This window comes from Victivallaceae bacterium, from assembly GCA_036659455.1.
Taxonomy (GTDB): domain Bacteria; phylum Chlamydiota; class Chlamydiia; order Chlamydiales; family Chlamydiaceae; genus JAVXCN01.
The window spans coordinates 519,215-576,885 of the sequence record JAVXCN010000001.1; the positions used below are offsets into that span (position 1 = coordinate 519,215).

Annotated in this window: 53 protein-coding genes and 4 tRNA genes (2 of these 57 running past the window's edge); 26 read left to right on the forward strand and 31 right to left on the reverse strand. The window is 39.1% G+C overall.

The genetic code is table 11. The annotated features are described in order from the left end of the window. Together recJ and secD are read right to left on the reverse strand one after the other, a co-directional pair. Positions 1-1,091: the 5' portion of a single-stranded-DNA-specific exonuclease RecJ gene (gene recJ, locus RSA43_02395; protein MEG2496137.1), read on the reverse strand. It extends 655 nt beyond the left edge of the window; only the first 1,091 of its 1,746 coding nucleotides appear in the window; its start codon is at positions 1,089-1,091; the stop codon falls past the left edge of the window. 76 nt (positions 1,092-1,167) lie between these two features. Beyond that, positions 1,168-5,463, reverse strand: a complete 4,296-nt coding sequence (secD, locus tag RSA43_02400) for a protein translocase subunit SecD (protein ID MEG2496138.1) — start codon at positions 5,461-5,463, stop codon at positions 1,168-1,170. Between the two features lie 257 nt (positions 5,464-5,720). Between secD and uppS the strand changes: the two genes are divergently transcribed. From uppS to argS, 5 genes are read left to right on the forward strand one after another with little or no spacing between them, the layout of a single operon-like run. Continuing rightward, complete coding sequence (gene uppS / locus RSA43_02405; GenBank protein MEG2496139.1) at positions 5,721-6,521, forward strand: polyprenyl diphosphate synthase; 801 nt, start codon at positions 5,721-5,723, stop codon at positions 6,519-6,521. Further along, a complete protein-coding gene (locus RSA43_02410; protein MEG2496140.1) occupies positions 6,518-7,429 on the forward strand; it encodes a phosphatidate cytidylyltransferase in 912 nt (303 codons plus the stop codon). Before uppS ends, RSA43_02410 begins: the two co-directional genes overlap by 4 nt. Then, positions 7,426-8,088, forward strand: a complete 663-nt coding sequence (cmk, locus tag RSA43_02415; protein ID MEG2496141.1) for a (d)CMP kinase — start codon at positions 7,426-7,428, stop codon at positions 8,086-8,088. Before RSA43_02410 ends, cmk begins: the two co-directional genes overlap by 4 nt. After that, positions 8,085-8,738, forward strand: a complete 654-nt coding sequence (locus tag RSA43_02420) for a lysophospholipid acyltransferase family protein (protein MEG2496142.1) — start codon at positions 8,085-8,087, stop codon at positions 8,736-8,738. Before cmk ends, RSA43_02420 begins: the two co-directional genes overlap by 4 nt. Continuing rightward, complete coding sequence (gene argS / locus RSA43_02425; protein MEG2496143.1) at positions 8,731-10,440, forward strand: arginine--tRNA ligase; 1,710 nt, start codon at positions 8,731-8,733, stop codon at positions 10,438-10,440. The genes RSA43_02420 and argS overlap by 8 nt, the downstream gene beginning before the upstream one ends. Here the strand turns inward: argS and murA are convergent. Continuing rightward, positions 10,437-11,798: a UDP-N-acetylglucosamine 1-carboxyvinyltransferase gene (murA, locus tag RSA43_02430; protein MEG2496144.1), complete on the reverse strand. Its 1,362-nt coding sequence runs from the start codon at positions 11,796-11,798 to the stop codon at positions 10,437-10,439. The genes argS and murA overlap by 4 nt on opposite strands. A gap of 196 nt (positions 11,799-11,994) precedes the next feature. On the opposite strand from murA, the gene RSA43_02435 reads away from it, so the two are divergent. Next, positions 11,995-14,046 (forward strand): hypothetical protein, encoded by a 2,052-nt coding sequence (locus RSA43_02435; protein MEG2496145.1) that lies wholly within the window; start codon positions 11,995-11,997, stop codon positions 14,044-14,046. 26 nt (positions 14,047-14,072) lie between these two features. On the opposite strand, the gene RSA43_02440 is transcribed toward RSA43_02435, so the two are convergent. From RSA43_02440 to prfB, 3 genes are read right to left on the reverse strand one after another with little or no spacing between them, the layout of a single operon-like run. Beyond that, positions 14,073-14,789, reverse strand: a complete 717-nt coding sequence (locus tag RSA43_02440; GenBank protein ID MEG2496146.1) for a YebC/PmpR family DNA-binding transcriptional regulator — start codon at positions 14,787-14,789, stop codon at positions 14,073-14,075. A 43-nt stretch (positions 14,790-14,832) separates the two neighbouring features. Next, a complete protein-coding gene (locus tag RSA43_02445) occupies positions 14,833-15,345 on the reverse strand; it encodes an N-acetyltransferase (GenBank protein MEG2496147.1) in 513 nt (170 codons plus the stop codon). Further along, positions 15,342-16,388, reverse strand: a complete 1,047-nt coding sequence (gene prfB, locus RSA43_02450; protein MEG2496148.1) for a peptide chain release factor 2 — start codon at positions 16,386-16,388, stop codon at positions 15,342-15,344. Before prfB ends, RSA43_02445 begins: the two co-directional genes overlap by 4 nt. Before the next feature lie 330 nt (positions 16,389-16,718). Between prfB and RSA43_02455 the strand changes: the two genes are divergently transcribed. The 4 genes from RSA43_02455 (at position 16,719) to truA (ending at position 19,414) form a co-directional block, all read left to right on the forward strand. Further along, a complete protein-coding gene (locus RSA43_02455) occupies positions 16,719-16,982 on the forward strand; it encodes an SWIB/MDM2 domain-containing protein (GenBank protein ID MEG2496149.1) in 264 nt (87 codons plus the stop codon). A 62-nt stretch (positions 16,983-17,044) separates the two neighbouring features. Next, positions 17,045-18,004, forward strand: coding sequence for a UDP-2,3-diacylglucosamine diphosphatase LpxG (gene lpxG / locus RSA43_02460; protein ID MEG2496150.1), 960 nt, complete (start codon positions 17,045-17,047; stop codon positions 18,002-18,004). A 1-nt stretch (position 18,005) separates the two neighbouring features. After that, complete coding sequence (ispD, locus tag RSA43_02465; protein ID MEG2496151.1) at positions 18,006-18,671, forward strand: 2-C-methyl-D-erythritol 4-phosphate cytidylyltransferase; 666 nt, start codon at positions 18,006-18,008, stop codon at positions 18,669-18,671. After that, complete coding sequence (truA, locus tag RSA43_02470) at positions 18,668-19,414, forward strand: tRNA pseudouridine(38-40) synthase TruA (protein ID MEG2496152.1); 747 nt, start codon at positions 18,668-18,670, stop codon at positions 19,412-19,414. The genes ispD and truA overlap by 4 nt, the downstream gene beginning before the upstream one ends. 4 nt (positions 19,415-19,418) lie before the next feature. Here the strand turns inward: truA and RSA43_02475 are convergent, their stop codons facing one another. Beyond that, a complete protein-coding gene (locus RSA43_02475) occupies positions 19,419-20,138 on the reverse strand; it encodes an HAD family phosphatase (protein MEG2496153.1) in 720 nt (239 codons plus the stop codon). Positions 20,139-20,172: 34 nt separating this feature from the next. On the opposite strand from RSA43_02475, the gene RSA43_02480 reads away from it, so the two are divergent. The 9 genes from RSA43_02480 to recO all read left to right on the forward strand — a co-directional run bounded on the left by RSA43_02480 (position 20,173) and on the right by recO (position 25,808). Then, positions 20,173-20,901 (forward strand): hypothetical protein, encoded by a 729-nt coding sequence (locus RSA43_02480; GenBank protein MEG2496154.1) that lies wholly within the window; start codon positions 20,173-20,175, stop codon positions 20,899-20,901. Positions 20,902-20,931: 30 nt separating this feature from the next. Then, positions 20,932-21,014, forward strand: a tRNA-Leu gene (locus tag RSA43_02485). Positions 21,015-21,129: 115 nt separating this feature from the next. After that, positions 21,130-21,462 (forward strand): hypothetical protein, encoded by a 333-nt coding sequence (locus tag RSA43_02490; protein ID MEG2496155.1) that lies wholly within the window; start codon positions 21,130-21,132, stop codon positions 21,460-21,462. Continuing rightward, positions 21,434-22,549 (forward strand): histidine kinase dimerization/phospho-acceptor domain-containing protein, encoded by a 1,116-nt coding sequence (locus RSA43_02495; GenBank protein MEG2496156.1) that lies wholly within the window; start codon positions 21,434-21,436, stop codon positions 22,547-22,549. The genes RSA43_02490 and RSA43_02495 overlap by 29 nt, the downstream gene beginning before the upstream one ends. A 1-nt stretch (position 22,550) precedes the next feature. Further along, positions 22,551-23,705 (forward strand): sigma-54 dependent transcriptional regulator, encoded by a 1,155-nt coding sequence (locus tag RSA43_02500; GenBank protein ID MEG2496157.1) that lies wholly within the window; start codon positions 22,551-22,553, stop codon positions 23,703-23,705. A 101-nt stretch (positions 23,706-23,806) separates the two neighbouring features. Further along, positions 23,807-23,880: transfer RNA gene (locus tag RSA43_02505), tRNA-Arg, on the forward strand. A gap of 90 nt (positions 23,881-23,970) precedes the next feature. Beyond that, positions 23,971-24,654 carry a sigma 54 modulation/S30EA ribosomal C-terminal domain-containing protein gene (locus RSA43_02510; GenBank protein ID MEG2496158.1) on the forward strand — a complete coding sequence of 228 codons (684 nt, stop codon included), beginning with the start codon at positions 23,971-23,973 and terminating at the stop codon, positions 24,652-24,654. Positions 24,655-24,667: 13 nt separating this feature from the next. Next, positions 24,668-25,144: a type I restriction enzyme HsdR N-terminal domain-containing protein gene (locus RSA43_02515; protein ID MEG2496159.1), complete on the forward strand. Its 477-nt coding sequence runs from the start codon at positions 24,668-24,670 to the stop codon at positions 25,142-25,144. Continuing rightward, entirely contained in the window at positions 25,128-25,808 is a 681-nt protein-coding gene (gene recO, locus RSA43_02520; GenBank protein MEG2496160.1) for a DNA repair protein RecO, read from the forward strand. The genes RSA43_02515 and recO overlap by 17 nt, the downstream gene beginning before the upstream one ends. Positions 25,809-25,815: 7 nt before the next feature. Here recO and RSA43_02525 read toward each other — a convergent pair whose 3' ends face one another. Then, entirely contained in the window at positions 25,816-26,430 is a 615-nt protein-coding gene (locus RSA43_02525) for a hypothetical protein (GenBank protein ID MEG2496161.1), read from the reverse strand. A gap of 75 nt (positions 26,431-26,505) precedes the next feature. After that, positions 26,506-26,587 (reverse strand) — tRNA-Leu (locus RSA43_02530). 124 nt (positions 26,588-26,711) lie between these two features. On the opposite strand from RSA43_02530, the gene RSA43_02535 reads away from it, so the two are divergent. Together RSA43_02535 and yidD are read left to right on the forward strand one after the other, a co-directional pair. Further along, positions 26,712-27,509, forward strand: a complete 798-nt coding sequence (locus tag RSA43_02535; protein MEG2496162.1) for an RMD1 family protein — start codon at positions 26,712-26,714, stop codon at positions 27,507-27,509. After that, the gene (yidD, locus tag RSA43_02540) at positions 27,506-27,781 is read left to right on the forward strand and encodes a membrane protein insertion efficiency factor YidD (protein ID MEG2496163.1); all 276 of its coding nucleotides are present in this window, start codon (positions 27,506-27,508) and stop codon (positions 27,779-27,781) included. The genes RSA43_02535 and yidD overlap by 4 nt, the downstream gene beginning before the upstream one ends. 31 nt (positions 27,782-27,812) lie before the next feature. On the opposite strand, the gene RSA43_02545 is transcribed toward yidD, so the two are convergent. Then, entirely contained in the window at positions 27,813-28,739 is a 927-nt protein-coding gene (locus RSA43_02545; GenBank protein ID MEG2496164.1) for a hypothetical protein, read from the reverse strand. A gap of 101 nt (positions 28,740-28,840) precedes the next feature. Here RSA43_02545 and pheT point away from each other — a divergent pair, with 101 nt between their 5' ends. Together pheT and RSA43_02555 are read left to right on the forward strand one after the other, a co-directional pair. Continuing rightward, on the forward strand, positions 28,841-31,252 hold the full coding sequence (pheT, locus tag RSA43_02550) for a phenylalanine--tRNA ligase subunit beta (protein ID MEG2496165.1): 2,412 nt from the start codon (positions 28,841-28,843) through the stop codon (positions 31,250-31,252). A gap of 91 nt (positions 31,253-31,343) precedes the next feature. Continuing rightward, positions 31,344-32,381, forward strand: a complete 1,038-nt coding sequence (locus RSA43_02555; GenBank protein MEG2496166.1) for a toxin-antitoxin system YwqK family antitoxin — start codon at positions 31,344-31,346, stop codon at positions 32,379-32,381. A gap of 306 nt (positions 32,382-32,687) precedes the next feature. On the opposite strand, the gene RSA43_02560 is transcribed toward RSA43_02555, so the two are convergent. From RSA43_02560 to RSA43_02585, 6 genes are all read right to left on the reverse strand, one after another. After that, the gene (locus tag RSA43_02560) at positions 32,688-34,430 is read right to left on the reverse strand and encodes an ABC transporter permease subunit (protein MEG2496167.1); all 1,743 of its coding nucleotides are present in this window, start codon (positions 34,428-34,430) and stop codon (positions 32,688-32,690) included. Positions 34,431-34,447: 17 nt separating this feature from the next. Next, the gene (locus RSA43_02565; GenBank protein ID MEG2496168.1) at positions 34,448-35,905 is read right to left on the reverse strand and encodes an ABC transporter permease; all 1,458 of its coding nucleotides are present in this window, start codon (positions 35,903-35,905) and stop codon (positions 34,448-34,450) included. A gap of 41 nt (positions 35,906-35,946) precedes the next feature. Beyond that, positions 35,947-38,037 carry an ABC transporter substrate-binding protein gene (locus RSA43_02570; protein ID MEG2496169.1) on the reverse strand — a complete coding sequence of 697 codons (2,091 nt, stop codon included), beginning with the start codon at positions 38,035-38,037 and terminating at the stop codon, positions 35,947-35,949. Between the two features lie 275 nt (positions 38,038-38,312). After that, on the reverse strand, positions 38,313-38,549 hold the full coding sequence (locus tag RSA43_02575) for a hypothetical protein (GenBank protein ID MEG2496170.1): 237 nt from the start codon (positions 38,547-38,549) through the stop codon (positions 38,313-38,315). Between the two features lie 152 nt (positions 38,550-38,701). Then, positions 38,702-39,097: a hypothetical protein gene (locus RSA43_02580; GenBank protein ID MEG2496171.1), complete on the reverse strand. Its 396-nt coding sequence runs from the start codon at positions 39,095-39,097 to the stop codon at positions 38,702-38,704. Between the two features lie 42 nt (positions 39,098-39,139). Then, entirely contained in the window at positions 39,140-40,186 is a 1,047-nt protein-coding gene (locus RSA43_02585) for a hypothetical protein (protein MEG2496172.1), read from the reverse strand. Positions 40,187-40,411: 225 nt separating this feature from the next. Here RSA43_02585 and hemH point away from each other — a divergent pair, with 225 nt between their 5' ends. After that, positions 40,412-41,380 (forward strand): ferrochelatase, encoded by a 969-nt coding sequence (hemH, locus tag RSA43_02590; GenBank protein ID MEG2496173.1) that lies wholly within the window; start codon positions 40,412-40,414, stop codon positions 41,378-41,380. On the opposite strand, the gene RSA43_02595 is transcribed toward hemH, so the two are convergent. From RSA43_02595 to RSA43_02625, 7 genes are all read right to left on the reverse strand, one after another. After that, on the reverse strand, positions 41,377-42,126 hold the full coding sequence (locus tag RSA43_02595; protein MEG2496174.1) for a transporter substrate-binding domain-containing protein: 750 nt from the start codon (positions 42,124-42,126) through the stop codon (positions 41,377-41,379). The two genes, hemH and RSA43_02595, sit on opposite strands and share 4 nt — an antisense overlap. A gap of 70 nt (positions 42,127-42,196) precedes the next feature. After that, complete coding sequence (rsmD, locus tag RSA43_02600) at positions 42,197-42,760, reverse strand: 16S rRNA (guanine(966)-N(2))-methyltransferase RsmD (protein MEG2496175.1); 564 nt, start codon at positions 42,758-42,760, stop codon at positions 42,197-42,199. After that, positions 42,757-43,530 (reverse strand): metallophosphoesterase, encoded by a 774-nt coding sequence (locus tag RSA43_02605; protein ID MEG2496176.1) that lies wholly within the window; start codon positions 43,528-43,530, stop codon positions 42,757-42,759. Before RSA43_02605 ends, rsmD begins: the two co-directional genes overlap by 4 nt. Positions 43,531-43,596: 66 nt before the next feature. After that, complete coding sequence (locus tag RSA43_02610; protein MEG2496177.1) at positions 43,597-44,937, reverse strand: sugar phosphate nucleotidyltransferase; 1,341 nt, start codon at positions 44,935-44,937, stop codon at positions 43,597-43,599. 72 nt (positions 44,938-45,009) lie between these two features. Continuing rightward, entirely contained in the window at positions 45,010-45,783 is a 774-nt protein-coding gene (pyrF, locus tag RSA43_02615) for an orotidine-5'-phosphate decarboxylase (protein ID MEG2496178.1), read from the reverse strand. Further along, complete coding sequence (locus tag RSA43_02620) at positions 45,780-46,394, reverse strand: orotate phosphoribosyltransferase (GenBank protein MEG2496179.1); 615 nt, start codon at positions 46,392-46,394, stop codon at positions 45,780-45,782. The genes pyrF and RSA43_02620 overlap by 4 nt, the downstream gene beginning before the upstream one ends. A 161-nt stretch (positions 46,395-46,555) precedes the next feature. Further along, entirely contained in the window at positions 46,556-46,687 is a 132-nt protein-coding gene (locus tag RSA43_02625; GenBank protein MEG2496180.1) for a hypothetical protein, read from the reverse strand. A 4-nt stretch (positions 46,688-46,691) separates the two neighbouring features. On the opposite strand from RSA43_02625, the gene RSA43_02630 reads away from it, so the two are divergent. Continuing rightward, on the forward strand, positions 46,692-46,949 hold the full coding sequence (locus RSA43_02630) for a hypothetical protein (GenBank protein ID MEG2496181.1): 258 nt from the start codon (positions 46,692-46,694) through the stop codon (positions 46,947-46,949). Here RSA43_02630 and RSA43_02635 read toward each other — a convergent pair. The 8 genes from RSA43_02635 to RSA43_02670 all read right to left on the reverse strand — a co-directional run bounded on the left by RSA43_02635 (position 46,936) and on the right by RSA43_02670 (position 57,276). Continuing rightward, positions 46,936-48,180 carry a dihydroorotase family protein gene (locus RSA43_02635; protein MEG2496182.1) on the reverse strand — a complete coding sequence of 415 codons (1,245 nt, stop codon included), beginning with the start codon at positions 48,178-48,180 and terminating at the stop codon, positions 46,936-46,938. The two genes, RSA43_02630 and RSA43_02635, sit on opposite strands and share 14 nt — an antisense overlap. Before the next feature lie 670 nt (positions 48,181-48,850). Beyond that, positions 48,851-50,248, reverse strand: a complete 1,398-nt coding sequence (gene rho / locus RSA43_02640; GenBank protein ID MEG2496183.1) for a transcription termination factor Rho — start codon at positions 50,246-50,248, stop codon at positions 48,851-48,853. Further along, positions 50,245-50,862 carry a dephospho-CoA kinase gene (gene coaE / locus RSA43_02645; protein MEG2496184.1) on the reverse strand — a complete coding sequence of 206 codons (618 nt, stop codon included), beginning with the start codon at positions 50,860-50,862 and terminating at the stop codon, positions 50,245-50,247. The genes rho and coaE overlap by 4 nt, the downstream gene beginning before the upstream one ends. Then, on the reverse strand, positions 50,856-53,474 hold the full coding sequence (gene polA, locus RSA43_02650; GenBank protein ID MEG2496185.1) for a DNA polymerase I: 2,619 nt from the start codon (positions 53,472-53,474) through the stop codon (positions 50,856-50,858). Before polA ends, coaE begins: the two co-directional genes overlap by 7 nt. Beyond that, a complete protein-coding gene (locus RSA43_02655; GenBank protein ID MEG2496186.1) occupies positions 53,467-54,483 on the reverse strand; it encodes a S49 family peptidase in 1,017 nt (338 codons plus the stop codon). The genes polA and RSA43_02655 overlap by 8 nt, the downstream gene beginning before the upstream one ends. A 190-nt stretch (positions 54,484-54,673) precedes the next feature. Continuing rightward, entirely contained in the window at positions 54,674-56,311 is a 1,638-nt protein-coding gene (locus tag RSA43_02660) for an Npt1/Npt2 family nucleotide transporter (GenBank protein MEG2496187.1), read from the reverse strand. Between the two features lie 162 nt (positions 56,312-56,473). Beyond that, positions 56,474-57,001 (reverse strand): CDP-alcohol phosphatidyltransferase family protein, encoded by a 528-nt coding sequence (locus RSA43_02665; protein MEG2496188.1) that lies wholly within the window; start codon positions 56,999-57,001, stop codon positions 56,474-56,476. Between the two features lie 188 nt (positions 57,002-57,189). After that, positions 57,190-57,276: transfer RNA gene (locus tag RSA43_02670), tRNA-Ser, on the reverse strand. 259 nt (positions 57,277-57,535) lie between these two features. Here RSA43_02670 and dnaB point away from each other — a divergent pair. Further along, positions 57,536-57,671 carry the 5' portion of a replicative DNA helicase gene (dnaB, locus tag RSA43_02675; protein MEG2496189.1) on the forward strand. 1,274 nt of this gene lie beyond the right edge of the window, so only the first 136 of its 1,410 coding nucleotides appear in the window; the start codon lies at positions 57,536-57,538; the stop codon falls past the right edge of the window.

The following is a 57,671-nucleotide window of genomic DNA, read 5'->3' on the forward strand; positions in this document are numbered from 1 at the left end:
ACTAACGCCTTATTCTTTAAAAGATCCGGATTATGCAGCAACATTTGTTCTGCTTCCGCAAACACCTTTTGCTCCATTTTTTGCCGGGAATTATTAACTTCATGCAAATCCCTAACCAGATCATTGATTTTTTCCGGATCGTTCACCAAAAGCAAATCTATACCTTTGGAAGGATCATCCACACGCCCCACACTGTTAATTCTGGGAGCCACCTTCAAAGCGATATCGGTAGTCGTAATTTCAGTATAATCGATATCCAAAGAAGCACATAATTGTCTGATACCGACTCTAGGAGTGTTTTGCAACTGTTTCATTCCGTACCGAACCAGAATCCGATTTTCTCCGGTCAATAAACCCAGATCGGCAATCGTTCCCAAAGCAACCAAGTCCAAATAAGTTTTTAAATCAATCCGATTCGGCGAAATGATTTGTTTGGATACCAGATAATTAACAATTCCATGTGCTAATTTAAAAGCGACTCCTACCCCCGTTAATTCACGATTCGAATAATTTTGATTCAATAATTTCGGATTCAGTACAGCTACACAATGAGGAATTTTTCCGGTAGGTTGATGATGATCCGTAATAATGACGTCAATTCCGTTATTAGTTAACTCTTTGATGTCCTTCCCTGCCGTAATACCGCAGTCAACCGTAATCAAAAGATCGATTTTACTATCGAATCTATCCAATAACGTTTCAGTCAACGTCTGTTGTCCTGGGAGCGGACCGGAAACGTAATAGCTAACTTTGACATCCAACTCAGTAAAAAGTTCCAAAAGAAGAGCGATACCCGTGATGCCGTCGACATCATTATCTCCGTAAATTAAAATATGCTCTCTTCGCTCTAAAGCAGTGATGATTCTTAAAACCGCTTTCTTGATATCTCCGAATACTCCAGGATCATATAAATCAGGTAATTGTGCATATAAAAATTTATTAATCTCATCCAAGTCGGAGAATCCTCTGGAGACAAAGATTTTGGCCAGAATAGGATGCAACTGAAATTCTCCAACGATTTTTTCACACCACTGCAAATCAATCTTAGGTAAAAACCATTGAGGAGAATAGGAAGCTATCTGACCGATCATGGGCGTAGCATAAGAAAATTGCCGATTTCTTTGGAAAAAAAACTCAAAATTCCGAAATAAATATGATAATTCGAAATCATTGCAGAAAATCTTCTTCTTGAAGACGTAGCATCGTTCGCCGACTCGTAATACGGTTAATATATAATAGTAAAGGCGGGGCGATATAGAGAGACGATAGCGTCCCGATCAAAATCCCTGTGGTTAAAATAAATGCAAAATTAAAAGTTGTTTCTCCGCCAACGAAAAGGAGTATTAAAAGTACGGACAAAGTCGTTCCGGTTGTCATAATCGTCCTACTCAAAGTCCCGTTTAAAGCCGTGTTAATCAAAACAGCTAAATTATCAGTCGATCCGGAATCGCATTTCAACTTGTCGGTTTGTCGCATACGATCAAATTCTCGTATACGATCAAAAATAATAATCGTATTGTTTAAAGAATAACCCAAAACGGTTATCAAAGCACCGATCGCCTGTAAATCGAATTGAAGATTCTTCACGAAAAAATGAACGGCAGCTAACAAAGAACCGGTTATTACGAGATCATGCAGTAAGGCCGCAACGGCACTCAAAGCATACCGCCATTCAAAACGGATGCTGATATAACACAAAATACCAATCAAAGCCAGAGCCAAGCCATAAATCGCCTGATTGCGCATCTTAGACGAGAACGCTCCGCTAACCCCCGAACAATTTAAATGTAAGCCATTTAAATTTTCCGGACTGATCTCTATGCCGGCTTTATTCAGAACATTCACGGATTCAACAAGCCAAGGGATTTCCTGAAAATCGTAATTTTTGTTCTTTGGAGAAACATTTTCGTATTTCGATAAAGAACCGAAAATGGACTTACTGAAGTAAATTTTGATTTTTCGAGATTCATTAAGTAAACGAACTTTAAAATCTCTTGAGGAATAACCCAATCCAGAGAAAGCCTGTACAATTTCTTTCGTCCCGACATTGGATTTTCCGGACATACTGATCCCCGGAACATCTAAAGTAAAAGTCATTCCTCCTTTAAACTCTATACCTGGGAGACTCGATAAAGCCCCGCATCCCACAGCCACACAACCGGCCAGTAAAATAATTATCGAAATACCCCACATTTTTCGCGATTCGGATAAGAAATTAATTTTCAACCCGATAAATCTCGACATAATACCGAACTCTTCCCTCTCCGTTTTTTCTAACCAAAAATCAAAAAATACTTTCGTTAAAAAAAGCGCGGTAAACATTGATGAAAAAATACCTATAATTAGGGTAAGAGCAAAGCCCTTAACGGGCCCGGTATCCAAAAATAATAAAACGCCGGCAGCAAGAACGGTAGTTACATTAGAATCCAAAATTGCGGTAAACGCTTTCTTATATCCGGATTCGAACGAATGCCTTAAAGCTCCTGAAGACAAATACTCTTCTCTGATTCTCTCGAAAACAAGCACATTGGCATCAACAGCCATACCCATAGCAAGGATAATTCCCGATAAGCCGGACAAAGTCAACGTAGCTTCAAAATACTGTAAGGTCGCCCAAATCATAAGAAGATTTAATAAAACAGCTCCGGAAGCAATGACGCCCCCGAATTTATAATAGATGCACATTATAGCGATAACTGAGAATAACCCCAAAACGGCGGCAGAGATTCCTCTTAACTTCTCAACTTTTCCGATTTCAGGATCCACCGTTTCTTCGGAAACGATTTCCGGAACGAAAGACATTGTTCCCGCCTTAAGATCAGCCGCCAGTTTTGTTATTTCGTCGTGGGAAAAATTACCGGTAATCCGTGCGGAATCTCTTAAAGGACAATTTAAAGAAGGCATACTTATAACGGAACCGTCCATAACAACCGCCATTCTCCAACCTCTTCCTGATGAATATTCTTCTCTTTCCGTTCCTAAAATTCCGGTAGCGGAAAATTTTTCGGTCCAATCATAAAAATTTTCCGTAGGCAAACGTTTAATTCCAGATTTATCAATCAAACTTTTTTTAACCGAAAAATTTAAAATATTCCCTTCTTTAGCATCGAAATCAGTTCTTATATCAAATAAAGAAGCTCCGTCTAACGCATAATTTTTAAACACGACTATTAAAGGAGCATCGTTTTCATCTCGATCAAGTCCGTTAATGACAAGAGCCGAGATCGAATCGTCAACGGCACCCGAAACCGGTTTCTCGGAAGACAAAGTTAGACCTTGTTCTCTCAACGCAACGATATAATCCGGAGCATTCTCCGCATATAATAGAGTTTCGGCTACTTGATTGATAATCCGTAGGGAAGGTTTATCGGATATTTTGCGAGCTTCTTTCCATACGTCTCTTAAAAAACATCGAACATTACTTCCCGACTTCCCTTGAACCGAAAATGCTTCATTAACGACATGAAAATTCATGACAGAAGCATAAATCAAATCCGAAGCCGGGACATCGGAAGAAGAAGGAAAATCCACGTTGATATAATCGCCTTCGCGTCTTATTCGAATTTCGGAAACTCCGAGTTTATTGAACCGAGAATGCAATTCGTCCGAAACTTGTTCGATAGCATGTTTCCCTGTGATCGTTTTCCCGTTAAGATCCTTAAAAGCTAATTTAATCGTCTTTCCGCCAGAAACATCCAAGCCCCATTTTAATGCCTTGGTTCCTCGAAAATATTTTCGAGTCGCTAATCGAACGTTATTATAAAACACATTTTTATACGGAACAGACGCCTGTAAACGCATAACTTCATCTAAAGAATATTTAACGTGTCGATGAGCATTTCTCCATCTCAAAAGCTCGGTGTGTTCTCGACTTTCGATGCGATTGATCGCCGCTAATCTACCGGCAACATCCGATACTTCTAAAGTTCCGAGCGAGGATCTTTTATGAAAACGAAAATTTTCTCCGCATGCATCGGCTATAATTGAAAAAGGGACAGCCGATTCGAAAACCTTATCTTCTCCATAATCTTTGGATGAAAAACCCATGCCGGCAAAAAAATCCAAGAAACCGGTGATATCGGAATAGAAAGACTCTCTATTTCCGGAATCCGCAAAGCTTTCAATCTGAAAATATTTTTCCAAAATCGCATTAAATCCCTTAGCCACTACATAAAGAGAACCTTTAGAAAAATGTTTACAAGCCGAAGAAACATAAAAAACATAACAACCGAAAGGATCGGAAGATTCGGGTTGCTTTGAAAAAATAGGGAAATATGCCGAAGTTAAATCGAAAGTATTCGGTGTCCATTTTTCTTGAAGCATAGTTCGAACGTACTGAGAATACTTGTCGAGAAACAAAGAACCGTTGAATAAAATCAGACCGGAAACATCCGAAGAATTTACGAAAGATATTGTAACATCTCCCCCATTTTCTTCAGGAGAAAATCCGAACTCTTCTCTTATATAAGCAAACTCTTTGCGCTTAAAATCCTCAATTAAACCAATGATGTCCGGATTGTCGGATTTCAAAGATTCGATGTTTTTAAAAAGCAATGAAACATGCATTTTATTCGAATCCCAAATGATTCCCTCTATAAGAGGATGACTATCTCCTAAAAGAATCTTTTTGGACAAAAGATTAGGAACGTAGTTATGAAAAACCGGTCTTACCCTAGTTAAAATTTCCAAAGCATCGCGTAATTTTTGCTCACCGGACTTATCTTTCGTAAGAACGCCTTCGACAAGCATTTTATGCGCTTTGTTCACGAAAGCACTGACATGCTCCGATGAATCGAACAAAAAACCCAAAGCTTGCGGAAAATTTTTAACAAAAATCTTTTTGTAATCAAGAATCGAAGTGGCCGTCTGAACAATATCATTTACCGTGAGAGTTTTTGAATCGAAATAATACCCGCAACAATTGGATTTTCTGTTTTTTCGACAAACGACATCCACTAATTCCGCTACTTTTTGAGATACGTAATCCGAACGTCCTGCATTTTCCTCAAGAGATACGAATGAAAAATTTTCTTCAATGACGGGAGCCACCAAAGAACAGGAGATCCTAACCGCAAAGCCTCCTCCCTCATTTGATAACAGGTTATCCAAACATAATCTTTCTGCTCTGGAAGGAATCGCTCTCTCCCCGTAATACAGCATTTTGGCAAATTTCTCAGCTTCGGTCTTTTTGGAAAAAACGATTTCATACCGCTCGTCTTCAAGCAAAGAAACACGCGTCGGTTTAATTTTCAAGTACTTGAGAGTAGCCTTTATCCTTTTTAACGAATCGGACTTCTTGCCGTTAACTTTATTAACCACGGAAGTAATAATCCCACGCGATTCTCCGAATCCTATCTTGTTCTTAAGGGGTCTGATATAATAAAAAACGGTCGGTAAAGTATGATAAAAGGCAAAAGCCAATACACAAGAAATAAGGAAAATATTCTTTTTTCTATTCATCATAAAACCTCTTCGGACGGCTTGTCTTCGAGAAAAATACGAGCAAATCTTAAACTAAGATTCCGAAAGAATCCACAACAATCTTTCCTTACATCCTTGAATACCATCGAAAACCGACATCCCAATCAAAAAACCATGATTTCCGAATCAATCCTTTGAATTGTTGTTTTTAAATAGAAGATTCATTATTTTTCTCGAATTATTGCGAAGGGCTCTTCCGTAAAAATTAGGCCCGGATTTATATTTATCTCGGATAAACCGTGAAAAAATTATTATCTTCTTGCTGTGACAAGTGTGCTTCCGTTATATCCGAAAGCGTTTGTTTTTTGAGAGAAAAAAAAATAAAAAAGGGAAAATATGTCCCTAAACACGTTGCCATTATCATGGACGGCAATCGTCGATGGGAAAAAAAAAGGAACGCTTGGTTTCGGTCGTCCTCAAAAAGTGGGCATCAATCGGGAGCCGAAGCCGTTTTAAATATCATACCCGTCGCTAAAAAAATCGGCATTCGCATACTGACGTTATTTACTTTTTCAACCGAAAATTGGCAACGATCGCCTGAAGAAGTCACGTTGATTTTCTCTTTATTGACGGACTATCTAAAAAGACAAGTCTCTTATATGGTCGGAGAAGGCATTCGTTTAAGATGTCTCGGCGATTATTCGGAACTTCCTCGAAATCTACAAGAAGCCATCGAAATGGCTGTTCATTCGACTCGAAACATGACCGACATGGATTTGAATCTGGCTATTAACTACGGCTCCAAAAACGAATTGGTTCGTGCTTTCGGAAAAATGCATTCCGATATTATTAAAAAGAAATTAAATGAAAGTACGATTGACGAAAATCTGGTTAATTCTTATTTAGACACCCAAGGAATGGAAGAACCTGAGCTCCTGATAAGAACGAGCGGTGAACTCAGGATCAGCAATTTTTTGCTATGGCAAATTGCCTACACGGAATTATATTTCACGAAAACCTTGTGGCCGGATTTTGCTCCGAAGGATCTCTTAAAAGCCATAGCGTCTTTTCAGGCAAGAATTAGAAGGAGAGGAAAATGACGAAAAACGGAAAGCCTTTCGGAGATTTATGCGGACGCGTCTTCGTACATAGTATAAGTATAATCATGACCTTATTACTGTTGGCGAATTCATTCTGTACAATAGGCTCTTGGTGCATAGGAATTATATTGGCAGCAATCGCCGCTCTCGGTGCCAAAGAATTTTATACGATGGCCGAAATCAAATCGGGCCACCCTAAAAAAACGTTAGGTGCCGTGACGGTTTTTATTTTTCTCATATTGTCATTCGTTTCGATACGTTTCTTCCACTATTTCCCTGGAGAGTTAGGTAAAAATCTGCCTTGGATATTTTTGATACCGATAACCGGTTTTCTTATTTTTTCATTTGGCTCTTTGGAAAACTCTGCAGTGATGAACGTCGGAACGACTTTGTTCGGTATCCTTTATTTGGGTGTTCCGTTAAAATTATTTTTCGAGATTTTATACGGGTTTAACAACCCGGATTTACCGAAATTAGGCATTTGGCTCACTGCCTATCTGATTTGCGTAACCAAAGGAGCCGACGTATTCAGTTATTTTTTCGGAAAAGCATTTGGAAAAAGAAAAATTTCTCCTGTTTTGAGTCCTAAAAAAACCGTTGTAGGTTTAGTATGCGGGCTTATCGGCTCCGGACTTATCGGAATGCTTTTTTCTACCGTCATGTCCACATATTATAAACCACTTTCCTTTAAATCCTCCTCCATAATAGTTTTGATCGCGATAATTTTGGGATTCATTGGATTTTTGGGAGATATTGCGGAATCGATATTCAAAAGAGACGCTTCGGTTAAAGACAGCTATGCTTTCAAAGCAATCGGAGGCGTTCTTGATAACCTCGATTCATTACTTTTTGCCTCGCCCGTTTTTTATTTTATATTGAGGATTTTTGATTTCTTCGGATTACTATGATAATAACCATTGACGGACCTTCAGGAAGCGGTAAGAGTACGGTTGCTAAGGATCTTGCTCAACGTTTGGGATTTAATTATTGCGATTCCGGAGCCATGTATCGAGTCGTTGCTTACGGTTTGCAATCAAAACGAATCGATCCTCACAATACTCTTGAACTGGGTAAATTTCTTTCTCATCCTCCTTTTCGTTTTATATTCGGCAAAAACCGGCCTATGCAGATTTTGATAAACAATCAACCGGTTGGCGAAGAAATCAGGACCGCAGAAATTGCCACAATGGCGTCCGAAGTAGCGACAATCCCAGAAATCCGTAATTTTATCAATCGATTACAAAAGGAATACGGTCAATTAAACGACGTTATTTTTGAGGGACGAGGGTTGGGTTCGGAAACGTTTCCGGAAGCTGATTTTAAATTTTTTTTAACATCCGATATCAATACACGCGCCATAAGAAGGCTCAAAGAACTCAAAAATGTCGCTATTTCTTTAGAAGACGTTATTGCCGATCTTAAAATCAGAGACCACAGAGATGCGGTAAGAGATTTGGAGCCTCTAGTCATACCCGAAGGGGCTTTAATCATCGATGCTTCGAGTTTGACAGTAAGCCAAGTAATTGACACAATTGTCGCACGAATCAATGAAAAGACTGCCGCATGAATCTCCTTTATCCTTTAGTCCTTAGCATCGCCAGAACCGCGGTACGAATTTGTTATCGATATTCCGTCTACGGAATAGAGAACTTTATATCCGGTCCGGCTCTCCTTTGTCCTAATCATGCCTCTTTCCTGGATCCGATTATTGTTTCCGTTTCTTGCCCGGAACCCATTCATTTTTTGGGAAAAGGCGCTTTATTTAATTTTTCTCCTTTCGGTTGGTTTATCAAATCCTTAAACTGTCATCCGTTAGCCAAGGGTAAAGAAAATTTGGAAGGGTTAAAAACAGTGTTTCGAATACTCGGAGACAACGGAAAGATCTTTATGGCTCCCGAAGGGACTCGCACGAAAGACGGAGAACTTCAAACTCCTCTGGAGGGAGTCGGTTATATCGTTCTTAAAAGCCGATGCCCCGTCATTCCGATTTACGTCGACGGAACGTACCGTGTTTGGGGTCGCGATAGAAAATATCCGAAAATAGGAGGAAATATTTCCTGCGTGTTTGGAGAAACTCTTTATTTCGATCAATATTTCGAAAGTCGCGAAAAATCAGACCGAGCTCATATCGCTCGGGATATTATGACCGCTATTGCCGGTATTAAAACTCAATTTCTCAAAGAACAACAAAAGAATCTCCCTCCTAATCATGATTAAAACGCCCATACAATTCATCCATGATATTTGTCGACAAGCTTTTGTTGATGCTTATCCCGAACACCCGGAAATTGATCCTATAATCCGACCGACATCCAAAGAAATTTTCGGTGATTATCAATGTAACGGAGCCATTAAATTAGCTAATTCTTTGGGAATTTCTCCTATCAAAGCTGCCGACACCATAGTCGAGAAACTAGACAAAGCGATATTTCAATCCGTATCGATAGCCAAATCCGGATTCATCAATCTAATTTTATCCGAAGATTATCTTTGTAAAACTTTATCCAAACTTCCCGATTATCTAATCCAAGGCGCTCTCATACCTGCTCCTCAAACCATCGTTGTTGAGTACTCTTCACCTAACATAGCAAAAGATATGCATGTCGGTCATTTACGTTCAACGGTCATCGGAGACGCTTTAGCTCGAATGTTGATTTTTCTGGGTCATACAGTCGTAAAGCTCAACCATTTAGGAGACTGGGGAACATCATTCGGAATACTTATAACTTATATGAAAGCTCACCCGGAACGTAAATCCGACAGCATTGCGGATCTTACTGCTTTGTATAAAGCAGCCAAAATTACATTTGACGAAAGCGATTCCTTTAAGGAAGATGCCCGTAAAAATGTCGTTGCTTTACAAGCCGGAGACCAAGAAAATCTAAAGCTCTGGCAAGACATTTATCGTATTTCCCGTCAATCCTTCGCTGAAATTTACTCTCTGTTGGATGTGGAAATACAAGAAAGAGGCGAATCGTTTTACAATCCTTCCTTAAACGAACTAATCCAAGAACTCGAAGAGAAGCAGTTGATTACCATATCCGATGGCGCCAAGTGTATTTTTATAGACACATTGCCGATCCCTTTAATAGTACAAAAAAGCGACGGCGGCTTTAATTACGACACAACCGACATGGCCGCTATGCGTCAACGTGCTTTGGACGAGAAAGCATCTCGTATTATTATCGTAACCGATGCCGGGCAGGCGCTGCATTTTAAATTAATTAAAGCGGCTTCCGAAAAAGCCGGATATCTATCGGAACAAATCCGTTTTGATCATGTCTGTTTCGGACTCGTTCTCGATGCTCAAGGAAAAAAATTCAAGACCCGTTCGGGAGACAGCATCAAGCTATTGGATCTTTTGCATATAGCTGTGGAAGAAGCTGCAAAACTTATTAAAGACAAAAATCCAGATTTACCTGAAGCAGAAGTTAAACAAACTTCTAAAATTTTAGGTATCAATGCCGTAAAATATGCCGATTTGCTATGCAATAGAATCCACGATTATGTTTTTTCTTTTGAAAAAATGTTGCGTTTCGAGGGAAAAACAGCAACGTTTATCCTTTACTCCTACGTAAGAATTCAAGGCATTAAAAGAAAACTTCATATTGACAATTCTACTTTGAATCAAATAGGTAAGGACCATCCCTTCGTTTTCTCATCACCCGAAGAAAGAAGTCTGGCCCTTCATCTCATACGATTTCCCGAAATACTTTTAAAAACGGTTGAAGATCTTTTTCCGAATTACTTGGCTGATTATTTGTATGAACTTGCGGAAAAATTCAATATCTTTTTTAAGAAATGCCGTATAGATGGATCCGATTATAAATTTTCAAGATTAAATCTCTGTTATCTTACCGAAACCGTATTGAAAACGGGAATGAGCCTTCTTGGATTACAAACGGTCAATCGCCTTTAAACAAAACTATAAGAAGATTCTTCTTGACTTACAGCAATCTCGGCTCCCAAACAGGCTAACTTATTCACAAGATCCTTGTATCCCCTTTCGATGAGATCCAAACCTAAAATCACGCTTTCTCCTTCGGCGACCATAGCAGCCATAATATAACTGAATCCTGCTCTGAGATCGGGAATCTTTAAATGGGCGGCTTTCAAAGGAGTGGCTCCTCTAATAACAGCACTATGAGCAAAATTACAGTCATGATAACGGCAAGGCTTAGAACCAAGACATCTTTTGACTAATCGACAATTGGCTCCCATTGTTTGCAAAGCTTTCAAATAACCCAATCTGTTCTCATGCACGGTCTCATGAATGATAGACTCTCCTCCGGCTTGTGTAAGAAGAACAGCAAAAGGTTGCTGCCAATCGGTAGTAAATGAAGGATATACATCGGTTTCCAAAATCAATCCTCCCTTCAAAGGTTTATCATAAAAAAAGTCTATACCCTCAGGATTAATGATAAATTCACCACCGATTTTTCGGAGATTATTCAATAAAGGCAACAGGTGCACATGTTGAGCCCCTTCAACAAAAACTCGACCTTCGGTCAAAACGGCAGCAAGACCGAATGAAGCCGCTTCGATTCTATCGGGAATGACGGAATGATCGACTTCATGAAAAGAATCGACTCCCGTAATTTCTATACTACGATCATTTTCTACAGTAATGAGCACGCCCATTTTCTGAAAAAACATGATCAGATCAATGATCTCGGGTTCCACAGCAGCGTTATGAATAATGGTCTTGCCTTTAGCACGAACAGCCGTAAAAATAATGTTTTCAGTAGCACCTACGGAAGAATAAGGTAAATTTATAATAGTCCCCGTTAATTGACCCTTCCTTCTTGCTATATAAACATCTTCTTCGGCGAGATAACTGATTTCCGCTCCCAATTGTCGTAAAGCATCTATATGAAAATTCAACGTTCTTTTGCCTATAGCATCGCCTCCCACGGCAGGAACTTTTATTTGTTCCTCGGAACGAGCCAATAATGCGCCCAACAATAAGACAGGTATTCTATTAACGTTCGAAAAGCGACATGAAATACAAGTACGTTTAATCTCGGATGCAGTAATTTCGATGACCTCGGCTTCCTTATCCCACAAAACGTGAGCACCGATCTCTTTACAAAGCTCAACCGTTATTCTAACATCGCCTATATCCGGGACATTTCTGATGACGCAACGTTTATCGGACAGCAAAGATGCTATAAGTAGCTTAGTAGCAGAGTTTTTGGCTCCGGAAACCTTAACACGTCCTTTTAAACGAGTTCCTCCGGTTATCTTCAGAAAATTTGTCGGTGTCTTCTTGCTCAATGTTTCTCCCTATCGCCGCCGAATAAATTAGAATATCCTAGATCTTCCGGTTATTTTCAAATCAAAATATTAAAAAATATAATGTTTAAGTTCTTTAAAATTATTAAGTTTTAATAAAAGTTTAAATTAGAAATTAAAAATTAATTAATTAATTGATTAAAATCTAAATTAATAAATTATTAATTTTTTTTCTCTTATGTCAGCTCCTATAGGAAATAATAATAACGTCAATCCTATACAAACTCCCCTTACGGGAGCTTCCTCCTCGGCAACAATCGGAGAACTAGGAGAGCATAGTGTCAGCGTAACAATTCCCGTTGATGCTCAAGCAGGAACTACTACCGTAAACACGGTCGTAACGGAAGGCTTAGTCGACGTTGCGGCTTCTACGTCATCCGATTCCGGAACCGTTCCCATAACCGCTAAAGTCACTACATCGGCTTCGGGAGATAGTCAGCTTCAAGAAACGTCGGAAACGACACAACAAGCTACAGGCGGCATATTCGGAAGAACACAAGAAACGGTTAAAGACAGTTCAATCGACTCTTCTTCGAGTGACGAGGTTCTTTTCAATACGGAATCAGGAAAAATGAGAGAGACCGGTGCAGCGGGCGAGATAAAGACCGAGTCAGGCAAATTACCGGAACTCGCCATTCCTCCTTATAATCCCAAGGAGCCGGCATCTTTATTGGAACTCATGCGAAATCCTACGGTTCAAGGACAAATGAAACAAAAATGCGGACACTATATATGGCCGGATCCCTCTAGAGGCACTTTCGTCTTCATACCTAACGGAGATTACAGCAAAATACAATCCGTTAAAGTTTGTAACGCGAAAACAAATCAACCTTTGGCCAATCCCAAAGACGTAGAGAAGTGGGTCTGTAAATTTGCTTTCGCTTACGGTAACATGAGAGAAGACTGGGAAACTAAAAGAAGTTCTGCCATTCGACAAAGAACCGGTCTCGGAGAAGATACACCTGTCGAATATACTAATTTTGTCCTAAACAGTAAATTTAAGATGGCCACAGCCTATGGGCCGTTCAATACAAAAGAGTCGCAAGGCAATTATACTCCGTCCGCTTGGAGACGCGGTACGAAAGTTTCTGTCCCTAAAGAAACCTGGCAAGATGTCGGAGGCTGGGACCCTCTCGGAACCATTCCTGAAGTCCCTGAAAGTATCGAATTCACTAATGAAGCGCTACCGGTAGGAGGAAGCTCCGGACCTACGCCTTCGGGTGGATTTGTCATACCTCCAATCAATGTCAACGTTAATCTCGGAGGAATCACTACCAACGTTAATACGACCGGTGGGTCGACTACCGTTTCCACAACGGAATCACCCGGTTCAACCAAAGATACTTCTGCTGCTGCTGATGATATTTCCGATGCCGAAAGCAGTTCCGATGTCGAAGAGATAAACATATCATATGCGGAACAGGGATCCGGAGAACCGAATATGGCTGCCGCCGACGGCAAAAACGTAACGACATCCACAGCTTCTTCTCAAGCTGAAGAAACAACCGTCAGCTCTAAAATACCCAGTTTATCACTCCCTGAAGAATCCTTATCAAATCCTTTCACCGCTCCGGCTCGAGAAGTTGCAAGTGCTCTCAGCAACGTTCTCTCTTCTGCAAGTAGACGAACGACGTCCGGAAGAACGACACCCCAACAAGGACCCGAATCGAATTCCGGTCCGGAGCTACTGAAAAAAATCAGAGCTCACCTGGATAAGGCTTTTACTTCCCAAGGAACGCTTAAACCGGAGTATCGAGATCGGGCTAATATAGCTGAAATCATCACTCAACATGAACAGGGAGGACAAGACGGTATCTATCACGCCGAACTGGTATCGGTTTATGATCCCCTGGAAAACTTTGATTTCGGGACCGAAGATACTACCGCCTCAATCTCCGACAGAAGGACTATGATGGCCTCAATAAACAATGTGACGAGCACTCTAACTAATATGCTCGAGAACATAAATCAATCTATAACAACAACCGAACCGGCCACGACTATCCCATTACCTCGAACAGCGACGTATATGGCAAGCTCGGTACCGCTGACTACGGTAGCTGATCGTATTGACAATATCACGGAATCCCAATCTCTTCTAAACTCAAGACCTTGGGATACCGGCGGAGGAGGAGGGACCGACTTAGCTAATATTAAATCAATTGAGACAGCCGCTAGTCAGGTAACTCAAGCACTTGACAACTTGCTAAAAGAGCTGAACTTGGAATAAATAAACCTCGATCTTCCGAAAACGATTCATGCCATGTTATGGTATACGACATCGATATCGTCTATGTCCTCCAGCCATTCAATAAGCGCTATGTTTGCTTTACCTTCTTCTTCGTTGCAATCAACCTGTCTTAAAGGAAGATATGTCAACTCTTCTTCAACGATTTTGACATTTTCAGCTTCAAGTTTTTCCTTAACCTCAAATAATAAATGAGGTTCCGTAATAACCATAAATCTTCCGTCCTCATCCTGTATCAGATCTTCGGCTCCGGCTTCTATGATTTCCTTAAGTAAAGCGTCTTCTTCAATAGATCCTGAATCAACGTAACAAACACCCTTTCTTGCAAAAGTATAAAGAACGCTTCCGGGTTCCACTAAGGTTCCGCCTCGTTTATTAACGGCTATTCTGATATCGGAAGCCGTTCTGTTTTTATTGTCGGTTAACGCCTCAACTATGATTCCTACCCCCCCATAACCGTAAAGCTCATAAACGACTGCTTCGAAAGCCTTTTGATCAACGGAGCCTGCTTTTTTGATATTACGTTCAATATTATCGTTAGGAATGTTGTGGGCCTTAGCTTTTTGAACAACCATTCTCAATCTGGGATTGGACTTAACATCAGAGCCTCCGTTTTTAACGGCACTTATCATCTCTTTGATAATACGAGAAAAGATTTTGGATTTTTTATTATCCGCTCTTTCCTTTCGATGCTTAATATTTGCCCATTTACTATGACCGGCCATTGATAATTACCTAAATACAATTCTTTCTTTTGAAAAAGACCTCTTACAAATATCTTTCCATGGTTATTTTTGCTAAATAATGTCCGTCTTCTTTGTAATAATGATTCTGTCGTCCCACTTCCATAAAACCGAATCTTCGATACAGATTAATAGCTTTATTTTCTTCATACACCTCAAGATAAAGCAACTCCAATCTGAAATGATTTTTAGCTAAATGACAAAGATTGTTAAGTAAATAAGTCCCAATCCCCTGTCCTCGAAATTTCCCTCCGACGATGATGGATACGAGAGCATGGTGCGCAACTTTTATGTAAGGCATCAATACCAAAGTAGCTATACCGCAAACCTCTCCGTTAAGGGTTGTCGTCAAACTGCTTTTATAACGAGAAAATCCGATCCAAAATCTCACGGAATCATCTATCTCGGCTTCCGTTTTAAAAGGAAAACCGCGACTTACGCCCGGCTCCATGCTCCACTGTTTAATATATACTCCGTCATCAAGAGTGGAGTATCTAATTTCCAATCCTTCGATAGGCGGTTTAATGGCTTCTTTCATTCTTTTTCTCCGAATTTCTTGAGGTAAGCAATCACGAAATCGTCTAAAAATTCTCCGTCCATCATTCCTTTGACATCTCCGATCTCAAAACCGGTTCTGGCATCCTTAACCAAAGTATACGGTTGAAACACATAATTACGTATCTGTGATCCCCAAGCGATTTCTCTTTTCTCACCTCTTTCCGTATCGAGTTGTTCTTTTCTTTCACGCACTTCTTTTTCATAAAGACGTGCTTTCAAAATTTTCATACAACTCTCTCTATTCTGTATCTGACTACGTTCGTTTTGACAAGTCACCACGATTCCCGTAGGTAAATGGGTAATTCTCACCGCCGAATCCGTAACGTTTACGTGCTGGCCGCCTGCTCCGGACGATCGATAAGTATCGATTCGCAGATCTCCGGGTTTTACGTCAATGACAATGTCATCATCCAACTCGGGAAAAACATCCACGGAAGCAAAACTCGTGTGTCTACGCGCATTACTGTCGAAAGGCGATATTCTGACCAAACGATGCACGCCTTTTTCGGCACGACAATAACCGTAAACAAACTCCCCGGAAACTTTGACCAAAACATTCTTGATCCCAGCGACATCCCCATCCAACTTATCAAGTATCTCCATCGTCCAATCGTGCTTTAAAAACCAACGGGAATACATCCTAAACAGCATTTCTGTCCAATCGCAAGATTCCGTTCCGCCGGCTCCCGCATTAATGGCAAAAAAACAATTTCTATCATCTCCGGGAGACGATAAAATCCTCTTGGATTCGAGACCCTCCAATAATTGCGAACATTTCGAAAGTTCTTGCCATAGATCTTCAAGAATATCGCTATCGGAAACCGCTTCTTCCAAAAAAAATCTCACATCGCTGATTCGTTCTCTCAATTCGGAATAAGGAATTACCCATTCCTTAAGACGATTTGCTCGAGAGATGATCCGTTTAGCCGATTCCTGATCGTTCCAGAAGGAAGGATCGGCTATTTCTTTTTCTTTTTCAATAAGTTCAGTCTCTTTTACCGATAAGTCAAAGACACCCCGCAATTCGCTCGAAATCGGAAACTATTTCTGTGAATTTCGCCTTCAGATCATTCAAATTATGCATTTTCTATCCGACACCTAAAATATTACCTTAAATTAGGCTCTCGATTTTAAAGAGTTTGAGACTTTATATACAAAAATAAAAAACCTTTCGATACTTCCCTTTCGCAAAATATGTTATTTACATTCAAAAACAAAAAATTGACACATTCAAGCAATTTGTTTTGACGAGAAACCAAATGCAGGATAAAAAAGTTGCCGTAAGACATGTTCTTTGCCCGCTCTTCTTAAAAAGACGGGAGCAACCGAAACAAGATAAGGAGACAACACCACATGAACTCAAAAAACAAAAACAGTGCTTTCATGCAACCGGTAGCGATTAGCTCTGACCTAGCAGCAATCGTCGGCGAAGGACCTATGCCAAGGACTGAAATCGTGAAAAACGTATGGGTTTACATCAAAAAACATAAGTGTCAAGATCCTCAAAACAAAAGAAACATCGTGCCCGATGAGAAGTTAGCCAAGGTGTTCGGTTCAAAAGAACCGATCGATATGTTCCAAATGACAAAGATTTTATCGAGTCATATTAAAAAATAACTTACCGTTTGGGTTGGGGAGCGAGATTGCTTTTATTCACTCGCTCTTTTATAATCCGACACATGCCGTCACTAATTAAGTTCTTGCCGTTATTTCCTTTGCTTTTTGGAATTTGGTCTTTTTATGTAGAGCCGAATATCATTTCTCTTACTCGCCTTCGATGGTATTTGGGTGAAAAAAGTCGGCATCTTTCCGGTTTGAAATTGGTTCATATTTCAGATTTGCATCTGAATTCAACGCAATCGGAAAAATTTCTTGAAAAAATCATACGAAAAATCAATGAGCTTTCTCCCGATATCTTGCTTTTTTCCGGAGATTTTCTATGTCATGCCACCCTTCACAATGAAGATCGTTTAAAAAAATTTTTAAATAAATTCTCTCCTAAGATGGGGGCATTCTGCGTACTCGGTAATCATGACTACGCACAATACGTTTCCGGAAATGAGAAGGGAATGATCGATATCATAAAACCTGGTGTTTTCCGAACATTTAAAAGAATACTGGCATCGATTCTTAACGTTTTCAAAGCCAATCAATCGCGTAAAGGAACGACCGAAGACGCTAAGAAAGTCGGCTTAAACGAAAAATTATGTAACTTACTGAAAGAAACTCCTTTTCGAATTTTGAATAATGAGACGGTGACGCTTCCTATCGGTCTTAATATTGTCGGTTTAGGTGAATTATTTCTTTCTCAATGTCGACCGGACATTGCCTATCGAAACTATAAGCCCGATTTTCCGGGAATCGTTCTGGTTCACAATCCCGATGCCATACCCGATTTGTCCGTTTATCCCGGAGAGTGGATTTTTTCCGGGCACACGCACGGTCAACAAATTTATATTCCTTGGCCGAAGTTCGGGAAACGGCTCTCTGAAAAACTGACCGGACTTGAAAATCCGGAATTTTGTCGAGGATATATTCGGGTTGGAAATAAACAGGTATACGTAACTAGAGGGTTAGGTAGTACTAATCGCATTCGATTCAATTCAACCCCTGAAATCTGTTTGATAGAGTGTCATTGATATGAAGAACGACATCAGTCTTATTTTTCTCGCGGGCGGAATCGGATCGCGATTCGGAACCTCCACACCCAAACAATTTCTTCCCTTAAACGGGATTCCGGTAGCTTTTCATTCATTAAAAACTTTTCTTTTAAGAGATGATCTTTCTGAAATCATCGTTGTCTGTTCGGGAAAATATCGATCTATTTTCAAGGATTTCCCCGTTCGGTTTGCCTCTCCCGGTAATCAACGTATCGATTCCGTTGCTTCGGGATTGAAAAAACTTTCAACTGCAAGTAAATACGTTTGTATCCATGATGCAGTTCGACCCTTTATCAATAACAATGATATATCCGAACTCTTCGTTAAAGGTCGCCAAACCGGAGCCGCCGCTCTTGCGGAACCTATAATTAATACCGTTAAAGAAATCGATCCCGATCAATCCCTGATAGTGAAAACCGTCAATCGCGATTTACTGGTTAAAACTCATACTCCTCAATTTCTGGAAGCATCCGTTTTAAAAAAAGGTCTTCTAAAAGCCCAAAAGCAAAATCTGATTTTAACCGATGACGTCTCTTGTGCCGAACTTTTGGGAACTCCTTGTACATATGTCTTCACTAAAGACCTTAACATTAAAATCACGAGTCCTAAAGATCTGGCAATAGCCCAAGCTCTCATTCAACTATGACATGTAAATATAAATTAATTATCGAGTACATAGGAACTTACTACTCAGGATGGCAAAAACAGCCGAACAAACCTACGATTCAAGAGGAAACGGAAAAAGCTCTATCCAAAATTTTTCGTTCGAAAATAATCGTCATCGGATCGGGGCGAACGGACGCAGGGGTACACGCGGTAGGGCAAACAGCCCATATTACTCTTCCCAAGCCGAAAAAAGAGCTATCTCATCTACAACTACGAAATTCCTTAAACGCTTTACTACCCAAAGACATCACCATTCGGGCACTTGATCCGATAACGGATGATTTTCACGCACGATTTTCCGCAAAGGGAAAAATTTATCGTTATTACATCACTAAAAGAAAAAAACCGAGTCCCTTTCTTGAACCTTTTCGACATGCAATTTCTTATCCTTTAGATCTTAAGGCTATGCAAAATGCGGCTTCCTTCTTAATCGGGGAACATGATTTTGCTTCTTTTTCAAATAGTGGGCGTACTTATAAAACCACCGTTAGAAATATCAACAAACTCGAAATTCAAGAACAAGACGAAGACGTTATTTTCGAATTTTCCGGCAACGGATTCTTATACAAAATGGTCCGCAATATTACCGGCACTCTAATTGAAATCGGCAAACATAAAATGAAACCGAAACAGATACGAGACATCATGAATACCGGCAACCGCATCCACGCCGCCGAAACGGCTCCCGCAAAAGGCTTATTCTTACATCAAGTGCTTTATTAAATTTTCATTCCAAAACAAGTTCTTTCAAAGAAGCAATGTGAATGGCATTCACCGGTAATTCGATATCATCGACGGCATTAACGAATACCGCTACGGCAGTAATTTTGGAAAGAGCACTTAATCCTTTAACGGAATCTTCAAATCCGATCACACGCATCCCCTTGCAATAAAAACGATCGTACGCATACATATAAGCATCGGGCGCCGGTTTCGGTCGCGAATAAAGTTCTCGAGTTACCCAATCCATTTCACTCAAACAAGGATATCTTTGCATTAATTTTCGTGCGATGGGACGGGAAGCATTAGTAACGACAACCGCTTTCTTGTCCAACCGTTTAAGACAAGCCAACACTTCAGGAACTCCAGGCATCAAATCAATACAATCTTTTGCAACCAAATCGATATACGTATGATGTTTCTTTAGATATAAATCATCCCAAAATTCATTAACTTCAGGAACTCGAGAAACCAAGTAAGCTTTTAAGGCTTCCAGATCTTTGCCTACAAGCCGACGGTGTTCAAGATAATCCAAATCATAAGGCAATCCGAAAAAAGCGAAGGCACTTAAAAAAGCTTCATAATGAACCTTTTCGGAATCTATCAAAAGACCGTCACAATCAAAAAAAAAGAGATCGTAATGAGATAAAACAATCGACACAAATTCCCTACCCGTTACTCTTATAACCGAATGAAATCCCAGTGGAATCGCCCGGAATGATAGCATTAAGCATCTTTTTCATAAAGAGACGGCTTATAAAATGAAAGTGTTCATACTGATAGCGTGTCTTTGCTGTATGACGGCTTGCCATCCGCAACACGGCAAAAAAAAATATATATCTCATTATTCAATTATCGGTCAAAAAACCGGACGATTTTTTTTTCTACCTGAATCCCAAAAACGTTCTCCTCCGAATTATCCCCATCGGGAGTATATGGAAAAAGTCATTCCTTCCGTAACCAAACAATCTTTTAGATGTAAAGGGAAAGGCGACTTTGCAAACAATACCTTCGATTGTAAGGGAATATTCGAACACGGCTTACCGCTCAGAGATAATAAAGAGTTCGTTTACCCCTGTTTGATTGATCTACTGAATTATATCATCAAAAAATCCGGAGTAAAAGTCACTATTACTGAAGGTCACAGTTGTCCTAATCATAAAAAACATCTTAACCCCGAATCCCCGGACTTAACTTCCAAACATCTGATCGGAGCGGCGGTCACGTTTAAAACGATAGATCTTTCTACAGAAAAGCTTTTCCGAATCATTAAACGTTATTATGCCGTACATCCTGCTTATCGCACGTGTCCCGAATATACGAATTTCAATCAAGAAGACCTTCAACTATTCAATAAAGAAGTCTTCGTCTGCACATGCATCGATAAAGAAAAATCTTTATGCACTACCATGGAAGTTCTATACGATAGGGATAAATTGTGTCCCATCGAAATTAACTCCGAAAATATTCAAAACTATTTGCGTTATTAATACTAAAAGATCTACCCTTTTTTCTCCTTTGCCGGTGTGGCGAAATGGTAGACGCGATAGACTCAAAATCTATTCTTAGTAATAAGGTGTTGGTTCGAGTCCGATCACCGGCAAGGTTTTTTGATTTTCCTTCGGTCGAAATTTCCCAATCTTTTCCTTTTTCATATTGCCATAAAACTTGCAGTAGTTATTTTTAGAGAAAGAATCCCTTCTTTCGGATAGATCCTTATGCAAGAAAACAAATTGTTGCAGCTTTTAAAAAAGAAAAAAGGTTTGTTTGAATCTTTCCTTGATCTTACGGAAACCGAAAGTCTTTTATCCGTCAGCGAATGGGAAAGCGTACTTAAACAAAAAAAAGTCCTTTTATCCTGCATTGAAGATATCGATGAGCGATTGCAATCGTTTAAAGAAGGCTTTACCGAAATTTCACAGGAAGTCACAAACGAAATCGATGATATTAAGCAAATCGTCTCTAGAATCCTAGAACTTGATTCCTTAAATTATCTTGAAAGGAAAAGAGAATTACGGTCCTATGAACAAAGAATTGCTCAATCTCAATGATAATGTTTCTAAACTTTTTCATAATGCAGTTGAAATCGAACGTCTACAACAAAATCTTAAGGAAAAAGTCGATCTCCTTAAGAACCGTCTTCAAATCTCTCATCGAGAAACGGAAAATGTCATTTCTCTTATTCCGGACGGTATTTTGTTAATCAATCATGCCGAGCGTATTTTCGTTTGCAATGCCGCTGCCAGAGCAATTTTGGATCTTCCTACTGGGATAGAAACCAAAGATTATCATTTTTCTCATTTTTTTAAAGATGATCTATTCGGTTTTTCCGTCAGTCAAATGCTTAAAAATCCGGAAAAACCCAAAACTTTTTGTCTTACTTTTTCCAATCATTACGAAACAAAAGACGTTGAAGTTTTTGTACGTTCATACGAAAACGGATTGTTCATTTTAATTCGAGATCGGTCTTCCTATAAACAACTGGAACAATCTCTGGAAAAATACAAGAGCATAGCAGAATTGGGTCAAATGGTAGCGACTTTAGCTCATGAAATCAGAAATCCTTTAACCGGTATCGAAGGATTCGCAGGAATTTTAGAAGAAGAATTGCTGAATCCCAGGCATAAAAAAATGATTCGCTCGGTAATCGAGGGTACACGATCTCTCAATTATCTAGTCTCATCCATGTTGCAATATACCCACATTCCCTCATTAACTCTTTATCCTACGAATATCTGTGATTTCATAACAAAACTTCTTCCTCTTTTTGAAGCTCCTTTTTCTTCCGGGCGACTGTTTTTTAACATCGAAAATCCTACCGTCGTAAGATCGATCGATAAAGATCGTTTTCAATCCGTTCTATGGAATTTGATAAAAAATGCTTTCGAAGCTTCATTACCGAATAAAACTATCGTCATCACTCTTACGAATGACGGTGACATTATCATTACCAATGAAGGAGACCCCATTCCTCAAGATAAGATCAATCAATTGTTCGTTCCTTTTTTCACTACTAAACCTGATGGGAACGGATTGGGTTTGGCAGAATCTTTGAAAGTGATACGAATGCACGGTGGTAACATTGTCGTCAAATCAATGACCGAACAAACTTCATTTATCATTAAACTTCCCGGATAACATGAAAATCAAGTCCATTTTGGTTGTAGATGATGAACCCCTTATTCGAGATTTTTTGGAAACCTTACTGAAAAAATACGGGTACGCAGTACAAACGGTATCTCAATATAAAGACGTCAAAAAACTTATTTCCAAAAAAAAATTCGATTTGGTCATCACGGATATGAATCTCGAAGACGGGTCCGGTTTGGACGTGATCAGAGCAGTCCGAGCAAGGTCTTCTCACATTTCAATACTCGTTATTACGGCTTTTGCCACGATAGAAAATGCGGTAGCTGCTGTAAAGCACGGAGCTTTTAATTACATAACAAAGCCTTTCTCTCCTGAAACTCTGTTGACTTTCATTAAAAAAGCGGAAGAACATGCTTCATTTCATCAAAACGACGATATCAATACGGAAATCGGCAGCAATGACTATCCGTTTGTTTCCGAAAGTCCTAAAATGCAAAGTGTTTTAATTACGGCTAAACAAGCCGCTTTGAGCAATGCCAATATTTTCATTCACGGAGAATCCGGGTCCGGGAAAGAGGTGATCTCGAAATTCATTCACGAAGCTTCTCCGCGATCCATGCATCCTTATATCAAAATCAATTGTGCAGCTATCCCGGAAACTTTGTTGGAATCGGAATTTTTCGGACATGAAAAAGGAGCTTTTACCGGAGCTTTAAATAAAAAACCGGGAAGATTCGAACTGGCTGATAAAGGAACTCTTCTTCTTGACGAAATTACTGAAGTGCCGGTCCCTTTACAAGCCAAATTATTAAGAGCTATACAAGAAAAAGAATTCGAACATTTAGGAGGCACGAAAACAATATCCGTAGATATTCGTATTCTGGCCACTTCGAATAGGAATTTGCAGCAAGCTCTTCAAGAGAAAATATTCAGAGAAGATCTCTACTATAGATTAAATGTTATCTCGCTCTCCATCCCTCCTTTAAGAGAACGTAAAGAAGATATTCTTCCTCTGGCCGAACATTTTTTAAAAGACTTTCGTCAATCCCATGAAAAGTCCTTAAAACGATTATCCCGGAGTGCCGTAGAAAAACTATGCAAATATTCTTGGCCGGGGAATATACGCGAACTGTCCAATGTCATAGAACGATCCGTAATTCTCAGTTCTACGGACATAATATCGGCAGAAGATTTGCTTATCTGATATAAGTCGTGTTCATTCCAAAATACTGTTGTTATTAATTATAAATCGGCATTACCATGTACCTCTCGGTTTTTTTGGTTTCCGAGAAAATTTCTACCTAAGCACCGATAGCTCAATTGGATAGAGTATCCGGCTTCGGACCGGATGGTTGGAGGTTCGAGCCCTCTTCGGTGCGAATTAAAAATATTTTTGTATATAATTCCGATTCTTTTTAAAATCTTTGATAACGAATGGCTCGTTTTTTTATTTGTAAAAAGGGATGTTTATGAAAAAATCGGCTCGAAAATGCGAATCTTTGTCTAAAAAATCGAAAATTTTTCCTAAGGATATCGGAAGTGAGCCCCCTAATACTCAACTGGATATTGTGGGTCGACGGTTTCCTGTATCGAAACCTTTGAAACGCCTTATTGAAGAAAAAAGCAAAAAACTTTTTCTCTTAAGGATTCGTCATATCCACGTCGCAATCTCTCAACAAAAGAATCTTGTTTCAGTTAAGATAGTCGCATCCGAGGGACAGGAGTCCTTTAAAGCCACAAGTTCTCATGAAAACGTGTATACGGCCGTCATCGAAGCTTTCCATAAAGTTCACGATTCCGTAGACCGACACTGCAAACAAAAACACAAGGAACACAAACAAAGACCGTCTTTCGAATATGAAAACGCAATCGACGATTACGATATTCCGGAACTCCCTATTACGGAAACCGATAACGGATTCGTTTATCTTAAAACCATCGGTCGACTTTGCCCTCATCATAAGATTGTTTCTCGACAAAAAATGAAAGTAAAGACCTTTACTCAAGAAGAAGCTATAATGCAGATGGAAGTCGGATCGGACCCGACCATGTTATTTTTCGGTGAAGACGACAGAAAAATTAAAATCATATATCGAATCGGCGACGGAAATTACGGAATTATTGAATCCGAAGGATATTTCTCTCTGAGTTGATTCGGAGAACGGCATGTCACAATCGAAACGATATCGAATTGTCGATCCCATTCGTGAAAAGGCAACAACCTTAACACCGGAAGAAGGCATTCGGCAAACTCTCATAAAATTCATGATCCGGGATCTTGAATATCCGGCTCATTTATTTGCAGTAGAAAAAACATTGCATTCCTTAAATGTTTCATCGAAAGGCGTGCCTCCCGATATGGCCAAAAAGCGCATTGATCTTCTTGTTTTTTCTCCGGAAGGAGACTTTCTTCGTCCCTTGATCTTAGGCGAATGTAAAGCGCACAAACTCAATAAAAAAGCTCTTCTTCAGATTATTTCTTATAATACATATATAAAAGCTCCTGTTATTATTCTCTGTAACGGAACCGATATATTAATGGGTGTTTTAAACCCCCAAAAACGTACTTTCGTTTTTCGAAGCGGTCTTCCGACCTTTCATAATTTACTTAAAATCAGAGATAGTTATGCTGTTCTTCGTTAAAGGTATCGTTCTTAAAAGCATTCCTTGTGCCGAAGTCGACTGCGTTATTACACTCATAACCGCTAGAGAATTAGTCAATGTATTCGTGAAAGGCGGCTTGAATTATCAATCCCCTCACCGAGGAAACTTAGATTCCTTAACCTTCGGTTCCTATACTTTTCAAAGACATAAAAATAATATGGGACAACTATTAGAAAGTAATTTTTTCAACAGTCATTTATTTTTAAGAAACGATTTTGAAAAACTTTCGGCAGCAGATAAAATGCGACAGGCCATTCTCGACACCCAATGGCCGGGAAAGCCCATACCGGGCATTTATTCTCTTCTTCATAATTGCCTTCACAAACTGGAAACTTTTCCGGATCCGAATTTTCTGTTGGCATTTTTTCGATTAAAGATTATGCAGCACGATGGAATTTTAGATTGCTCCGACGCATGTTCAATTTGCGGTCAACCGATAGACGATTCGGTTTTTAGACACAAAGGACAAATACTTTGTTCGGAACACAAACATGCTCTTTCCGTAGTCTTTAGCAAACACGAAGAAATTTTTCTTAAAACCTTAGTTACGTGCAAAAGCTTCGAAAAACTGAGCGAGTTGTGTAAATGCGGATTTACCCTATTTGAAAAAATTTCTTTTTTATTCAATACCGTTCTTGAATAACCCTCCGTCATTTCTGAGCCAAGAAAATCGATCCTTTACCGCACGTCACGATATCAACGGTCAGTCTTACCGAAGCATCCGGATACTTATCATTAACGAACATTTTTTTATTCCAAGAACCGCTAACCTTTCGAAACCCCATGGCCGATGAAACCTTTCCTTTCAAACCGGTAGTCGTGCGGACAATCACCCCTATATCCGCAGGAAAGATCAATCGAATATCTTCATTTTCATTTTTTACGGTAATTGAAGCCGATTTAGACCACTGTCCGGACAGATCCAGTAATAAATGACAGGAAGAACACAAAAAAGAAGCGTTTTCCAAAACAGGAAGATCTCCGCAGGCATTAACTGCCAAAGTACCAAAACTTCCTCTATAAAACACCGTTTTAAGCACCGGATAAGACCCGGATAAATTCAATTCGACTCTTTTTTTTCTTGTAGCATCAATATTAATATTTTCCAGATGAGGATATATGCCGGAAAAATCCATCTCCTCCGTATAGAATTCGCTCTTACCTGAAAAACTTTGAATACTCGTATCATGAGGCGTTGTTGCAAATGCTGTAGAGAACCAAAATGAAAATAAGACGATTGAAAAGACGAAATCACGCATGGCCATATGATTCTACCGTAAAACGACATGCAACTCTTCTAGATCAATCCAAAAAAAAAGACCACTGAGAAAATAATAAAATGCGAGAGGGGGGACTCGAACCCCCAAGGATCTCTCCACTACCACCTCAAGATAGCGCGTATACCGATTCCGCCACTCCCGCATTAACACTAAGCGAATGAGGTTAAATCTCCTTACGGTTTATCTCAAGAAAAAATTCTCTTAATGGAAAAAAAATAGTACAACACACATAATGCAGTCTCCGTATCTATATTTTTTTTTAATTTATGCGTTGTTCCGCTTATTGTACCTCCTCGTCCTATAATCTCCATGTCCTATTTCATTTATTGAAAAGCGACTACGACACCGTATTGTTTCGAGAAGCCGTACGAATCATCGGGCCCGATCATATCGATGGAGAAACTCCTCTGGCTTTCTTTTTTACTTTCGGTGTTGCCGTATTTTGGTCCTGGAAAGAAGCCGAAGAAATATGCATACTACAGGCCATTCTACCCGCCTCGCCGGAAATCAATCCGCATCCGGAAACCGATCTCTATAACTATTCCTATGAAACCTCGGTTAACATTCGTCGAGATCGGCTGATTTTATCGGACAATTCTTTTCTGACGAAAATGGCTGTATCGTTCGGTTTGGCACAATCCGCTAAATTAACGGTTTTCGAGGGGACCATTAATCAGACCATCGAAAACTCAAAACAGTTACCACGAGACTTGGCTCTCAGAGGTAAAATTTTTCTGTCTCGTAAGGCCATATCAAAAAAAATAGGAAAGTTGTTCATCGATAAGGCTCTCGTTAATCTTCAATCGGATATTTTGGATGAACCTGACTTCTTTTGGGAACACCCGGACAAACAACCTATATACAGAGACGTTTTTGCCTGTTTCGATATTGCTCCCAGAACCAGCGTTCTTAATCATAAATTAACGATTTTGGGAGATTTATTAAGTATCCTGAACAATCAGCTGCATCAACAATATTCATCATCTTTAGAATGGACTATTATTTGCCTAATCGTTATCGAAGTAGCTATCGCCCTTTTAAGAGATCTGTTTCACCTAATATGACAAAAATATTCATCATTACGATTCGCGCCTATCAACGATTGATCTCCCCTTTCCTACTTCATCATTGTCGATTTTTTCCTTCTTGCTCCGAATACGCCGTCCAAGCCCTTTCCGTAAAAGGTCTATTTAAAGGGACTTTTTTAATCCTTAAAAGAATCCTGAAATGCGGGCCTTGGAGTTCAGGAGGACTTGACGTTGTCCCTTCAATGTCTTTGGAGGAATCTATTTCTTTTAGCAATGAAAACCGCAAAAAAACCGACATCGAATCCTGAATCGTATTTAATAATCTCTGATCAAGCTTACCTATCTACTATAAAACGATTGGAGACATCGAGCCATGTTTTTTACTTGATTTCCGCGACATGAAGCCATGATGCGATCCAAGAATATATCCGTTTTAGGATGCAATCCGTTCAAAAGCCTTAAAATCTTAAGGACTGTTTCATCGGAAGCTTCATTCGTAATGAAGAACCAATCGGCATCTAAGAAAAGATCGACTGCCAGAACGAGATCTTTTTCCAAATAAGAAAATCGAGCTCTTCTGCCTGTATCTTCCGAAAGGCCTTTCCTTAAGTTATCGTAGGAACAAGTTTCAAAAAATAATTCGCTACCACCGTCCACGGCTATTCTCATCAAAGTGCCCGGAGAAATTTCCGAAGATCCGGAACTCATCAAAGATCGGAAAAATATAAATTCTTTTGAATTGAGAAACCGAAAAAATAATCGCTCCTCAACAATTCCCGATTTCAAAGATTCCGATAACAAACGAAACAATCCTCGTGTTGTGTAAGGATATCTTTCTTCCCGACAAAATTTTGCGATTTTTATAAAATCCTCATCAGAAAGATTTTGAGGGATGTAAAAATGATCACCTTCCGATTCGGATCTCAAAAAAGTCACAGGCCCGTTTAGGGCGCTACCGATATCCAAAAAATGTTCCGAAAAAAGAAGACCTAAAGACAAATCTTTAATACGATGGCCGTCCAGCATTTCCGATGACGGCAACAAAGATAACAGCTCATCAAACTTTAACTCCTTAAGATACTTGGTATATTCATAAGAATGTTCTCGTTCTTGATCGCAAATCGTGACCGTATTAAAACACAACCCGGAATAAATGATTCCGCGACGAAATATAACGAAATAAAATAAAAATAAAAAAAGTATATTCAAGGAAAAACTAAGAACCAATCCTTGCTTCCACCAACTCGTTTTATTAAAAAACGCCATCGAATTCTCCTAAATCAATTACGGCTATATAACTTAAAATATCTTGTAAGTATAAAATAGTAATCGTAAAATTCCATGCTGAAAATCATTTTGGAAATTATATGCTCATTCCATTGAAATTGTTACAAAAGTGTTTTTCCGTTTCTCCTTCGTTTTCAAACATAATCAAAGCTTGCGAACAAATCGGCATCGAAATAGAAACAATTTCTCTAAAAAATAATGTCGATTTTAAAAACGTGTTTACATCTCGCATTGTTGAAGTCACCCCTCATCCCAATGCCGACAAACTTAAGATTGCCGTTGTATTCGACGGGATCGACAATCATACTGTCGTTTGTGGGGCTTTGAACTGTCGTCCGGGTTTAATAACTGCTTTTGCCAAACCAGGAGCCGTTTTAAGAATCAATCAAAGCCCTTTAATTATCAAAAAAACGCAACTCAGAGGTATCGAATCAGCAGGCATGTTGTGTTCCTTCGAAGAGTTATTCCCCGATTCAGAAACTTCTTCAGGTATTATGGAATTATCGGAAGATACGCCTCTAGGTGAAGACTATTCTCTTTTAATCGGAGATCCGATAATCGAAATCGCTTTAACTCCCAATCTCGGTCATTGCTGTTCTCTTATGGGCTTGGCTCGAGAAATAGCTCCTTTAATAAACAATACGTTTTCCGTTCCGGATTTCTTATCGATTGACGAAAAATTACCCGAAATTCATGAAAAAAGCCTAGCGGAACAAGAAGCCGATGCATGTCCTTTTTACGTAGCTGCGCAAATAGACGACATTCCTAATCAAGAATCTCCTTCACAACTGAAGGACTTATTAAGTTATTTCGGAATAAAATCGGTAAACCCTATTGTTGACATCACCAATTTCATTATGTCGGTTACCGGTCAACCGATGCATGCTTTCGACGCTTCACGTGTTGATATTCTATCTTTAAGGGTGAATAAAATTCGTGAACCTCAATCCGTTACGTTATTGAACGACAAAAAAGTCGTTTTAAAACCCGGGACCGTGGTTGTAGAGGACGATTTTCACGTTTTGGCAATAGCGGGTATCATGGGCGCTGCAGATTCCTCCGTTACAAGCACAACGAATCGCGTGGTTTTAGAGAGTGCCTACTTTTTTAAGAAAGACATTCGATTTACTGAAAATTATCTTCAACTGTATACCGATGCTTCCTATAGATTTTCCAGAGGAACGGACCCGGAACTGCCTTTGCAAGCCATGAAGATGGCTCTTTCTTGGCTCTCTCGAAATTTCCCCGAAATCAAAATTAAAGCCATAGAAACGAAAAAATCAAATTTAACCGAAAATAAGACAATTATTTTTCGAAACCGAAAAATGAATGTCTTACTTGATTCGGCCCTCACCTGTAACGAAACCGCCGATATATTCCGACGACTTAATTTTGAAGTTATTCAAACCTCCGATGAACAATTAACGGTTAGAGCACCTTCTTATCGGCATGATATTAACGAAGAAGTGGATTTGATTGAGGAAATATCCAAAATCATAGGACTGCCGAACAATAATGAACCCGATACCTCAAAGAATGCGAAACTTTATCCGCCGTCTCTTTGGGAAACAAAAAAAGACCTAAGGTCTTATATGGTTGCCCAAGGATTTTATGAATTTTATACTTGTGATTTATTAAAACAAGATGAAACGGAGCTTATTAATAAAGAGGACCGAGACGAAAATCTCGTTACCATCTCGACATCCAAAAGTTCAATGTTTTTAAGACCAAGTTTGCTTCCGGGTTTATTACGGTCAACCGCTTTTAACATTCATAGGAACGCTTCGACAATTCGTTGTTTCGAAATCGGAAAAGTCTATAAAAAAATCAATTCGAACTTTATCGAAGAGGAAAGTTTTGCGCTTCTGATCACCGGTCTGAAAGATCCGGAAAGTTGGAACCGCAAAAACTTAAAAACTGATTTTTTCGAACTGAAAGGTATCGTAGAAAATATATTCGATAAATATGCATTGACTCCTGATTTCATTCCTTCTCAATACGAATACTTTCACCCTTACCAACAAGCGGATATTCGTATAGGAAAGAATCGCTTAGGGAAAATCGGTTCGATACATCCCGAATTTCTATTGATTCCGAACATTAAACAAGAAGTGTTCTTTTTCGAGTGTTTAATTAAACCTTTCGTTAAGGCACCGAAAAATAAAATCATGCAACCGATTTCCGAATTTCCGGGATCAACGAGAGATGTGACTTTATCGGTCACCAATGATTACCCGGTGAAAAAAATAATCGCCTTTTTAAACAAACAACTATCTCCTCTTTTGGAGTCCATTAGAATTAAAGACATTTATTGCGATGACTTTATTGTCGGGAACGAGTGGAAAAACGTTACTTTAACAATGACCTATAGAAGTTTGTCCGGAAATTTATCCGCTCGAGAAATCGATGACGAATATGAAAAACTAATGTCCGCTCTCCTTAACAAATTATCCGAAGACAAGATTTTAAAACAATTTCCGACTTGCGATTGAAACACGCTTCTAAACATATCGAAGTTACAAAAACAAATAGTTATTGATTTGCTATTAAAAAATCTATAAAACTCAACATGGATTGAGGTTTATGACCGACGGTAGTAATATTGTGTCGGGAAAATACTTCCCAAAGAAATTGCTTTTGATTTTAAAGAGTTTAAAAATGAAATTGTTATTCGGTTTTTTAATATTTTTAACTTTCTTCTCAGTCAGCGATGCCGCTATTCGCAGTGATCAGGCGATTAAAGAAGTTTATCGGCATAGTTACGGTATTATTATTTCAAGAGACGAATGGATCCGTCGGGGGAAAGACGGTAGTATCACTAAACTCTTAAAAGACGGAACAACCGTCAGCGAATCCTATTTCCAAGGGCTGTTGAATGGAGAAGTCATCGTTTCTTACCCTCATTCCGCAACTATTGCTTTAAGAGAACAATATGAACATGGCGTTTTACTTTCACGTCGCCATTTCTTCATTAACGGATTACCCAAACAAGAAGAAATTTTCAACAGTGATGGGTCGATAATCATTTCAAGTTGGAAAGACGATGACATTGCACATACTCCTCCTTTCATTACGGAAACTTTTTCCGATAGAAAATTGATAAGCGGAACTTATATAACTCCCGTCGGAGAGAAAGTTCACATCGTCGACGGTGAGGGCATACGTCCTTGTTATTCCGCCCAAGGCGAACTCTTATCGGAAGAAGCTTTTAACCAAGGTTCTTTGGTTCGTAAGACGTCTTATTATCCGAATAGAGACCCTGCCTCAGTCACACAGTATCAAAACGGCGTGATTCACGGCATCAGACAGACTTTTTTCCTCGGAGGTATTCCCAATACTCTTGAAGAATGGCGTAACGGCATACAAGACGGAGTTACTTTCGTTTTTAAAAACGGACACCGTGTTGCCGATATTCCTTTTGTTAAAGGGATACGAAAAGGTATGGAGATTCGTTATAACGATAAATTCGAAATTGTAGAAGAAGTTTCTTGGAAAAACAATCAGCTGCATGGAACTCGTAAGATCTACAATCAAGGAACCCTAAAAAAAGAATGGTACCATCAGGGGAAACCCGTTTCCAAAGCCAAATTCGAACGGTTGAATTTTAAGGCAACGAGCTAAGTTATAAGGCATCTTTATAGATTCGGATTGAAACATCGTTCTTATTGTCTCAAACCTTATCAAGCATGTCATGGGTCTGTTTCTATCTTCAGTACCTCATGTTCAACCGGTTACTGAAACCGGATAAGAATCGATTAAGATAACCTCTTAATAGTCGCTTCGATTTTTTCTTACATCGACCTATGTTTTGACTATATGAAAAAAAAACAATTTCCTTTCAATAATCCGAAGGTTTTCTTAAAACCGCAATTCTCAAAACTTGTTTATCGGATTTCAGATCTCATTACCGATAAAAATTCCGTATTCTTAATCTCTCAGTCTAGGATCAAGAGCATCTCTAATACCGTCTCCGGTTACAGCAATGGCAATCAGTAAAATTGTTAATAAGGTTGCAGGTGGCCATAACAAATAGCTTTCCGAAGGAAAGGAATTCACTCCCTCACGCATCAGAGCACCCCACGACGTAGTATTTTCTTCTCCAAGCCCCAGAAAAGTAAGCCCCGCTTCACTACTGATTGTTGCCATCATCGTGAAGGGGAAAAGAGCTATGATGCAACTGAAGACGTTCGGTAAAATTTGAAACAGCATAATATTACAATGACTATAACCCATACTCTTTGAAGCCAGAACATAAGGTAGTTCCCTTTCTCTTAAAACTTCCGCTCTGACATATCTGGTAAATCCTGTCCACCCGAACAAACCCAAAACCAACGTATTAACAAATAAAGATTTAATCTGAGAAATCGAAATCAGCAAAAGCAAAATAAACAATACCGGCATTGTCTCCCATATTTCAACAAAGCGAGATCCGATAATATCCACCCAACCTCCGAAGTAACCGGAGATTAAACCGATAGCAATACCTATGATTAAAGATACCGTTACGCCAAGAAATCCGACGACTAAGCAAATTCTTATTCCGAATAACAAAGAAGCCACGAGATCGCGACCGTTGGCACGACTCATCTCCCACCAAGGCAAATACTTGTTAACATCTCCTGACATGCCCGTGTCTTCTTCCCAATGATGTAACCGAAAAAACGGTTTCAATATAATCCTACAATCAGCTGAAGCGTCATTCAGCCAAACCAATTTATCTTCTATAAAAGCAACGGCACTTTTTGTTTTGACGTACTCTTCTAAAATTTTTCTATGAAAAATGACCTCTTGTTTTACGGATTCCGACACTTTAAGAATATCATTTAAAACACGTGCGTTGTCGTCAATTTTGTCGGAGGGAAAAACATAAGATAATTTATGTTCATGTTCGGCTCTGGCTAAAGCCATCAAATAAGGCGTATATTTAGCGGAAGCGATCTCCCATTTCAACAAATGATCCTCGTAAGAAGACTCCAAATTGGCTAATGTTTTATGTAAACGTCGAAGTTTTGCCCGATCGTGTTTATCATCGAGAAATTTCAAGGTCGGTAAGGGTCTGTTTTCTTTCGTTTCGAAAGCTACGGTATATTTTTGTAAATTATCGTGTCTAAGATTTTTAGAGATCGATTTCAGTACGAGACCGAGACGGTTGTAATTACTGATAAATTTTTTTTCGAACTCCCACGTACGAAAATCTTCCGGCAAGACGATTAATTCCTCTCTATCCTTATTATCAGCCATTAATTCGTTGATCTCTTCGGTCCTGAGTTTTTGTAAAATTTCATTTTCTCCCGGATTTTTAACAACTCCCGCATTTACTAATAAAAAAAAGAATAATTGCAAAAAGACAGAAATGCCCAACCATGTTTGTCTATGCCATTTTTTACTTAAAATTAGTAATCCGGCTATCATCAAAGGCAAAACAAACATGAATACGTTAAAAAATAGATCTAAAGGCTTTGTATAGAAGCCTTTAAAAAACAAAAATCTGAGAAAAGGAAAATAATATTCTCCTCCCCATCGAACTATAAAAGGCTTGCTGCAAGCAAAGAAAGGAGCATATACACCTATTAAAGATAATATTATGAAAACGAGCAAAGCTCCGAAAGCCGCTCGATTCTTTTTAAATCTAGAAAAAAAAGACTTAAAGAAAGAGTGTCTGCTATCCATATCTTTCCAACTCCTTCCTAATAGCGCTGATCGGGACGAATTCTCGGATCCAACAACGCATAACTAAGATCCCCCAAAAGATAACCAAGTAAAGACAAGCAAGAACCCGCCAGAACGGAAAATAAAATAACGTTATGATCGCGGTCTAGTACGGCTTGATAAAAAAATCTCCCGAACCCGTTAATTTCAAATAATGTCTCTACAACTAAAGCTCCCCCTAAAATAGCTCCTAAAGAAGAAGCCAATGAAGTCACTAGAGGAATAGCCGCGTTTCTTCCAACATGTTTCACGAGAATATCCAATTTTGGTAATCCCTTGGCAACGGCCGTTCTTACATAATCCTGTTTCAAAAGATTTAAAAATATACTACGCGAAAATCTTGATTGTGAAGCAAAGGCTCCGTAACTCACGGCAATGAACGGAAATACGCAATGAGTCACTATATCGATAAGTCTTCCGAACGATGAAAGTTGATCGAAAATTTCCTTGGAAGAATATAAATCGGCATAAGGCACCGGTATGTTCGTAAAAGGGATTGTCTTATTAATAGCAAAGTTTTCGATCATCCAAGGAACAGCTACGAACACGGGAACCGAAAACAGGATCAGAAATAAAATGTTAAGAATATGATCCGGCCACTTATTTCGATAAACAGCCATGATCATGCCGAAAATCTGACATAATACAAAAACGAAACACATAGGTAACACCGAAAGAAGCAAAGAATACTTAATTCTTTTCGTAACCTCATCAATGACCGGTTTATTGGTATCCGATCTTAACGAACCGAAATCCAAACGAACAATCTTCGATAAATAACGGCAAAGGCGAGTTTCGAAAAAAAAGATTTTATATTTCTTGACCCCTTTAAAAACAAAGGCGTTATATCCGCCCTTTTTATCAAACCATTCCCTCAACGCCTGATAACGTTTTTCGAAAGATTCGAGATCTTCTCCTTCTCGGCTTAGTAATTTTAATAATAAAGCGCCATCTTCCGACACTTCACGATTATAACAAATTTGCTCAGGAGTTAAATTAAAGCCCGTTATTCCCGATTTTAAACCGCCCCTGATAAAGAGGTCGGCGGCAATACTTCTATAGGCTAAAGAAGCCGATGCATTACTTGCTTCAAACAATAATATCGGCATTATGTATCGAGCCCGATCACCCCATCGCACTCTCAATTCCGAAAAAGAAACTTTAGTTGCCGCAGGGTTATCTTTTGATTTTTTCAAATCGGAAATCGCTTTTTTTACTTGGGCGTGGGATATGGCCGGGTAATTATTAAAAAGAATGGGTAGAGTCAAACCGTAATGCTCCCTAAAAAGAAGGTGCCTATCCGGTCCCTTATAAATTTTCATTCTATCTGATTTTCCGGCCTCCCCGAAAAAGTCCCCCCCTTTATCTTCGCAAGAGTCTCCCGGAGCAAAATTAAGGATAATGAAATTAACGAGAATGATGACGCATAACGTCACCGGGAGCAAAAGAATTCTTTTTAAAAAATAATTTAACAATCCTATTCTCTCCTATCTATCCACAAAATGGTATAGTTGATTTCTTGATCTTCGGCTCCGGGTATAAGATCTTTTCTAATCTTAGGGACGAAAATATTTTTTACGTAGTCTCTGTAAACAATTGTGGTTTTACGGGAACACAAGAAAGTATAGGGAGATTCTTCATGAATTTTTTCATGGAGTCGATAATAGATTTGCTTACGTTTAGTCCTATCGTATTCATAAGTCAATCGATCGATCAGAGCATCGACTTCAGGACAACTGAATCCGACCATATTGGCGGACCCTTTCAAATAAGCTCCTTCGGAATGCCATAGGGCTCTCGGATCTTCGGGAGGAGGGCCCATACACCACCCCATTGATAAAGCATCGAAACTTTTATCTTCGAATTTCTTGGATAAATCGGCCATGCTTAATCCTAAAATACGACAATCGATACCTGCCGATCGCAGAGACATGGATATTTGTTCAACCAAAGCTTTGGAAGAACCGCTTTGAACAAAATAACATAAGTTAAACTTGAAGGGCACTCTGACTCCTTCTATTTCCTTTTCCCGTATCCCATCTCCGTCGGTATCGATCCATCCCTCATCTTCCAATAATCTTTCGGCCTCTTCCGGGGAAAAACACCAATCCTCAATATCCGAATTATATGAAGGAGAGAACAATGAAAAAGGACCGGTAATCGCATAGGCATATCCATTAAATATTTGCTCAATGATCCTATCCTTATCTATGAGCATATTCAATGCCTGTCTAACCTTAGTACTCTCAAAAAATACTGTTTGGAGATTCCATCCGATATAACAATATCCGTTATCCGCACTCACTATTTCTTTAACGGCTGCCCCTTGTTCTACCTGAGTTCGATAAGCAGCGGAACGCATGAACTCCTTAAAACCTTCCCTATGATTCGGTGTTAAAAAACACAGATCCAATTTTCCCGTTTTAAAATCGTTAAATATGGCGTCGCAACTGTCTTTCAGCATAACCGTTACTTTTTCAACCAAACACTTCAACGGCTGATAATGATTCGGATTACGAATAAAGGATATGCAATGATCATCAAACCCATTAAAAATATACGGACCTACACTGACGATGTAATTTCCTGCCCAATGAGTCGTAAAATTTTGGGCCCACAAAGAATTATTTTGATAAGTTAAAGGATCTCGGTCATCTTCGACGATTTTATTTCCGTCTGAAAAATATTGATAAACAAATCTCGGTAACGGACGAATGTAAAGCGTCTTCTTAAATGCTCCGTACTGTACCTTATTCTCCTCTTCTCCTTCATCGTTGATTGTCACATGAGATTTCCATCTTACGATAAATGCATGATCGTCGATGACGGAAAAATCAACGATATCTTCGAAATCACTTCTGAGCGATACAGCTTGCATTTCTGAAATATAAGGATTCATCACGACGTCATAGAAAAATTTAAAATCGTGGGCAGTAAGAGGATGTGGTTTTTGAAAAACATCATCAAGAACAAAAGATTTCGGGAAAAAATCAGGATTAAGCGGTTGCCAATAAATGTCTTTTCGTAAAAAGATTCGAAACTCTTTCTCTCCGCTGCCGTCGTTTGTGCTATGTTCTTCGATTTTAAGCGCCAACTCCGGAGCAAACTCTTCAAATTTGCCGACATGTAAAGCGGCTAATCCGGGAACACATTGATCATAGAAAGCCACTACCCGATGAAATCCGTTGAAAGGATTTAAATTATCCGGACGACCTACGCATGCCAATCTCAAAGTACCCGAAGGTTGCAAATCGTTACTTAAGAGATTCGGAAGCGTATTCTCCAAATAGGGGTCCTCGGACAAAATATTCGGATAAACAGGATCTCCGCAAATAACGGTTGATTCCGGTTTTCGGAGATTCGCAATTTTAAGATCGGAATAATTCTCTTTAATATGATTTTTAGATACAACGTTAAGTAGCTCCTTAACATCATCTCTTAAACCGTCCACGCCGATTTTTAAGGATTTAACGTCTCTTTCAACCAAATCCGATGACCAATACAACAAAATCAAAACTAGGACTAAAACCAGGCTCAGCACTTTGTATAAAAAAAAACTTTTCTTCATAAGGCTACTGCTTCTCGCTCCTTTTCGGTAAGAAAATCGGCGATTTCCCAAATAAAGAGGTTATTATTAAATAATAGAAAATTACAAGCAACACGGTCTTTTTTAAAAAGAAACAAACGGAAGCACTGTTTGTTTTAAAGATTTAAAATACGAAACAGGAAGAGGGCTGCTCAAAAAAAAAGCCCCAGTCTAGGGGCTTTAAAAAATATCTTACCGAAATAAAAACTCGGAAAAATATATGAACAAAAAAACCGACTCAATCGAAGTTTTCCGTTCTAGTCAACTGCTTCTTCTTTATCCGAATTGTTGTTTTCTTCACCTTTTTCTTTTTCAGGGCAAGTCGTTTGATCACATTCTTCATCGGTCAACAATTCTTCGGAGAATAAGACTACCTGACTTTCCAACCCAAATCTCGCAGACTTAGACGAATCCAATCTAACTTTCGAACCGGCCATTCCTTGAGGAACTCCAAATACCAATAAAGCCAAGGCGGCTAAAACCAATTTTTTCATAATCATTCTCCTTATTTAAATCTCACAACATTCTCAAACTCAGTCATTCGTTCATCAAACAACCGAATTTCTTGAAACCGCTTTCCCAATTTTTTTCTGTCGGAAACGCACGCGTGAAGGAGTATAGAGGATATTCATTGCAAAAACAATCACTATTTCAACATGAAATATTTTTTTTTAATTTGCTCTAACGGACCTTGAGAATGTTGAACATCCTTATAGGGAATCAAAAATAAACCGATAAACAAAAAAATCAATCCGACAACCAAAATGAAAACGGTTAGGCAAGTGCTCGAAAAAGACAACGCACGACACATCGTATCCAAGTACCAAGCAAAATTATACACTATCTTTGAACAAGAAAAGTTTCCGGCTAATCCTTGTAGGCCTACTAATCCTATTAAAGCCGTACTGATCATCGAAATGCCGACTAGGGATATCGATAAGGCAATAACCATCTTCCGCGAACGATCTTTTTGCTGCCAAGAAGCGGATACTCGTGACGCAAATTCTTTTAAAGGAGAGACACTCGATAAAGAAAGAGTCAAAAATCAACCAAATTAAAAAAAATAAAAATTAATTATAAAATACTAGTAAATAAAAAAAGAACCATAAAAATTAATAAGTTTTTGAGATTTATTATAATTAATTTTTTTTAAAATTTCATATATTCTAAGTCCGGAAGAATTCATCCCCTGTCTAAAATATAACATGCCTAATTTAAACATTATGTCTTCGTCGGAAGGCCTTAAATTCAATAAGATCTCGTATTGACTGATCTCTTCCTCCGGCATTTGCAAATCGTGATAACTATAGGCCAGTTGAGTATGAACCCATGTATTACCGGGAAAATAATCATTTAAAATTTTAAATTCTTCAATAGCTCTCTCTGCACAGTTTCGAAATTTATCTCGAGTTTCATTTGAATACCTCGTTTCCGGAATCCAATCTTCACCTTCAAACTCCGGATATTTTCGAGGATCGGCGTATAAACCGGAAAGCAATACGAAAGCATCGGCCAAGGAAGCATGTGCTTTTAAATCAATCGGCTCTTTCTTCACAGCATTCAAGTGTAAATCAACAGCCCTTTCCAGTAAATTTTCACGAAAATAAACCACATCTTTCCAAAAACAAAAGCCACTGACCTTACGAAGGAAAGAAGGAGCTCTTATGAAGAAACTCCATGATTGTAACAATGCATATTCCCAATCCTGAAGCCTGACGGCTAAACTTTGAGCGGCCGATGCCAACAAAATCTGATGTCGATAACTGTTCTCTTTATAACCGATGATTTCCTTAACTTTATTAAGATAAAGCTCACTTAAAGACTGCCTGATTTCCGGCTTTCGAGAACGCAAATAAAGACGTAAAATCAAGAAACCAAAAAACGTCAGAAAAAAACAGGCCAAAACAAAAGCAGGAAGAAACGTTTTTCCGGAAATAATACAGGCAGACAAAAAGATCCCTGTTTCAACAAGCATAAGCGAAAAAGCAACGACATGAAAATAAAAATAGCGAAACAACGATGATTTCAATTTTTTTTTAATGAAAAACCAGAGTATTTCTACCTTTTCTTCATAGCCTTTGCGTTCCCTAACCAACCCATCCGTAACATGAGTTTTAAAGGTACCGGTCATAACATACTCTATTCATATTTCAAAGGCTGGTTCGTTACTTTTTTACGACTTCCGGAGAACCTTGCATAACTATATAAAAATTCGTAGACTTTAAGGGACACAAGAACCGAACACGAAAACCGCTTACAAGTCAATAACAAGGCTAATAGTAAGCACTAATTAAACAAGCGGTCAAGGAGAAATGCCTTTTAAACACTTTTTTTATCGGATACATTCGGATACATAATGAAGGCTTATGTTTTAGCTAACTTCGGAGGGCCTAAAAATACGGAAGACGTCTTTCCTTTTCTGAGAGCTCTTCTTACGGATCCGTACCTGACCGGAAATTTTCGTCCTTTATGTCTTCACCGTCCTTTCTTTACTTTAATAGCAAAATTAAGAACCAAAAAAGTTTCCGCCCTCTATCAAACCATAGGCGGTAAATCTCCTATTTATCGCGACACAAATTTTCTGGCACAAAAACTACGCTTAAAATTACAAGTTCCGGTAATCCCCTTTCACCGTTATCTTCCGGATACTCATGAAGTGTTTTTGGAAGAGTTGCGGTCTTTATTGCAAAAAAAATACAAAATAACGGTTCTTCCTTTATTTCCCTATTTCACTTACTCAGTAACCGGAAGTATTGCGCATTTTTTTTCGAAACATCTCGATTCGAATGGCCTTGAATGGATTAAATCTTTCGGAAATCATCCGGCATTCGTATTTTCGCAAGTCAAACATCTATCGCAATATCTGGAAAAACGAAAATTAACACCCAAAAATTGCATACTTATCTTCTCTGCTCACGGAATCCCCAAATCCTTTGTTTTGTCGGGAGATCCTTACGTACGAGAATGTTCGGTTTCCTTTCAAAAGATTGCGTCTTACTTCCCTGAGTCCGACAATATACTCTGCTATCAATCCAGATTCGGCCCGGCAAAATGGGTGACTCCCTATACGGAAGTCGTATGTCAGCAATTGATTGCCTCAAAGAATAAAAAGAATGCCGTTATCATTCCTTTCGGTTTTCTTTCCGACCATCTGGAAACTCTGTATGAGATAGAAAAGCTATATCTACCCTTACTCCGAGAAAATGGGTTTAATGCTTATAGACTGCCTGCTTTAGGGAAAACGGACATCTTACCGAAAGCTTTAACGGAAATTATTCGCACGACAAAAAAAGTAAAAACCGAAAAGCTTCTCAAAAATATTTAAGGAACTTCATAGACCGCTTTTAAGTTAGCGTATTCTCCGTTGTTCTTCAATTTCGTCAACCCTCGATTGAAGACGCGGATTAAGTGACTTTCCTTATCTTTAACAACCATAAGACGTATACCGTCAGAAGTCAAGGGCTCGGAAACAATGTCGAGATCCCGTTGATAGACTGTCGAGATTAAATTTGAAGCATTAAGCGCCGGAATTAAAATGGCATCATATTTTCCTTGCAACAGCTCCTCACATGCATTCGGGATATGATCAAACGTCAAAATAACGGCATCCGGAATCTGTTGTGCCTCTACAGATGAAGAGTCGAAAAGATACGCTCCTATCGTTTTTCCGTTTAACGAGTCGAAAGTTCGAAAAGTGCTTCCCTTTTTAACGACTAAAACAGGACCTGTCAATAATAAGGGTTCGGAAAATTCATAATAATCAAGCACATCATATCCCGGCAACGTACAAGTAAATATGCCGGCCACTTGACCTTGGTTTAAACATTCTTTTAAACGAACCCAATCCAAATTAACGATACTACAATCAAAATGCTCTTCTTTTCCGATGGAATCGGAAAGGACATTCACGAAAGCGTTAACGTTAGGAGTAAATAATCCGAATTGATAAGGGAACCATGTGACATCGCGACCTATCATCACTTTTTTGGAAAAGCCGCTACATCCGCCCAGCACTATGAGAATTGCCAGCAAAAACGTTCTTCCCAACAATTTCCTATAAAATTTTAACATCGACCTCTCCCGATTTCTTTATACCCCCAGCCACACAATATCCAAGAGAGCAAGTTTTGACAAGTATGATTTACGGCTCTGATCTCAATCTATATTCGGCAAAACCGGAACTTCCTAATTTTTTAAAACGTACTTTACTCAATACGGAGGGGATCCTCATTTCGTAATCTTTATGGGATTCAACGAAAATAACTCCTTTCGCAACCAATAATTTTTCATTAACGATTTGTTCCAAAAGATTCGGAACGATACAAGGAATATTTTCATAAGGAGGGTCGATGTAAATAATATCGAACGAGGCTCCGATACCGGCTAAATATTTCAATCCGCAAAATACGTTTTTGGAAATAATCTTAACGGGTTCTCGAGGTTTGACACGTTTTAAATTTTCCTTAATAATCCGTACTGAATCATGAGAGGAATCGACAAAAACCGCGGAAGAAGCGCCTTGACTTAAAGCCTCTAACCCTACGACTCCCGTACCTGCAAACAAATCCAAAAAATGTGCGCCTTCGATATAACCGCGACAAATATTAAAAAAACATTCTTTAAGAAGACCGGAAGTCGGTCTTATTTTTACGGATTTGAAAGACTTTAAAAGTATGCCTCTATATTGACCCGATAATATTCTCATAAACTCAACGGATATTCCAGAGGATTAAAATTCAAAAAATCGGCTGACGTTAATCGATAATCGACACGTCCTATTTTTCCGAAAATAGGCTTTTCCTTTCGAAAGACAGATTTTATGCCGTGTAAATGACCGAAAAAACATACCTCAACGTTATATTTTTCAAGCATATCGGACACAGGCCCTGAAGTTCCGTCAGAGCTGATCGGAGGGAAGTGAGTCATGACAATACGTCTTTCAAAATTTTCCGGTATGGCCTTCAATCCGAGTTCCAATCTATCCAGTTCTCTTAAAAAAATTTTCCGATCTTCCAAAGAATCCCTTCGAATATGCCTCTCATCGGTATCTCCATGATCATCATTAAAAAGTCGCGAATCCGTTACGATGGATTCCGAATTCCATAATCTCGCTCCTGTAATGGCTACGGAAGCTTCCGGAAGCAAAAAGCAATTATTCTTAATGAAAAAACAATCTTTAGGGAGGATTGCCGAAATTTTTTTGTAGGAAGCAGAACTCCAATAATCATGATTTCCTCTAATAAATACTTTCTTTCCCGGTAAATCAGCCAAAAAAGATAAATCCGTCTTAAATTCCTGCAAATCGGAAGCCCAGGAAATATCTCCCGGAATCAATACGATATCCTTTTCGGAAACGTTACGACTCCAAGCATCATGAATGCGATCCATATACCCTAACCATGCATCACCGAAAATTTCCATAGTTTTCTGAGGAACACCTTTAGCTAAGTGAAGATCCGCTATTATTTTCAACACGAATAGAAAAGCTCAAAAAGATAGATGTTCAATTTTACAAAAACCGACAAAAACCGACAAGGGAAGTTAAAAAACGTAGTAATCGGGAAGAATCGTTCCCTTAGGAACCACTATAATGCCATCTCTCACAGAAATATTATTATCTTCGGAATCAAAATTAATAAATCCTTGTTTATTAATCAGTTGAACACCTTTTCCCAAAAAGGCGTTTTCATCGACGATACTCTTTTCTATAACGCAATCGGAAGAAATCCCTACATTTCCCCCATAATACTCGTTACCTAGGATTACGGAATCCGAAATCCTAGTATTTTCTCCTATAGTCGTACGAACCCCTAGCACACTTCCCGAAACCGAAGCTTGATCAACGACGCATCCTTCGCAAATCAATGAATTCGAAATCAAAGAGTTATTAATAATCGCTCCGGGAAGATTGTGGTGATAACTGAAAATGGTTCCTCTATTGTCGTAACAACACAATCCCTTTCCGCTTTCTTCCGGTCGTTTCCGAATCAATTTTAAATTTGCCTCGTAATAAGATTCTATGGTTCCGATATCAGCCCAATAACCATCGAAAAGAAAAACAAAAAGACCTTTTTTGTTAATCTGAGAATGTATGAGATGTTTACCGAAATCATCTCTCGGATCTTCGGTAAGAAGAGAAAATAGCGATTCTTTTTTAAAAAGATAAATTCCCATCGATCCCAAAAACAGCGAAGCATCTCTGCCGAATTTAAATTTACTCATCATTTCTTCGGAAATCTTGAACGATTCTATTACGGATTCGCTTTCCGGCTTTTCGAAAAAATCAATAACTTGACCATTCGACTCATCGATTTTTAAAATACCCATTCTCGAAACATCTTTTTCAGGTATGGGCTGAGCCGCAATTAACATATCCGAATCTACTTTCCGCGCGTATCCGATCATTTCCTGAAAATTGATGTTGTATAATTGATCACCGGACAGAATAAGAAAATAATCGAGATCGAATTGTTCGAAATAGCTGATGTTTTGTCTTACTGCATCAGCGGTTCCCTTATAACAAACCGGATTCTCACCTTCGGGAGAGAGAAGATGTATCAGAGGTTCCGTGTTACCTCTCGGATAATGGCAAGAGCCGAATATATGATTTTGTAACGTATGGGTCAGATACTGCCCTATAACGAAAATTCGAGACAATCCCGATGTTATGGCATGAGAGATCGGAATATCGATCAACTTATAACGACCGCCAAACGAAACGGCAGGCTTACACCTGGTCTGGGTAAGAGGAGACAATCTCTTCCCTTCACCGCCGCAAAGAAGAATCACTCCGATTCTATCCAGAATATCGCTACAACCGAATGATGAGTCTTCATTATTCTCTATAAAATTAATAAAATTAATATTTTTATTAAGTGACATTAGATCGACTCCTTATTAATTTTATAAATAAAAAATTAATAAAAACCAATAAATAAAATAATAAAAATAATTTTATTTAACTATACCTTGAGCATAAATAGAATAGCTTGTTTCTTTATAGATATGCGCTTGTTCCAAAGGATCCCGATTAGCGTAAATATCTCTACCAACAAGGATTACGTCACTACCTGACGATGCGATCACCTCTTCCGGAGTTCTATACGTTTGATCTTGATTATCACCGTCCGGATCCATATGAACACCAGGCGTCATATAAACCATTGTATCGTCGAACGATATCTTTCGCCCAGAAATGAAACCCATGACGAAATCCGAATATTGAATGGCAAATCTAACAGCGGTTGCTGCATAAATCTCCGAAAACGAATTTCCGCATATGTTCATTTCGGATAACAAAAGTAATCCTTTTCCTTTCGATTGTCCCACGGCTGCTAAAGCCTCTATGATACCAGACCCCGTCAATATGTGAGCATTAATGACATCTGCCCATTCAGCTATTCGATATATTCCTTCGGCATATTGTTTAGCGGCAATAAACCCGCTATCGGCAAATTTTCGATCTTCAAAAATTAAAAACTTATGTTCAACGGATAACCGTTTTAGTTCCAGCATCGTGTCATATCGAAAATCGTTAAGAATATCGATGTGTGTTTTGATTAGGCAAACTTCAGGTCCTAAAAGATGAGCTAAATCCAGTAATTCTTCGGCATTGCCGACATCTAAAACCACTCCCAGATTCGTACGTTTTGTTTCCATAAGCTCAAACAAACGCTTAGTTTGCGGATGACGTGATTTCGCGGCACGTTCTAAGTAAGACAGTTTCATAAAACGATATCTTCAACGGACTCTTCGACTCTTTTTTTCAAATCCGAGTATTCATAGGGAGTTATCACCGAAGAAGCATTAAGCGCTTCTATTAAAGAAAGTAATGTGAATACCGATTTCACTTGAATGCCTTTTGTTTTAAGATTGGCACATCCTCCGCATAATCTATCCAGAAACACAAGAGCCTCTCTAACGACAAGCCCTTCTTCTCTTAACAGATCACAGGTTTCCATAATGCTTGAACCCGTAACCATTACGTCTTCAATAACCAAACAGGTTTGATTGGGAGAAAAAATGCCCTCCAGTCTTTTTTTAGTTCCGTGATCTTTGATCTCTTTGCGTCGCATAACCATAGGGATATTATTATTTAGAGAGATGATAGTAGCGATAGGCAAAGCCGTATAAGGGACTCCACATAACAGGCTGCAATTATATTCAGGCCCCTTTCTCCAAATAAGATTAGCTACGGCCTGCAGTAAAAGCGGGTCGGAAATCATCAATCTTAAATCAATATACAAAGGAGATTGACTTCCGTTTTTAAGGGTAAATTCTCCGATTTTTATGGCTCCGATTTTATAAAGCTCACTTGCGACTCTTATCGATTCATTCATTATCAGTCTCCTCAAAAAAATTTAATGCTATAAACGGGACCCGGATTATACCGATAATCGTTATAACCGCGTCCACACGGATCTCGGAAAAATCTTGAAAATGATGCGGTTGCATAATTCTTCCCATGCTCAAAATTCATAATCCTGATGTATCTTTTTCATTAAAAGTCAGGAAAATCGACGGCAAAATTTTCCTCATAAGGTTGTCTTATATCATGAAAAAACGAAATCTCTTTACGAGAAAAAGTCGAATCCCTCACAACGGAAATATTAATCGAAGAACTTGTTGTCATAAGTATGGCCTCTCAACTGTTTATAGGATTCACCGTACGTGACTCGATTTCCGATCATTTTCATTTTTCCGATCTCGAAATAACTTATTACTGCAACAAAAAATACTTTGGAATTCGAATAAAAAACGAAATTTTAACATTAAAAACATTAAAGGATCTTTCCGATAAATTGCGTTCTTTTTTATTGGCCGAATATCCTTCGGTCCCTAATCGCAATCTCCCGGACGTCATTATTTTCTCCCAAACTTTTATCGGCGATTGATATATTCATTCCATCCTCCGGAACGATACAATCGTTTTTTTAAAATCGTATAAATAGGCCAACCGACCAAGCATTTTCCTACATAAGGACTCCAACCGCATTTGGATAGGATTTCATTTTCGGTAACTATTTTTTCCAGATCTTCTTTAATGAGAGTCCAATCTTCGGTAGGCGAAAAAGCAAATATCGAAGTAATATTCCCGCTCGTCAATTTTACAAGAGTTTCATAATCAATCTTAGCTTGAGATACCGCATTCGCCAACAGAGGAAGCAGGAATTGGATCCCGGGCATTCCCGCGAGGCTCTCACGTTCGGCATTTTTTTCCTCTTGTAGATGAGGCCCGTGGCTGCTACCTACCGTATCGACTATTCCGTTTTTCAAAGCTTCCCATAAAGCCTCTCGATCTCCGGGATTTCTCAAAGGCGGATTTACTTTTGCACGGTTACCCAACCCTATATAATCTCTGATATCAAAAAATAAATGCGGTAATGCCGCTTCGGCAAAAATCGTGACTCCCGATCTCTTGGCATTTTCAATGAGCTCTATCTCTTTTTCCGTGCTGACATGTAAAATGTAAAGCTTCGTCCCATATTTAGCTGCTAAATCCAACACTTCAGCAACCGCTCTAAAAGCAGCCTCAGGAGGTCTTAAAAGAGAATGAGTTGCCGGACTCCAATAACTGCTTAATGCCGTATCGGCAGCAGCTCTTCTAAGAATAAGTTCGTCTTCCGCATGTACGGCAACGACTATCTCCGCCTCCGCAGCAGCTCTAAAAACAGCCTTTAAATTAACTTGTCCTATAGGAGAATCGGTAGAAGCATCCATACATACTTTTACCCCACAAAAAAGATCCTTGTGTTCGGGAAGAGATTCTATTTCAAAGAGATTATTACCGACGGCTCCTAAATAAAACCGAAATTCGAGAGGAATGTCTACGGCCTTCAGTTGTTTTTGTACAATTTCTTCTTTAGACTTGCCTACAAGAAACGTATCCAAAAAAGGCTTCGTATCAGGCATATCCAACACTTTGGTAACTCCGCCGTAAATAGCCGCAGCAGCTCCGGTTTCCCAATTTTCCTTATATTCATAACCGGGTGTTCTGAAATGGACGTGTCCGTCAATCACGGCCGGAATAGCCAAGAAATCATAACCGTCAATATCTTCCCCTTCACTGACTGAAAAAATATCTCTTCGACGACCATCTAAGAAGCGCACGTTACGAATATACATCGATCGACTCCTCTAAAAAGCAAGTCAACAATATTAAAAATATTTTAAACATAACGATAACAAGTTCACTAAAAAACCGAAACATATCAATCCTTCACGTAGGCATATTTTATGCCCCGGAAAGTAGACATATAACGTTTCGTTATCTCTCATCGTTCTCTTTCAATAAGGCCGTATTTCATTTATGATTCTCCTCTTAAAAATCCATGCAATAATAACACCGTCAACATTCGTATTACACGGATGCCGTTGTTCATTTTGAATAAATAATAAACATAAAGCGTCCGGTCAAAAGACTTCGGCAATTCTTCGTCCTTTGATAAATGATGTAAAATCTTTAAATCTCCGATAATATGAAGATGAAACCGAAAATAGATCCGTTCCCGCGGAACGACTTAGTCGGTTACCTCATAACCGGTCCCGAAGGCAATGGTACCCGAAAATAAAGAAGGATCTGTCATATTTCAAATACAACCCGTCTTACCGGTAATAAATACGATTTTTCCGTGATATTTTTGAAAAATAAAAAGAGCTGCCCATCAGTACGGACGGGCAGCTCTAATTTCAAACTACGACAATCATTCATTTGTTATGCCGAAACGAAAATTTCCACTTTCATAAGCGGGTTTGTTCCGACACTAAATTTTTAATACATGCCAAACACAAAGAACTATTCTTTTAAAGACAACAGAAACTCAGCATTGCTGTTGGTTTTTTTCAGCCTACCCAGCAGTAAATGCATGGCATCAATCGAAGATAAATCCGCCATAGCTTGCCGTAATAAAAAGACCTTCTCAAGTTCTCCGGGATGATAAAGAAGTTCTTCTTTTCTTGTTCCACTCTTAATAACATCGATAGCGGGATAGGTCCGCCTATCCGCCAAACGTCTGTCAAGAACCAATTCCATATTACCCGTACCTTTGAACTCCTCAAAAATGACTTCATCCATTCTGGAGCCCGTTTCAATTAAGGCGGTAGCAAGAATAGTTAATGAACCTCCGTGTTCAATATTTCGTGCCGCACCGAAAAATCTTTTGGGTTTATGCAAAGCACTTGCATCAACTCCTCCGGTCAAAATCTTTCCGGAATGAGGCTGAACGGTATTATAAGCTCTTGCCAATCGCGTAATCGAATCCAACAAAATAACAATATCATTACCGTGTTCAACCAACCGGCGGGCTTTCTCGATAACCATTTCCGCTACTTGAATATGTCGTTCCGGTTGCTCATCGAAAGTAGAAGCCACAACTTCTCCGCGAACATGCCTAATCATATCGGTTACTTCTTCAGGTCTTTCATCGATAAGCAAAACGATTAGGATAACTTCCGGATGATTAATCGCGATCGCATTGGCAATACTTTGTAAAATCATGGTTTTTCCGGAACGAGGAGGAGCTACTATCAATCCTCTTTGGCCTTTCCCTATAGGGGCCGTTAAATCCAATACTCTTTCGGATAAACGCTCTCTACCCGTTTCCATAACAATTCGCTCATTGGGATACAAAGGCGTTAGATTTTCGAAAAGAACCCTTTCTTTTGCCTTATCCGGAGTCGAACCGTTAATTTTATCGACTTTTAACAGAGCGAAATATTTCTCTTTCTCTTTCGGAGAACGAATCGTTCCCATAATCGTATCGCCCTTTTTTAAATCAAAACGACGAATCTGCGCCGGCGATACGTAAATATCTTCTGCAGAAGGCAAATAATTATAAGTAGGCGACCGCAAAAATCCGAACCCATCCGGAAGAACTTCAAGAACTCCTTCTCCTATCAACAACTCGTCATATTTCTCCGATTTGGATTTGACGATTTCAAAAACGACCTGAGACTTAGTTAACGAAGCTATGTTTTTAACACCGTACTGACGGGCTATCTGATTTAATTCCTCAATCTCCATACGCTGAAGCTTGGAAATTTTCGTAATGGTATGGATAACAGGTGCTTCCGGAACACTTGTTTTTCCTCCCGTCGATTCTTCGGATATAATTCGATCCGGTGGTGGCGTAGTTGCTATCGGAGCACTTTTCTTTACTTTATCCGACACAATCGAAGAAGGTTCTTCAGTCATAACTTTTCCTTTAAAGAATAAAAATATTTAACCACTTGATCTCCCAAGTTTTCTAAACTACCGTTATTTTCGATGATAATATGAGAACGAGAGACTCGCTCTTCCGTAGGCAGAAACCGCTCACATCTTTCAGTGAAATCCAAGCGACCCGTTTTTTTTATGTATCTCTTTTGACGAATTTCGGAACGAGTTAAAACAAATATAACAACATCATACCAACCCTCTCCCTTAGTTTCGTATAATAAAGGCACTTCGACAACGAACAAAGGGAATGCACCCTCTTGAACAGCCCATAAGTAACGTTCCTCTATAATCCGTCGAATCCCTGGGTGCAGGATGGCTTCCAAACGCTTAAGTAAAACAAAATCACCTCCAGCCCGCTCCTTAAAAACCTTTTCGGCAACTCGCCTCCTGTCAAATTGCCCCTCAACGACAACATCTTCTCCTAAAAGGGCAACGACCCGATCGCCGTAAACGGTACCCGGAACCAGAAGTTCCGTTGCGATTCTGTCGGCATTTAACGTAAAAGCTCCCAAGTCGGAAAAGAAACGACAAACCTCGCTCTTACCTGACGCAAGGTCGCCAGTTACGGAAACCTTCTTCAAATTTAGCATTCAGACCAATTTTTTCCAATCAAGATATTCACTACCAAAGGAACTTTTAAATCCAAAGCCCCCTCCATATTCTCTCGAACCAACCCCTGTAACAACTCCAATTCTTCTTCCGGAGCCTCGAATAAAAGTTCGTCATGCACCTGTAGAAGCAATTTGGATTTAATACCGGCTTTTTCAATAACACTCCTCAATAGTAACATAGACCTTTTAATCAAGTCTGCAGCACTCCCTTGTAATAGAGTATTGATCGCCAAACGTCCGGACTGGGCCTTGTCGACGAATTTAGACCAACCGTCAATAACTCTCTCTCGTCCTAAAATCGTTTTGACCTTTCCTTCATCGGCAGCCTTACGAAGGGTCTCTTTAATAAAAGTTTCCAACCCCGTATATTTCCGAAAATAAGCTTCTATTAATTCCTGAGCTCTTGACAAATCAATTTTTAAAACTTTAGACAATCCGAAGGCTTGTTGTCCATAAACTATTCCGAAATTTACTGCTTTTGCCTGTCGTCTTTGTTCTGACGTCACGTCTTGCTGAGACACCTCAAACACTTCAGCCGCGGTATGAATATGTATGTCCTCTCCGGAAAAAAAGGCTTTCGTCAAATTTTCATCATTGCTGAAATGCGCCAAAAATCGAAGTTCTATTTGGGAATAATCGGCAGACAGCAACCGATTACCGGACGTTCGCGGAATAAAAACTTCCCGAATTTTCTTACCGAGGGCTGTTCTGACCGGTATATTTTGTAGGTTTGGATCTCGACAAGCCAAACGTCCGGTAGCTGTCACAGCCTGAGAAAAAGTACAGTGAATACAACCGTCTTTCGGATCCACACAGTCAATTAAAGACAAGAGATACGAGGAACGCAATTTTTCCAACATCCTGAATTCCAAAACAGGAGCCGCTATAGGATGCTGATGAACTAATTGTTCCAAGACCTCAACATTTGTCGAATCTTTTTTAATTTTCCTTAACCCCAATTTTTCAAATAAAATTCTACCTAATTGTTTTGAAGATTTGAGGTTGAATTCTTCTCCCGCAAAAACATAGACTTCTTTAGTCACTCTTGCTAAATCACATTCTATTTGGCGAGACAATGCTCGGCATCCGTCTATGTCAAAAAATATACCCTCTCTTTCCATATCAAACAGTACGGACGATAGAGGCAATTCCAATTTTTCGAATAATTCGTTCAACCCGGTTTGTCGTAATTTTTCAGCTAAAACCGTTTTCAACTTAGCAATATAATAAGCAAATAATCCAAAATAGATATGCGGTTCTTCTACGGTTTTTGTAACGGGAAATCCTTCTTTACCATATTCACGGATAAACAATCCTTGAGGAGCGTCCGGAAAAAAATCATTGACCAAGTCGGAAAAAACCGGTCTTCCTCTATCGGAAGACAAAAGATAAGCAGCCAATATAACATCGAATCCTACATTGACGGTATTAATACCGAAATTCGCTAACGCATGCCTATCATATTTATTTTCATAAAATATAATTGAGGTGTCCCGAAAAAAGTTCCGTAAAGAATCCAAACACTCAACCATCAAGTCTTTCGGTAAAAACCAAGCTTCCTCACCGTAAGAAAAGGCGATTCCGTAAGGGTTCGTTTCAGTTAAAATTTTTCCGGTATAAGCAGTGGTTACGGCAATATCCATTCCTCCCCGCCATTCACTCAAAAGCGAATCAGCCTGTTCTTTCGTAGTAATGATTTCGCACTTAGGATTCGAATTTTTATCGAAAGAAAAACTATTCGTGATTAATGATTTAAAACCCAACTTCAAATAAAAAACTTTCAAATCGGAATCCCGTTCAGGGTTCTTTTGAAACAAAAAATCTTTATCATCAATATTGTTCAAAAGAAGATCTTCATCTACAACCGCCAATTTACGACTCAAAAGTATTTGATCACTGTGATCTAAGATTAATTGTCGCGTTTTGCCGTTTTTAATACGATTTACGTTTGCAATCAAGTCTTGAACACCGTCAAAATCGTTTAATAATCGAGTAGCTCCTTTTGGCCCACAACCGGGAACTCCCGGAATATTATCCGAAGCATCTCCCACTAAAGCCAAATAGTCGGGGATTAAAGCAGGACCGACACCGAAACGCTCATTGACTTCCCGACAACCGGTTATCAAATTATCTTTCCATGGGTTAATCAGAAAAACTCTCTCTCTTATAAGTTGACAGAGATCTTTATCACTTGTACAAATGTAAACTTCGAAATCCTTTTCTAGGGCTGTTTTTGTGAGAGAAGCGATTACGTCATCGGCTTCTATACCCGGTTCATCGAAATACCTGATTCCGGATAAACGACAGTATTCTTTAGCCAATTCCAATTGACGCGGGAGATCGGGATATTTCAGAATACGATTAGCTTTATAAGCGGAATAAATCGAATGACGGCTTTTTTTATTATCGGGGCCATCAAAAACGGCAACCAGATATTGAAGATCAAAATCTTTAGATAATTTATTCAATGACCGAATAAAACCGAAAACGGCTTGAACGCTTTCACCTTTAGGAGAATTCATCACGGGCAAACCACAGTATGCTCGATAAACGAAACCTGAAGCGTCTAAAAGAAAAAGTTTTTTACCCACTAATTAAACCGTCATACAAGTAACCGCAAGGAGCACTTGTTGTTTCTAAATCGGTCAAAGTAACCTCATGTTTTATCTGTCCCGACACTAAAGGACTACGACAAAGCGTGAGTACTACTTTCTTCCACCAATTATCCTTACCCAAACCGATAACACGATAATTTTCTTTGATACCAACCGTTTCGGTTAATTCCTCAATGACTTGATTACGTGAAACATTGATTTGATCAACCAAGCCCTCAGATAAAGCTTGTTCCGGGTAAAAAATATCGGCCCCCAAAAAATCGACCAAGCGTTCTTTCGAAAGCGACTTTCGATTTTCCGTAACAATGCTGACGAATTTATCATAGAAAAAGTTCAATAAATCCTGTCTCTTATCTTTTTCCTGATCGGTCCAATCCATAAAAGGATTTAAGGTAGCCTTATCTTTTCCTGAAGATAAGATCAACGAGTTGACGCCAATTTTAGTTAAAGCCTCTTTTACGTTGAAAAAAGGAGAGGATACGATTCCAACGGAACCGACTATCCCTATGTCTCCCGTACAAATCTTGTCTCCGGCACAAGCTATGTAATAACCTCCGGAAGCACATAGTCCGTCAACATAAATATAAAGAGGAACTTGCCTGCGATTTTTCCAATCTTGTACAAACGAGTAGATCTGGTTAACCTCAAAAACTTCACCCCCGGGAGAAGAAATATGAAAAACCACTCCTTTCAAACGCTTTTTGAAAAGATCTTTATCCATATCCGAAAAATAGGCTTGTATTTGCTTATAGGTTTGGTTACTTCGACTAATCTCTCCGTTTAATTCAATAACGGCAACAATCGGAGCCTCTTTGCCGAGAGGTTTTATGACCCCTTGAGCATCAGGCAAAAGCCTTAAACCGGGCTGACTACCGGAAATTCCGTTTACGGAAGCAATAAAACTAAATAGCACCGTTAAGGCACATAACAGACCTACGCTCAACCCGATTAAACCTAAAAAAGCTTTCGCAAACATACGAAACATTGTTCTAATCATATCCGATAATATCCTCTCTTAATCAAACCAATGCTACAAACAAGGTGTGAGCATTCAACATTACAACACCGCGAACCAATAATCCGAAACCAAGCCGAATTTCAAAAGTATTGAAACGTAACCAAAAGATAACGCACTTTTAAACTTTTTAGAAAGAAATTTTAACAAGATAAGATTGTCAAACGTTAGCTAACTCGGACACAGTGGGCTCCGTATGAATTCCTTCTACCGCCTGCTCGGAAAGTTTTATATCGGATTCAAGACCGAATAAGCTCGAATCGACAACGGAAGGAATAAGAAATTCTTCCTTGTTCTTCTCTTCCACCAAAGCCTTAAAACGCTTACCCAAGAAAAATATAGAGATGCTCCAGCCCCCTAAAATCAAAAAAATCAAGGCGGCAATGATGTTAATACTTCCAGCCACTGAAGAAAAAGAGATTAATAATATCTGATAAATAAATGATCCGCCCGATTTACCTACTCTCGAAACCACGCCGTCAATAGCGGCCTTTCCTTTAAGCTTCATGCTATCCGGTAAAGGTATGAAAGCCATTTCTTTGGTCATATCGAAGAAGGTAAATTTTGCGGAACGAGACAATATGTTGTGCAAAGAACCGAAACAAGCTACGCATGCCAAAGGAGATATACCTGAAAAAAAGGCTCCTAAAAATAAATCCCGCTTAGCTAAAAAGATTGAAGCGAAAAAGCAGAATCCCGTAATGGCCAAAACCCCTGGTGTAATGAACGAACCGAAAGTCCATCCGCATTTCCTGATCAGTTGACCCGAAACCAACAAAGCGACCACAGTGGAAACGGCTCCGGTAACCCAGGCCACTTTAGCCATATAAATATTAAAATCAAGGGCATTGGGATATAATTGGCCAATTTGATGTTTCCAAACTACTTCAAAAAGATGAATAACCAAGTTATAGGACAGGACTCCTATAGCCAAATAAAGCAAATATCTGGAACCGGCTATAGACATAAGAAGATCTTTAATCTTGAACTTTTCCGATTTATTTTTCGCTTTTACTTGTTTAATTGAAACCTCTGATATCTTCAGTTGGACGTCCTTTAGATTCTTGGAAAGCTGTCGGTATAAAAGAATAATGACCCCCCCTGCTCCCAACACGAGACAGGTTTGTATAATCATCGAATTGTGCCAGACATCTTTAGCAAAGGAAAGTGTCAACAGATGATGCTTGCTGATAAACACTACAAGAATACCCGCCGCGACGCTGGATAAATTCAATCCCGTGTTAATTAAACTGTAAAATCGCCCCGCTTCTTTAATTGAAGTAATTTCATTAGCCACTCCCCAAAACAACATGGATAGAACGGCCGTGCTCCACAATTCGGAAATAATATAAAATAAACTGAAGCTCCAATAACGAATTACGGAAATAAGACCACCGAATCCGTTGGGCAAGACTTTCAACAAAAAGTCTCCGAAACGATGAAAATGAAGAGCATCTCCCATAGGATATAAAACGAATACAAACAAAGCAAAAAAGATCAAGAATCCGGTAATGAAAAAGTAAAAGACGGATCTCTTGTATTTATTGCTTAACAGTCCGTAAAGAGCAGTAACGATAACAGCCCCAGGAACAATCCCCCAAACTTTCACGAAAGGAATAGCTTCGGCCCCCGAAAAAGAAACCAAAACCGTATCTTTCATGTTTCTGAGAAGCGTGTAATTAAAGCCGACGAAAAAAGCCATCGCGAATAGGGGAAGAAACTTCTTAAGTTCGAAAGAGTGAATAGGCCAAACAAACGACCTGAACTTAGAAAACCCCTTGGAGTCATCGGATGACATAAACGCCTCCGTCACATGTAAGATACAGGAACAAAAGAACCCTCGTGTTTAAATCGAAACGACAAATGAAATCATATTTAAAGAGACTAAAACCTCAGATTCATTGCCCATCGAGAAAAGCATTTTACAAGAAAAACACCTAGATTTCAAGCTTTTATTTCCTCATTGTCCGAGATTATCCGAGCAGCTCAGTCTCTTCTTTCTATAATCGGCTACTCTTTCAACAAATGCCAAAATGCCGAGTCCAATGAAAGAGTAAAAATAAAAAAAACTGAGTTTTACGGATGAAGTAACGGCAATGAGAACCGAAAACTGAGCTACGGTGAAAACTTTTCCCCAAAACATCGCTTTGTAATCATACCCTCGCCAAGCGCGAACCAAGGTTAAATATAAACCGAATAATGAAAGAAAAACATCACGCGACAAAACCATTAACAGTTCTTTATATGATAAAGCCCCTTCCATACAAAGAATCATGACGGAAGTTCCGACGAATAATTTATCCATCAACGGATCCAATACAGCCCCGAATTGAGTGGTCAAAAGAAATTTTCTGGCTAAATACCCATCCAAAAAATCACTGATTACTGCCCCAGAAACCGCTACCAAGCGTAATAAAGGATTGCTTTGAAAAAATAGTAAAGTGAAACCTAAACGGGATATGGAAACAAAATTGCAATAATTCAACATAAACTCGTTCTCTAAAATCTCTTGAATACAAAAGATCTAGAGCTTTCATATATTTACAACACCAGAGATTATACCGGACTCGTATGCCCCAGGCAACATAAACGCCACTTTTTCTGCGCTACCTTAACCGAGAATAAGAAATCAAACCAGTTATCTCAACAGGGAAAGATTTAACGATACACCAAATACGGAAAGAGAGGGATTCGAACCCTCGGTACCTTTAAAGGTACGCGTCCTTAGCAGGGACGTACTTTAAACCACTCAGCCATCTTTCCATAAGAAAATCGCCCTCCCCTCACTTTACCGAACTACATAGTACGACAAAAATAATCGGATCGAAATCAAGGAGCAGTATCGATTATTCTATCCTAAAAAGTCAATAATAACCCTGGGATGACAAGCTCCTTTGACTTACGGGAACTTCCGAATTATGAGGTCCTTTCTTTAATAATCTTTTCATAAACTTTCTATTAATAATCCTATTGTCTATAAGGTTATTAACAAAAAAGATAATGTACAGAGTATGGACACAATATGACGACTTCATCGAAGGCTTCCAAAAATCGGGAGGGAATAGCCCCCCATTCGAAAGACTCTGAAATGATTGTTCTCGGCTCTATGTTAACAAACATTAACAGCCTGAACACAGTTGCCGAAGTTCTCTCCGAGA

Excerpts from the sequence above, each read along its gene's own strand:
- RSA43_02410 (MEG2496140.1), top strand. The coding sequence starts at position 6,518 with ATGACGAAAAACGGAAAGCCTTTCGGAGATTTATGCGGACGCGTCTTC.
- RSA43_02510 (MEG2496158.1), top strand. The coding sequence starts at position 23,971 with ATGAAAAAATCGGCTCGAAAATGCGAATCTTTGTCTAAAAAATCGAAA.
- secD (MEG2496138.1), bottom strand. The coding sequence starts at position 5,463 with ATGATGAATAGAAAAAAGAATATTTTCCTTATTTCTTGTGTATTGGCT.
- RSA43_02525 (MEG2496161.1), bottom strand. The coding sequence starts at position 26,430 with ATGGCCATGCGTGATTTCGTCTTTTCAATCGTCTTATTTTCATTTTGG.
- RSA43_02535 (MEG2496162.1), top strand. The coding sequence starts at position 26,712 with ATGCGTTGTTCCGCTTATTGTACCTCCTCGTCCTATAATCTCCATGTC.
- rsmD (MEG2496175.1), bottom strand. The coding sequence starts at position 42,760 with ATGAGAATATTATCGGGTCAATATAGAGGCATACTTTTAAAGTCTTTC.
- RSA43_02620 (MEG2496179.1), bottom strand. The coding sequence starts at position 46,394 with ATGAATGAATCGATAAGAGTCGCAAGTGAGCTTTATAAAATCGGAGCC.
- RSA43_02630 (MEG2496181.1), top strand. The coding sequence starts at position 46,692 with ATGGCCTCTCAACTGTTTATAGGATTCACCGTACGTGACTCGATTTCC.
- RSA43_02545 (MEG2496164.1), bottom strand. The coding sequence starts at position 28,739 with ATGGCGTTTTTTAATAAAACGAGTTGGTGGAAGCAAGGATTGGTTCTT.
- pyrF (MEG2496178.1), bottom strand. The coding sequence starts at position 45,783 with ATGAAACTGTCTTACTTAGAACGTGCCGCGAAATCACGTCATCCGCAA.
- RSA43_02555 (MEG2496166.1), top strand. The coding sequence starts at position 31,344 with ATGACCGACGGTAGTAATATTGTGTCGGGAAAATACTTCCCAAAGAAA.
- RSA43_02660 (MEG2496187.1), bottom strand. The coding sequence starts at position 56,311 with ATGTCATCCGATGACTCCAAGGGGTTTTCTAAGTTCAGGTCGTTTGTT.
- RSA43_02440 (MEG2496146.1), bottom strand. The coding sequence starts at position 14,789 with ATGGCCGGTCATAGTAAATGGGCAAATATTAAGCATCGAAAGGAAAGA.
- RSA43_02480 (MEG2496154.1), top strand. The coding sequence starts at position 20,173 with ATGAAAGTGTTCATACTGATAGCGTGTCTTTGCTGTATGACGGCTTGC.
- RSA43_02625 (MEG2496180.1), bottom strand. The coding sequence starts at position 46,687 with ATGACAACAAGTTCTTCGATTAATATTTCCGTTGTGAGGGATTCGACT.
- RSA43_02495 (MEG2496156.1), top strand. The coding sequence starts at position 21,434 with ATGAACAAAGAATTGCTCAATCTCAATGATAATGTTTCTAAACTTTTT.
- RSA43_02570 (MEG2496169.1), bottom strand. The coding sequence starts at position 38,037 with ATGAAGAAAAGTTTTTTTTTATACAAAGTGCTGAGCCTGGTTTTAGTC.
- RSA43_02585 (MEG2496172.1), bottom strand. The coding sequence starts at position 40,186 with ATGACCGGTACCTTTAAAACTCATGTTACGGATGGGTTGGTTAGGGAA.
- coaE (MEG2496184.1), bottom strand. The coding sequence starts at position 50,862 with ATGCTAAATTTGAAGAAGGTTTCCGTAACTGGCGACCTTGCGTCAGGT.
- RSA43_02445 (MEG2496147.1), bottom strand. The coding sequence starts at position 15,345 with ATGAAAGAAGCCATTAAACCGCCTATCGAAGGATTGGAAATTAGATAC.
- hemH (MEG2496173.1), top strand. The coding sequence starts at position 40,412 with ATGAAGGCTTATGTTTTAGCTAACTTCGGAGGGCCTAAAAATACGGAA.
- RSA43_02475 (MEG2496153.1), bottom strand. The coding sequence starts at position 20,138 with ATGCTATCATTCCGGGCGATTCCACTGGGATTTCATTCGGTTATAAGA.
- cmk (MEG2496141.1), top strand. The coding sequence starts at position 7,426 with ATGATAATAACCATTGACGGACCTTCAGGAAGCGGTAAGAGTACGGTT.
- RSA43_02575 (MEG2496170.1), bottom strand. The coding sequence starts at position 38,549 with ATGAAAAAATTGGTTTTAGCCGCCTTGGCTTTATTGGTATTTGGAGTT.
- RSA43_02595 (MEG2496174.1), bottom strand. The coding sequence starts at position 42,126 with ATGTTAAAATTTTATAGGAAATTGTTGGGAAGAACGTTTTTGCTGGCA.
- yidD (MEG2496163.1), top strand. The coding sequence starts at position 27,506 with ATGACAAAAATATTCATCATTACGATTCGCGCCTATCAACGATTGATC.
- pheT (MEG2496165.1), top strand. The coding sequence starts at position 28,841 with ATGCTCATTCCATTGAAATTGTTACAAAAGTGTTTTTCCGTTTCTCCT.
- RSA43_02560 (MEG2496167.1), bottom strand. The coding sequence starts at position 34,430 with ATGGATAGCAGACACTCTTTCTTTAAGTCTTTTTTTTCTAGATTTAAA.
- truA (MEG2496152.1), top strand. The coding sequence starts at position 18,668 with ATGACATGTAAATATAAATTAATTATCGAGTACATAGGAACTTACTAC.
- RSA43_02435 (MEG2496145.1), top strand. The coding sequence starts at position 11,995 with ATGTCAGCTCCTATAGGAAATAATAATAACGTCAATCCTATACAAACT.
- RSA43_02455 (MEG2496149.1), top strand. The coding sequence starts at position 16,719 with ATGAACTCAAAAAACAAAAACAGTGCTTTCATGCAACCGGTAGCGATT.
- recO (MEG2496160.1), top strand. The coding sequence starts at position 25,128 with ATGCTGTTCTTCGTTAAAGGTATCGTTCTTAAAAGCATTCCTTGTGCC.
- RSA43_02655 (MEG2496186.1), bottom strand. The coding sequence starts at position 54,483 with ATGTTTCGTATGTTTGCGAAAGCTTTTTTAGGTTTAATCGGGTTGAGC.
- argS (MEG2496143.1), top strand. The coding sequence starts at position 8,731 with ATGATTAAAACGCCCATACAATTCATCCATGATATTTGTCGACAAGCT.
- RSA43_02515 (MEG2496159.1), top strand. The coding sequence starts at position 24,668 with ATGTCACAATCGAAACGATATCGAATTGTCGATCCCATTCGTGAAAAG.
- RSA43_02500 (MEG2496157.1), top strand. The coding sequence starts at position 22,551 with ATGAAAATCAAGTCCATTTTGGTTGTAGATGATGAACCCCTTATTCGA.
- RSA43_02610 (MEG2496177.1), bottom strand. The coding sequence starts at position 44,937 with ATGTCACTTAATAAAAATATTAATTTTATTAATTTTATAGAGAATAAT.
- RSA43_02665 (MEG2496188.1), bottom strand. The coding sequence starts at position 57,001 with ATGTTGAATTATTGCAATTTTGTTTCCATATCCCGTTTAGGTTTCACT.
- RSA43_02490 (MEG2496155.1), top strand. The coding sequence starts at position 21,130 with ATGCAAGAAAACAAATTGTTGCAGCTTTTAAAAAAGAAAAAAGGTTTG.
- rho (MEG2496183.1), bottom strand. The coding sequence starts at position 50,248 with ATGACTGAAGAACCTTCTTCGATTGTGTCGGATAAAGTAAAGAAAAGT.
- RSA43_02635 (MEG2496182.1), bottom strand. The coding sequence starts at position 48,180 with ATGTATATTCGTAACGTGCGCTTCTTAGATGGTCGTCGAAGAGATATT.
- RSA43_02420 (MEG2496142.1), top strand. The coding sequence starts at position 8,085 with ATGAATCTCCTTTATCCTTTAGTCCTTAGCATCGCCAGAACCGCGGTA.
- lpxG (MEG2496150.1), top strand. The coding sequence starts at position 17,045 with ATGCCGTCACTAATTAAGTTCTTGCCGTTATTTCCTTTGCTTTTTGGA.
- ispD (MEG2496151.1), top strand. The coding sequence starts at position 18,006 with ATGAAGAACGACATCAGTCTTATTTTTCTCGCGGGCGGAATCGGATCG.